This is a genomic window from Psychrobacter urativorans, from assembly GCF_001298525.1.
In the GTDB taxonomy this organism is placed as follows: domain Bacteria; phylum Pseudomonadota; class Gammaproteobacteria; order Pseudomonadales; family Moraxellaceae; genus Psychrobacter; species Psychrobacter urativorans_A.
In genome coordinates this window covers 1,787,813-1,845,483 of record NZ_CP012678.1, presented here as the reverse complement: position 1 = coordinate 1,845,483, position 57,671 = coordinate 1,787,813, and the positions used below count along the sequence as shown (strand labels likewise).

Genomic DNA, 57,671 nt, shown 5'->3' with positions numbered 1-57,671 from the left:
TGCGGTAATCGTGAATGAATACGGGCTGGTCGTTGGGGTCATTACCCTAAAAGATGTGATGAGTATCGTGATGGGCGAGCTGGTGACCTTAGAGGAGCAGCCTATCGTTCAACGCACCGATAACTCTTGGCTGATTGATGGTATGACACCCATTGAAGATGTGATTCGCGCTTTGGGAATGGTGAATCTACCGCACAGCGAAAACTATGAAACCCTCAGCGGCTTTATGATGTTTATGCTGCGTAAAATTCCAAAGAAAACCGACAGTATTAAATATGCCGGTTATCATTTTGAAATTCTCGCCACCGATCATCTTAAAATCAATCAGCTGTTAGTCACCAAACTTGAAAACGAGATTTAATTACTTACAATAACACTTAACCGCGCGCGCCAAATATTGCCGTACCCACACGCACCATGGTCGAGCCATTAGCGATAGCGTCTGCCATATCGTTACTCATGCCCATGCTGAGCGTGTCCCATGCTACCAGTTCTGGATGTTGTTGTTTGATAGCTGCAAATAGTTGCTGCGTGCGCGTAAAAGCTTCCGAACCCTCTTTTGCAGGGATAATCATCAGACCACGCAGTTGCAGACGCTCATAGCTTTTAATCGTGCCAATGAGCGCTGATAATTCCTCTGGGCGGCAGCCTGATTTGCTGTCCTCATCATCGATATTCACTTGAATAAGCACATTAAGCGGCGGCATATTTTCTGGGCGCTGCTCGTTTAAGCGCTTGGCAATAATATCGCGCTCAAGGGTTTGCACCCAGTCAAAATGCTCCGCAATATCGCGGGTTTTATTACGCTGAATACTACCGATATAGTGCCAAACAATATCTGCACACGCAGGCTCATTTTTTAGCGCCGTGATTTTTTCAATCGCTTCTTGCAGATAATTCTCACCAAAATCACGTTGTCCTTGTTGGGCTAACGTTGCCACCATTGCCGCCGGTTTGGTTTTTGATACTGCCAGCAATATGACCTTATTATCCGTATCGTTATGCCCTGCTTGCGCGCAAGCCTGCGCGACTTGTTCACTTACCTGTTGCCAATTAGCGATTAAATGCTCTGTATCCATATTATTCTCATTATTTTGTGATGATTAGAATTGACATTTATAGTAGTGATTTTTATAAAGTAATTGCGTAGAAATCCAATGAATTACTTACTTGATATCTATTAAAAAATACAATTTAAACCGTTTAATTTATAGTGTTATTAGCAAGCCAAATAACACTACAGACTATTTTTACATTTAATTTGATTGCTTGATGGTTAAATAGGCAGAGTATTGTTATTATATTGTTACATTATTTAACGTATGCTACTCGTATTACTATTAATTGTAATGAAATAATATTAAATTCTAATAGTTAAATGCTCTAATAATTCACTTTTATAATTTTTTCTTCCTCTTATTGATTGAATATTGACTGATAGGAACACCCTACCATGACCGGAAAAAGCCACTTAAGTATTGAAGATTTGCTGCGTTTTACGGTTAAGCACAAGGCATCAGATTTACATATATCGGCTGGAATGCCAGCAATGATTCGGGTCGATGGTGAGATGACGCGCATCAATATGCCAGTGATGACGCATCAGGTGGTGCATCAGCTGATTTACGATATTATGAATGATAAGCAACGTGCTGACTTTGAAGAATTTCTTGAGACCGACTTTTCGTTCGAGATTCCAGGACTTGCGCGCTTTCGAGTCAATGCTTTTAATCAAAATCGGGGTGCAGGCGCAGTATTTCGTACCATTCCATCCAAGGTTTTGACCATGGAAGATTTAGGCATGGGCGACGTATTCAAGCGCGTCTCAGATTTCAAGCGTGGCGTCGTGTTGGTCACGGGTCCTACGGGCTCAGGAAAATCAACGACGCTCGCGGCGATGATTGATTATATTAACGAGACTCGTAAAGAGCATATTTTAACGATTGAAGATCCTATTGAATTTGTGCATGAATCTAAAAAAAGCCTAATCAATCAGCGTGAGGTGCACCGCGATACCTTAGGTTTTGATGCCGCATTGCGCTCAGCATTACGTGAGGATCCCGACGTTATCTTAGTCGGTGAGCTACGTGACCTTGAAACGATTCGTCTGGCACTAACGGCTGCTGAAACAGGGCACTTAGTGTTTGGTACATTGCACACCAGCTCTGCTGCCAAGACTATTGACCGCGTTATTGACGTGTTCCCTGCGGCTGAAAAAGACATGATTCGCGCGATGGTGTCAGAATCTCTACAAGCCGTTATCTCACAAACGCTATTAAAAAGACAAACGGGTGGTCGTGTCGCGGCACATGAAATCATGCTAGGAACACCTGCTATTCGTAACTTAATTCGCGAAAACAAAATTGCGCAAATGTACTCTTCTATCCAGACAGGTGCAGGCGACGGCATGATTACCCTTGATCAAACACTCAAAAATCTAGTCGCAAAAGGCACTATCAGTAAAGACGTAGCACGACCTTATGCTAAGCAACCTGAAGCCTTTATTTAATACCAATTGATTATTGTTATGAACCGCTTGATACCTTTAACAAACAACGCTTGGTACATTTAGTATATTTAGTACATTTAAAAAACGTTGATCTATCCTTTTAATCACAGACTGTATGTCCTATTAGGTACGCTATGGATTTTGATAAACTGCTGCAACTGATGATCAAAAATAATGGTTCTGACTTATTTATTACCGCTGATGTAGCACCGTCTATGAAAATAAATGGCACTATTCGTCCGGTTGGTAAAATGCCATTAACGCCTGAAAATACCATGGCGTTGGTCAAAAGTGTGATGACAAAAAGTCAGCAACACGAGTTTGAAGAAACGAACGAGTGCCAATTTGCCATCACCGATAATGCCCAACAAGCGCGCTTTCGGGTCAGCGCCTTTATGCAGCGTGATATGGCAGGGATGATTTTACGGAAAATCGAAAATAAGATTCCGACGGTTGAAGAGTTACGCCTACCGCCCTCTTTAAAAGAGCTGGCGATGCGCAAGCGTGGCATTATTTTATTAGTGGGTGCTACAGGTACAGGTAAATCGACGACCCTTGCGGCAATGGTTGGCTATCGCAATCAGAACTCGCATGGTCATATCATCACCATCGAAGACCCTATTGAATTCGTGCATCAACATCATGGCTGTATCATCACCCAACGCGAGGTTGGCATTGATACTTTAACCTTTGAGGCTGGTCTAAAAAACACCTTGCGCCAAGCACCTGATGTCATCTTAATTGGTGAGATTCGTAACCGCGAGGTTATGAGTTATGCCATTCAATATGCTGAAACCGGACATTTGGTGTTTGCCACTTTGCACGCCAATAATGCCAACCAAGCCATTGACCGCATCATTCACTTTTTTGAGAGCGATCGTCATAATCAGCTGTTTATGGATTTATCGCTGAACTTACAAGCGGTTATCGCACAACAGCTTATCCCAACCCCTGACGGTAAAAGTCGTCGGGCTGCTATCGAGATTTTATTAAACTCGCAGCTCATCAGTGACTATATCCGTAAAGGTGAGGTGCATGAAATCAAAGATGTCATGACGCGCTCACGTGATAGCGGTATGCAAACCTTTGATCAGGCGCTGTTCGATTTATATGAAAATGGTGAAATTACCTACCAAGATGCTATCAGTCATGCCGACTCACCAAATGACTTGCGCCTCAAAATTAAATTGAATAGCAAAAATATCAATCAAAATCTTGATGAAGGCGCCGATCGCTTGTCATTAGACATTAACTAAGCGCGTTCTAATAATTGATACCTTAAAAAAAACAGCGCTCATGATGAACGCTGTTTTTTTATTGCTTAAATGTGTTAAAGCTATATAAAGCTATTAAGAAATGCTGATAAAACTGTATTCCAAAATCTTACTTCGCGCTGTCTTTACAGTCTTGATTATTACAAATACCATAGAGCACTAGCGAATGTCCTGAAAGCTTAAAGCCATGTTCTTTAGCCACTTTCAGCTGCTCTTTTTCAATAGTGTCGTTATGAAACTCAATAATAGAACCGCAAACATCACATACTAAATGATCATGATGCTTATCTTGTGCAATCTCAAACACTGATAGATTATTTTCAAAATTATGACGCTCAACAATACCCGCTTGCTCAAACTGAGTCAGTACTCGATACACGGTTGCCAAGCCCACATCTTCACCTTGCTCAATCAGCGCTTTATACACCTCTTCAGCACTCATATGATGCAACTCTGCACTTTCAAGCAGTTCTAAAATTTTGATACGCGGCAAGGTTACTTTTAGTCCTGCTTTACGTAAATCCTGATTGGTAAAAGAAGCCATAATATTCCTTCTGACTATTAAAGTCTTAGCAAATAAAATTAAAAAACAGGGTATAAATAACTGTTATAGGGTAACAGCGACTGACCGTTTGAGATAATAATAATTATAGGTCAACCTATTATACGCGGCACAATAGCTTATCACTATTTAATGATACTAATGTAAGTCTATGAATTTACACCATATATGGTAGCGCGTATTAGATAGGGTTCGGTAAATAATGTCGTAAGTGGTAGGCAATTGCAAGTAAATGACGTATCATTTATCGGTGATTGCCGGTAAGACTTGCATCAGCTGCACTTAGCCGCGCCTAACCCATTTCTTATGAGTCATCTTAACATGATAAAGCCTTTAACCTTCCGTCCTCTTATGCCTACTCGCAGTGCCTTACGCAAGCTTACATTGACAGTAACTCTTGGTGTATCTGTTGCCATGTCGGGCTGCTCTATGCTGAGTGTCTATAAGATTGATTTACCACAAGGCACCCCGATTACTCAGACCGATGCCCAAAAGCTAAAAGTCGGTATGAACCAAAATCAGGTGCTTTATATATTGGGTAGCCCTGCCATCAAAGATACGTTAGAGCCCAATCGTTGGGATTATATCTACGACTATAAAGCCGGTACAGAAGGACGCCGTAAAGGCATTGCCGATGTTAAAAATGCCAGTCAGCATTTGATTATTTATTTTAATGCTAATGGCATCGTCACACGCATTGAAGGTATTGAGTCGCTACCGGCTTCATAATGACGCCTTTAATCTAAATAGCGCCATTACTGCATAAATAATTCATTGTTATTTTGCTGCGCTATTGATTATATTTTATTTTTTGCTTACTTTTACTTTTGCGCTGAGACATTGGATCAGCGCTTAAGCTACGATAGACTTCGATACGATCAAGTGGCTGTAGCTGATAGCTAAGCGGCTGCTTTTGCGCATAGATACCGACATGCCACAGCTTAGCGGTAGGCGTATTAATATGCGCAACTTGCTCACACCAGTTGGCTAACTCAGGAAACTGAGTCAACCAGCCAGCTTGTGCTAACGCTTCATATAAATTCGTACCCGCCGCGACTTGCAAGGTTAGATAATGTTGGCGCTCTGCACTTTCAGCGTATGCCAGATAAACTGTTATTAGCTTAACCACTGTATCACCCAACCTATTAACGCGAGTATCAATGCCAACGGCACAACCAGTCTAATCACTATGCGCCATAAATTATAATATGCTTCATGACCAAAATTTAACGACTTGCGCAAATGACTGATTTTCATCTGCCAACCTGCAAATATCGATAATAATAATACCGCAATGCTACTGATAACCACCAATATGCCAACCAACCATGTGGTCGGTATCGCGATTACCAATACTAGACCAATGATTAACGTTAATACCAAGCTCAGCATGAGACCGAATTTATGCGCCAATTGCTGAGTACTGTAGTGTAGCAAGTAGCTGGCAACGAATAATACCCCCACCCAATATAGCAGCTGCCCGATAGGTGGCAACGCTAAGCCACTAATCAACAAAGCCACCATTCCAACCACCAGCTGTAATATCCAAATCGGTAATACCAGTTTAGTCGCGCGATAGCTACCAGAATTATTAGTAATGCTAGTCGAGCGTAAGTTCTGTGTATTATCCTGACTGTCATCGACAGCGGTTATCGTTTGCTTAGTGACTAAATACTGACCGAACCAGTACAGCCCCGTACCCGCACCCACGCTCACCAATGCCAATGCCACAGCACGCGCCCATTCGCTCAAGCTAATAGCCGTCATCGCAAAATCAATATGTGGTAACCCGCCAGCAACGCCCATTACCAGACCTATTACCATCAGACCCAAGCCAATCGGTAAAGGAGCGACACCCAGCAAACTGAGTAACACCGTAATCACCATGAGTCCGGCTGCCACCGCGAAGCTCGGTATAGTAGGCGCACTATCGAGCGCCGTTAAAGCGGTTAATAACCCGCTACTGGCTCCTGAGATTACCAAAGCAGCAATCACTAGCGCGACTAGAGCCGCCAACCAGCCAAAACTACGCCATAGCGGACTGGCATCAGCCTCACGCGTGAGCTTTTGCATACCGGCAACAGGCGCATCCGTACTGCGATAGGCTAGTGCTATCTCGGCATAGATAACTGGAAGCGATACCAACACCATGGCAAATAACCACAGTAACCAAAAATCAATCTCGCCAATGGACGTCGGTGCGAACCACCGGAATAGTAACAATGGCAATAAAGCGGCCATAAAATAAGAAGCATAGCGGATCATCATATTCTTAATCCAAACGATCTAACGTGAATAATATTAATAATAACAAAAATAGAAATAGAAATAGAAATAGAAATAGAAAACAACAAGCTGCTGCTTATACTATAAGAGGCATATACCTATAAAAAAACCCCGAAATCGGGGTTTTTTTATAAAAAATCAGCATTAAGTAGCGTCAATCATAAGCTCAGCATAGTAGTTTATTAAATAGCAACTTATGAAATCTTGACTTATGAAGTAGCGACTTATTAAAACGATAGCTTAGTGAATAGCACTCACGTATTCTGACAAGATACGAATATCGCGATCCGACAGTTTAGACGCTACCGTCTGCATCATGCCCATTTCGCCTTCTTTAGCCGCATCATTGGCGCGTTTTTGGTCGTCGCTAGCGATATCGTCTTGTCGACCCGCTGCTCGGAACAATTTAAGCTGGGTTGCGATATACGCAGAATGCTGACCACCTAAGCGCGGGAAAGCTGCCCATGTGTTACCGGCACCTTCTGGACCATGACAGCCTGCACAGCCAATAACACCACGCTTTTTGTCCCCACCCAAGAAAATTTTGCTCGCTTCTTGTGCAGTTGCAGGGTTACCGTAACCTACACCCCAAGGTTTTTGGCTGGCATAATAGCCTGCAACGTTGGCTAAATCTTGTTGCGATAAATTCGCGACTTGCGACTGCATAATACCGTTTTTACGGTAGCCGGCTTTAAAGTTAACCAATTGTTTATATAAGTATTTGACGTTTTGACCACCCAAGTTTGGTTGGGCAGGCACAATGCTTACACCATCAACACCGTGACAGGCGGCGCAGACCGTTTCAGCGATTTGTTTACCTGCATTAGCGTCATATTCAGGAACAGTAATAACAGCTTGTACGCTGAAACTTGCAACACATAAGCTGGCGGCAGCGATTAACTTTTTCATGTATACAGATCCTACTAACTCGACGTAAGCATTATTTAGAGTGATTGTAACTTAGAGTGGTTATCCTAATAAAATAACCAATATCTGTTATGAGCCAATCTATTATTGAGCGAGATAACCCATATATTCGAGCTCTTCATTACAATCCGCCTGAAAGTACTTACTAACATCAGGGTTTATTTGCGATTATTATAGCAAGACTTTATACAATTTGCCTACTTAATCGTAGCATCTGATATATTTTCTATAAGTACCATATCATAACGTCTATGATAATAAAAAAACGGACATAAGGAGTAGTAATAGCTATATTTGAGCTGCTGACTTTATGCATTGATTCAGCCAGATTATTTATAGTACTTATTTGGTCAGTGATTATTTGGTCAGTTTTTCTGTGTTCAAGGCTGATTTATTCATACTTAGTTGCTCATTATACTTATTTGCTCATATAGTCAATCAGTTGGCGATAATCATCATCTTGACATTGTTCACATAAGCCACCAGCGGGCATTTGAATCATGCCGCTTTTAACAGCATTTACCAAAGCGGGCATGCCTTTTTTCTGTTTGAGAGCGCTCCATGCCGCTTTATCCCCTTTTTTGGGGGCATTAAGCGCACCACTGTCATGACAGGCGGCACATGAGTCATTATAAATAGCTGGAATATCAGCAGCAACGGCAGGGCTCATTATCGCAGTGCTCAGTATTAGTGTTGCCATAATGCCGCCCAAAGTATGGCTGGTTTTGGCTAAGCGTACGGTTATTGAGCGCATAATACACCTCATCTTGCTGATTGGTTCTATCTACGATAACTACCCATAAATAGCATGCATGTCTGTCATAATTCAATGATATTGTAACAATATATGTTCAAATAATATAGAGATGTCTAGTTTGGCTTTGGTAACCTAATCTCGTGCTGTCGCTAATTTTTGCTAAGCGAGCGAGCGCTTTAATGTTATGCTGTCTTTAATATGATGCTAACGATAGCGATTTCAATATCCTTGCTGATAGTTATGGGTAATCTCTGAGAAGATAGAAGCGTATTTTTTGGGTTCAAAACTCTTAATTTCGTATGATTCCTTAGATATTTACACCTAAGCTATTTACAATCGTGTCGTTGGTTAGCGTTATAATCCGCTTTAAATCATCACCTTTAATTTTATTCTTAATTTTTCGAATGTTAATGAGCCCTTTATGAGTACCCCGTTTAAAGATGTCGCCGCTGAGCATGCGGCGTTTAATACCAAAGCCCGTCAACGTATTCAGCAAACTGAGTTTATGACATCAGCGCCAACTTTTCGCCTTTGTCCAGCGGATATAGGGTTCGAAGTGGCGTTTGCAGGACGCTCTAACGCTGGTAAATCTTCAGCTATTAATGCGTTAACCAATCAGCGACAACTGGCGCGGTCATCTAAAACGCCAGGGCGCACGCAGATGATTAACTTTTTTAGTATTGGCGATACCGATAGACGGCTAGTCGATTTGCCCGGTTATGGCTATGCTGCTGTACCGCTTGAAATGAAAAAAGAGTGGCAAGTGGAGTTGGAAGAATATCTGGTATCGCGCTCAAGCCTAGCCGGTTTGGTACTGATGACTGATATTCGCCATCCACTAAAGTTCTTTGATGAGCAAATGCTGCACTGGGCACATGCGGGTAATCTACCTGTCCATATTTTGCTAACTAAAGCGGACAAGCTAAAATATGGTGCGTCCAAAAACGCGCTGCTCAATACTCGCCAAGCGCTCAAAAAATTGGGCTTAAACTGTACCATTCAGTTATTTTCAGCGCTTAGAAAAGAAGGGCTTGATGAGTTGGCAGGGGTGATGGGCAACTGGTATCGCTACAAGTTAGATGATGAAAAAAATGGTGAACCGGTTCTTGATGAACAATATGATATTAAAAAACATCATGTCATTGATGGTGAATCGGATAGTCAGACTGAAAACGTTGAGCAAAGTAGCGACGAACAAAGCAGCAATGAACCAAAAAACGCTGAATAACTTCAGTTTATAACTAGCGCGCTTATAAACAGCTAACTTGTGCTATAAAAAAGGCTTTATCGAATCACCGATAAAGCCTTTTTTATACAATATTAATCGCTATTTGCTCATACTCATGTTTATGCTTATGCTTATGAACACTAACTACACAGCAATCTTACCAATTCTTCCGGTGTCTCCACCTGATAACTCGGCTGCTCATCTGCAAGCTCGGTATGCGCAGCAGTGCCATAATTGACTGCAATACTGGTCATGCCCAACGTATTTGCCATTTGAATGTCATAAATACTGTCGCCAATAAAAACGGCATTGGTAATGGGCTGTTGGGTATGCGCCAAAATATCACTCAGCATTTGCGGATGTGGCTTTGAGCCGGACTCATCAGCACAGCGCGTAACCACAAAATAATGCTCGCTATTTGAAGCAGCCAACACTCTATCTAGACCGCGACGTTTTTTACCCGTGGCAACTGCCAGCTGTTTGCCCTGCTGTTGCAAGGTTTGCAGCATATCTTCTATAGGATAGAAGAACGGCGTACGGTGACTATTAGGAATGTAATACTCACTATAGCTTTTTTCAATTGCCAGCTTTTGCTCAGCAGTGGCTTGCGGATATAAAATATCAATCCCTGTGAGTAAACTTAAACCAATAATCTCTTTTACCGCTGCGTCAGTGGTCTGAAAACCATGCGCTTCTCCAGCAATATGCATGGATTCGACGATTAAACCTATCGAATCCATCAAGGTGCCATCCCAATCAAAATAATCAGGGTTTTATTTGCCAAGCTATGTGTCGCTAACCCATCAGTCATCGAGCCAGCTTTCGCTGACAATGCAGTGCTATCAACAGTAGTATCAGATGGGGTTACCGAGTAATTATCGTTCGGCTGACTCATGGTTTTACCTTAGCGTATAATAGGTATAGACAACCAATGATTAATGAAACGATGAATAATAAAGGGGTTTGGAGCAAGTCACCTATACTTTTGGCAGTTCTGTGCCTTCTGGTAATAATGCCGCCATATCTTCAGGCAGTGGCGCAATAATCGGCTCGTAACCCGGAATATCTAAGCGCCATGCATGTAAGCACAGGCGATGAACGCCAGATTTATCATGTACGTTATACTTATCATCACCCAAGATAGCATGACCAATATGCGCTAAATGTACGCGGATTTGATGCGTACGTCCTGTCAGCGGCTTGGCTTCAATAAGACTGACTGGCTGATCCGCTATGGTAAAACGGCTGTGTACGATAATATTAGTCTGACTTTCTTTTGCTTGCTCATCTTGCTTGTCAACCTTGACACGGCGCTCACCGCTTGCCAGCGTATAACGTAATAATGGCGCATCAATAGACTGCTCATTCAGTGCAGGCTGTCCTTTAGCAAGACATAAGTAGTGCTTTTGAATGGTTCTATCAATTAAGTGCTGTTGTAGCGCTTTCAGTGTTGAGCGCTTCTTAGAAATCATCAGCAGCCCTGATGTGTCTTTATCAATACGGTGGATAAGCTCCAGATATTTTTTATCCGTCACTTCACGCATCGCTTCAATCACACCAAAATCAAGCCCACTACCGCCATGTACCGCGATACCTGATGGCTTATTAAGGACGATTAAACCCTCATCTTCATAGACCACACGTGCCAATAAGCTTTTGGCAAATTCTTTACTGATAATTGGCTTGTCACGCGTCGCCAGTACCACAGGCGCAATACGCACCACGTCTTCACGTTGGACTCTATCATGCGCTTTACAACGCTTATTATTCACGCGAATCTCGTCCGAGCGAATCATTTTATAGATATGCGGTTTTGGCAACCCTTTTAGGCGGTTAAGTAAAAAATTATCCAAGCGCTGATCATGTTGATGGCGCGTTACTTCCAGATAATTGACCTTGCCGAAGTTGCTAATCTCATCGTCAGCGCTTTGCGGACGGGTTTTACTGTTGAAAATAGCAGGGGCTTCAGGGGCGTTTGCGTCGTCAGTCATTTTTGAATTCGTCATTTTTAGGTAGGTATTTACACAAAGATTTGCTATAGTTTAGCATGTTGAGCGCCAATTGCGCATAGGTTACGGCAATTATCGTTATTGTCTTTTATAGCTGAGTGCTCTCTTCACTACTTACTAGTAAAGATGTACACACTATAGACCGTGAAATGTTGCGCGCATCATCTGAATTTTAGGGTAACGTGCTTGATAACCTCTAGCATGGCGCCATATTAAAGGTATTGATAACACATATCATCGCATTAATCATAAGAGCGAACTGGCTCGGTTATTACGTGATAACTATATATAATTTATTCATTTTACAATTTACTCATTTAACGCATAACCACGATTTGATTCTTAAATTTTATGGGTACGTGCCGTTGAGCAAGTGAGAATAGCTTAAGGTTAGAGATTTACTACGGCTTATTTATTGGCGGTCAAACAGACCCTAATCATTGACAGACTTATATGCTACGGCATTGATGAACCAGTGCCCTACTCTGTTTGCCAAGTACGCCCCGCTGAATAATAGTGCAGTCATATCCTGATCATAGCTAACGATGATAATAGTCATTTTTAAAAGACAAAAAAATAGAGATATAAAATAAGCATCACGTTTTAGCTAAATTTAATGGTTATTTATGTTAATAATCGCGCCATTTTTTGATATTGCTACTGTGCATTAATTTTAAAAGCATAACAAGCTTCTCAATATAGACTTACACCCTATAGAGTTAATAGCAACAGGATTAATAGCAACTCAGCTGACAGATATCAGACCGATAGCAAAACAGCGTTATATAAAAGAGCTTATTAATACTTAGATGTCGTACCTGATAATAATTTTGGTTATAAACCACCTAAAATAAATGATGATAGTCTTACAACCTACTTCACTTATCTTTATTATTAACAACGAATCTAGGTTGAGCATTTTGGGTCAATATCATGATGAGCAATCATAAAGATGAGCAGCTATAAATTAGCAATTTTGCTTTATGCATCTATTTACTTTTAATAAAAAATTTCTAATATCTTCCGCTAATTTTAATATTAGCAACGCTTGCCACTGCCCTATAGCTACTTCATAAAGACCGTCATATCGTTGTTATGCGTACTCATAGGATAGCAATATGAAACGCATTTTAATCAACGCCACTCAAAACGAAGAAATTCGTGTCGCCCTTTGTAAAGGTAATCACCTTTACGACTTCGATTTAGAAAATCGTACCCGCGAGCAAAAAAAATCTAACATTTATAAAGGTCACGTCACGCGTGTCGAGCCATCGCTTGAAGCGGTATTCGTCGAATATGGCTCACAACGTCAGGGCTTTTTACCGATTCGTGAAATCTCTGCTGAATACCTAAGCGGCAATCCACGCGACGAAAATATTAAAAAACTGATCAAAGAAGGCGATGAAATCATCGTCCAAGTTGAAAAAGAAGAGCGCGGTAATAAAGGTGCAGCGTTATCAACTTATGTGTCACTCGCCGGTCGTTATTTGGTACTCATGCCAAACAATCCACGTGGCGGCGGGATTTCACGTCAAATATCTGGCAAATTACGTGAAGATATGAAACGTATGCTGGGCAATCTTGACCTAGCAAAAGGTATGAGCGTCATCATTCGTACTGCGGGTATTGGCAAAACTCAAGAAGACTTGCAGCACGATTTGAACCATTTGCTTAATATCTGGCAAGCCATTCAAGAACAAAATCAAAAATATCCATCACCGCGCTTAGTGCATCAAGAAGCAGGCGTGGTGACGCGTGCCGTGCGTGATTATCTGCGCGACGATATCGCTGAGATTTGGATCGATAACGAAAACGCTTATGTTGAAGCGGCTGGTTTTATTGATGCGGTCATGCCGACACAAGCGGACAAACTGCGTAAATATACCGACTATGAGCCAATGTTTGCACGCTTTAATATCGAAAAACAAATCGAAACCGCCTATCAGCGTGAAGTGCGTTTGCCTTCTGGCGGCTCAATCGTCATTGACCAAACCGAAGCGTTGGTCTCTATCGATATTAACTCAGCTAAATCGACCAAAGGCTCGGATGTTGCTGAAACCGCTTATCACACCAATTTAGAAGCCGCTGACGAGATTGCACGCCAATTACGTTTACGTGATATGGGCGGCTTGATTGTCATTGACTTCATTGATATGAATGACAATAAGCATCAAAAAGAAGTTGAAAAACGTCTGATTGATGCTACCAAATATGACCGTGCGCGTGTCCAGTTTGGCGATATCTCTAAATTTGGTTTGATGGAAATGAGCCGTCAACGCCTACGTCCATCTTTAGAAGAATCGACTGGCTATATCTGCCCGCGCTGTCATGGCAACGGTATGATTCGTGATTTGCGCTCGCTTTCCTTATCTATTATGCGCGAGATTGAACAGATTGCCCTCAAAGAGCGCCAAGGCGAAGTACAAGCCGAAGTACCGACTGATATTGCCGCCTTCTTATTAAATGAGAAACGCGATAGCATCGTTTATCTTGAACAAGACAGTGGCACGCGTATCACCATTTTACCGCATGCCCATTTAGAGTCGCCTAACTTTAAACTACACTTTAATCGTGATGGTTTTGCGCCAACCAGCTATGAACGTATCACGGATACACAGCAGCAAGAGCACAGTGGTTTAGGGTATGAAGTTGATTGGCAAACGGCTGAAAAAGAGCGTCCTGAGCAACAACCAACGCGTCAACCACGTAAAGCAGCAGTGAATACGCCTACTACTAACCCACAAAGTGGTAATCAGCAAAACGCGAAACAAAACAGTAGCAATCAGCAAAACAGCCCTAGTCGACATAATAACGAGCCGACAACCTCAACTCGAGCCGCGCAAAACACGTCTGTTCAAAGTAATGCTTCTCAAAACAATGCCAACCAAAATAACCCTGCGCAAGCTAATACACAACAGGCTCAACCCGTTCCTGTAGACGCGCAATCTACTGCGCCTGTGGCAGCTCAACCGCAAGCAGTGGCATGGTTATCTAATCTTTTTGCCCAAGCCCCACAAGCACAGCTATCAGCCAGTGTTAGCAGTCGTGATGCTGCCGAAGCCATTGAAGCTTTAGTAAATACGGGTGCACAAAGCTTAGGATCATTTGGACAAGTCAATCATCAGGCTTTGAGTGGTGCTCAGACGGCATCTATATCGCAAACCAGCCAATCTGATAGTAGCCAACCGTCAGATGCCAACGCCAATCGTCAGACAACACGCCAGAATACTGACAGCAGTAGCGCTAGCAATACTATCGATACTAATGCTGCTGACGACAATGCAGAGGATAGAAGAAGACGTAAGCCACGCAAATCACGTCCAGCGAAACCGCATCAAAGAAATCAACGTGATGAGACCGCTACTACTGATAACAGTAACGTCGATAGCAGCCATGCTAATGCTGACAGCGTCAACGCTACAGACGACAAGCAGGCTGATAATCAAGATAAGCGTGAGCAAGACAAGCGTGAGCAAGATAACAGACGTAATAATGATAACACTCGCAATCGTAACAACCGCCAAAACAATGAACGTAATAGCAGCGAACGTAACGACCCTGCTCAAGTTGACACTCAAGATAGCGTAGCATCTGATGAGCAAACTCGTAGCAAACGTAAGCCGCACAGCCAACGCAACTCACGTGGTAAACTTGAGCGTGGTGAAACGTTAACCGCTGAGCGTAATACAAAGCAACAATCCTCTCAATCTGCCAGTCAAGCAAATAATGCTAACAAAACGCAAGAGAGTACTCGTCATCAGAACCCTAATGAGGTCAGCATACATGTTAACGTGGCTCCGCCTAAGCACAAAGCACCAGAAGTGGTTCATTTGTCTTTGGATGATAGCAAATCTGAAAAAATAGCGAGTCAGGCAGCCGATGCACAAGTTGCTAAGCGTGACGTATCAGTAGCAATGGATACAATCAATCCTAGTGCAACGGATAACACCGCACAACACCGTGAAGAAAAGTCAGTAGTAAAGTCGACTAACGAGTCTACAAACCATGCTGTGCCAGAGGTTATCGCCACGGTCAGCACTGCAAAGGATGAAGTATCATCTAACGCTCCTGAAGCCAGTGAAGTTAGCGACAGTCAAAAAGATAGTGTCAGTGCAAATCAAACTACAGACAGCAAACCCGCTATAGTGGAACAGCAGTCGTCTGAGAGCCAAGAGACTATTCAAGCACCGGTCATTGCTGACACCAGCATCGCGCGCGCATCGACAGAGGTAGTTGAGAAGCAGAAAACTGACACTGTTAATACAGTGGCGGTGACTTCTGAAGCTCCTGCTATTGATGGTGATAAAACGAGTAGCGATAAAGACAGTAGCGTCGAAGACAATAACGCTAAAAACAGTAATGCAGTGCTTGAGCTTACCCATGAAGCATTGTTTGCTAAACGCTATGTGACAGCCAATAAGTTTGGTCAAGCGAGTAATGACCCGCGTGTTGTCCGTCGTCAACAGTCACACCCGCAAGCGACATTACCAGTGCCAGCCCCTGAAGCTGTCTCTCAACAACTCGTTGCCAAGGCAGCAGCCATCCGCGGTACAGTTGGTGAATTTATTCAGACAACTCTACCTGACGCAAAAATACGTTTGGCAAATGACGGTATCATTCGCAGCTTTATTGATGCCATTACCATCCACACGCAGCAAGCGGCTGATATGAATACCGATGTTAGTGAGGTTGACGCCAGTAAAGTTGAAGGCAACCCTTCTGATGAGTGCCTGTTTGACTTTAGCAACTATGGCTATCAGCCCCTAGCGGTAGATTATCTCACGCGCTTTGAGGCAATGACCCAAGCAGTCAGCCAGTTTGCTGCCGCACAAGGTAAAACCGCGGTCGAACCACGCGCTATTAGCCAACGAGCCAGCAATGACCCACGTGGACAGCATCCTGACTATCAGGCGCAAGCGGTGTTGACGGTTACTAATGAACCTGCTGTTTCAGCAAGCCAAAATGCTGAATCTGAGACTAAATCAGAAGATAACATGACTCAGGAAGTCAGTGACGCTAACGTTACTGAAGCAACGCAACCTGAAGCCATGCATGCTGACAGTCAAGTCGATGAGCATAACGTTGACGTCCATGATATTGATGCCAACGCCTTAACAGGGCAAATACAGGCAGACGATATCAGCATCGAAAGCGCGCAACTCCTGCAAGTTGATCAAGAACTACAGATTCATCATGAAGAAGTTGTGACTCAGACTCAGCCAGTAACAGTAGAGGAAGCCGTTACCGCAGACTCTGTAAAGGATGATAGCCAAGCCAGCAAATCAAAAACCACCATTGCCAGTTATAAAAATATGATTGAAAATGTGGCTGAGCAGCTATTACCGCAAATGGGTATGTTCAATTTGACAACGGCAAAGGTGCCAAAAGCGCGCAGTCGTAAACCAAAAACTGAGCATAAAAAACCAACGCAAGCTGAAAAAATAGAAAATGACGATTCAGATAGCGACAGCTAAGTATTGATATGGCTAGTAAGTATTAATATGGTTAAATAGCAAAAGCCCCAACGTTGTTCGCAACTTTGGGGCTTTTTTATGTTTGATATATCTACTTAGTAAAGGGTAAATTAATGAGCAGAAGACGATTTATTATCGCGCATTTTGCCAATCATAGTCACAATAGCAACGACGATAACACCAACAATTAAACCCACCAACGCATTTAACAGCATCGTAGTGGCACTCTCAAATATGCCGGTCAAATGTGCTAAATCTTCGACTTCATGATGTAAAAAATCTATCCCATGCACCAAGATACCGCCACCCACTAAAAACATCGCTATAGTGCCAGCGATAGATAAAAACTTCATTAATTTGGGGGCAAATGACAGTAGAAAAGCACCTGTTTTTTGCTGCACATTGCTAGATTTTTTCATCAGATGCAAGCCTAAATCATCCATTTTGACGATACCGGCAACTAAGCCATAAACACCTATAGTAATAGTCACTGCAATAATAGAGAGCACTAAGCTTTTCTCTAACAGCGTGGCACCGGCAGCAGAGCCAAGAGCAATCACAATAATCTCTGCTGAGAGCACAAAATCAGTGCGCACTGCCCCTTTAATTTTTTCTTTCTCAAAAGCGACCAAATCAATGGTGTCATCAGCATTGGCACGCAGCCGTTTTTTTTGTTCTTCATCGTGCGGCAGTAAGTGCGGCCAAAATTTATGAATAATTTTCTCTGCACCCTCATAAGCTAAATAAAGACCACCACACATCAATAAAAACGTAACTAATGGCGGATAAATGGCGCTAATCAACAACGCTGCCGGTACTAAAATAAGCTTATTGACGAATGAACCTTTGGCGACTGCCCAAACCACTGCCAGCTCACGGTCTGCTTTAACGCCAGTTACTTGCTCAGCATTCAGCGCTAAGTCGTCACCTAAAACGCCAGCCGTTTTTTTGGCGGCAACTTTAGTCATGAGTGAGACATCATCTAATATCAAACTGATGTCATCAAGTAAGGCTAATAAACTGGCACCTGCCATGTACATTCCTTAGCGAAAATCGCTTAAATAAATAGAGATAATATAAATTATAATAAATAGCGTTATTTAGCAGTAGCCTACCTAGTCACTCTGTAATTTTACAGAGCATAAATGTATCTTATTTCTCATATTTTACCGCTCGTTAAGAGACATGATATGGCAACTTGCAGCCACATAGCTTTTGATAGTGTTTTATAAAATTATGTTAAGATAGAGTACGTTATTTATTTTTATTGTTCGCTATTAAGTATGAAGAAGTATAAAAACTTTGTTGAAAGTCCTTATTATTAACGCTTACACGCGCCCTATATTTCACTACCTGCTCTAACCATTATCTTAAGCCGTTTCTTTATCTTTATACAAAACCATCATTAGGCATATCTGCCTATAGGAAATGTTTTATGTCGTTTTCTCCTTTTTCTAAGCTCAACCTCGCGATAACAAAGCTATCTAAGAACAAACTGTCTCATGCCTTACTAAGTGCGTCACTAGTCATCGTCGCAGTGGGTTGCTCGAATAATGCCGCTGATGCCACTAGCAGTACCGGTATCGTCAATAGCGCCCAAGCTAAAACTACTAAGACAGTCGGCAATAGTGATGGTGCAGTGGTCAAAGCACTACAAGCCAACTTAAAAGCATCGGGCATTGAAGAAAAAATTATTTCAGCCGTACCCACGGATATGAGCGGTATTTATTGGGTAACTGCGGAAGGACTACCTGCATTTTTTACCGATAAGTCGGGCAAACATATTATTCAAGGGCAAATCATCGCTGTTGGTGATGGTGAACCTGTTGATATCAGTGGCGCATTAGTCGCAAAAACGGCGCAAGAAGCGCTGAAAAAGGTCGACAAAAAGGATATGATTATTTATCCAGCAAAAGGGGCAACTAAGTCTGTGGTTTATGCCTTTACTGATGCTGACTGCGGCTACTGTCGTAAGCTGCATGAAGAGATGGCAGATATCAACGCTCGTGGTATCGAAGTGCGTTATTTAGCATGGCCGCGCAGTGAAGAATCTATTCCTAAAATGGAAGGCATTTGGTGTAGCAAAGATCGTAATGCCGCGATGAACCAAGCTAAAATAGGTGCGGATGTGACAGGCTCTAGCTGTAGCAATCCGGTGCAAGCACAAATGGCGCTTGGCATGGCACTTGGCGTGCGCGGAACCCCTGCCATCTTTACCGAATCTGGCGAACAAGTAGGCGGTTACTTACCTGCCGCGCAATTGGCACAAGCGGTAGGCATTCAATAGCCCATAGAGTAATAGTCTTGGCAGTCAATACCTTTAAAAATAAGCATAACCACTATTGGCGACCCTATTCATCATGTAGACGTCGCTAATAGTTGACGGTATGATATGTTAACGCTGAATCGTTTTATAATATTGCGAGCGGTATTAATAAAACAATATATAAACTCGTAAGTAAAATCCGTTCAACCGCGATATACATTAAACGGCTATCCGTTAATACGCTATTATCAATTAAAACAATAGTAATCTATAACCTATATTCTCTTTCCCTTTCCCATTCATCTATTTAACCTCTTGAGGATACTGTGAGTAAATCCATCAAACTAGCGATACTTGGTCTCGGTACGGTCGGTACTGGCGTAATCAACCTCATCAATGACAATTTAGGCGAGCTCAAACGTCGCAGCGGTCGTGACATTATTATTACTGAAGTCGGTACACGTCGTCAGCGTGATGATATCGATGCCAGCATCATCCAAAATGATGATTTAATGGCAATCGCTGCCAGTGATAATGTTGATATCGTCATCGAAGTGATTGGCGGCACAACGCTGGCTAAAGACGTCATCATGCACGCCATTAAACATGGTAAGCATGTGGTCACCGCCAATAAAGCACTGCTTGCTGAACATGGCAATGAAATCTTTGCCTTAGCCGAAGCCAATAACGTACATGTGGCTTATGAAGCAGCCGTAGCTGGTGGTATTCCCATTATTAAAGTCATGCGCGAAGCGCTGGCTGCTAATAAAGTCGATTGGCTAGCCGGTATCATCAATGGTACGGGCAACTTTATCATGTCTGAGATGCGTGATACCGGTCGTCCGTTTGTCGATGTATTGGCAGAGGCGCAAGCATTGGGTTACGCGGAAGCCGATCCTACCTTTGATGTGGAAGGCATTGATGCCGCGCATAAGCTCGCGCTCCTTGCCTCTATTGCCTTTGGTATTCCGCTACAGTTTGACAAAGTTTATTGCGAAGGTATCACTGGCATTACCTTACAAGATGTCAATTATGCCGAAGAGCTGGGCTACCGCATCAAGCATGTGGGCTTTGCCGTGCGCCGTACTAACGATAAAGGTAAAGAAGGCATCGAATTGCGCGTGCATCCGACCTTAATTCCACAAAATACGTTACTGGCGAATGTGAATGGCGTCAAAAATGCAGTGTTGGTGAATTCACACCCACTTGGACAGACGCTTTATTATGGCGATGGTGCAGGTGCAGGCGCGACTGCCTCAGCGGTCATGGCAGATGTCATGGATCTAGTGCGGGTATTAGGTAGCAATGATCCAAGCCTAACTGGTCAGCAAGGACACCATGTTCCGCATTTATCCTTCCTGCCTGAGTTACTTTCTGACACGCCAATCTTGCGTGCAGAACAGATGATTACTGGCTATTATCTCCGCGTCCATGCTTATGACAATCCGGGCGTACTCGCTGATATCACCCGTATCTTAAGTGATGCAGGGATTAACATCGATGCGATTTTGCAAAAACCGGCACATAAAGTCGGACAAGTACCCATCATTATTTTAACCTTGCCTGTGATTGAAAGTCAGATGAATCTAGCCATTGCGAAAATTGAAAAGCTTGATTCTGTTACTGATAAAGTCGTCCGTATTCGCTTGGACGAATTGGCATAAATGTTATAGAGCTATCAGCGCGCTTAACATTCGCAGTCTCATTGGCTTAATATTGACCAATAGGTACGCATTACCATCCCTATTTTTCGTAAAAACTTGGTATAACAGAGCAAGCTTAGGCGATACTAAACTAAGTTTTAATCAAAATATCTAGGTTTTAATCAAAATATAAAGCATAGGAAAAATAATGATGTCAAATGATGCGATTGTAATTGTTAATAGTGCGCGTACGCCAATGGGTGGTTTTCAGGGTACATTAAAGGATGTAAGCGCAACTGATTTAGGCGCGGCAGCAATTAAAGCTGCTGTTATCCGCGCAGGTATTAGCGTTGATAGTATTGATGAAGTGATTATGGGCTGCGTCCTCACAGCTGGACTTGGTCAAGGTCCTGCTCGCCAAGCCATGCGCGCAGCGGGTCTGCTAGATACGACTGGCGCGGTAACGATTAATAAGCTGTGTGGTTCTGGTCTAAAAGCCATCATGCAAGCGTGTGACGGTATCAAAGCTGGCAGCTTTAAGGTGGCAGTTGCAGGTGGTATGGAGTCTATGACCAATGCGCCTTATATTATGCCAAATGCGCGAGCGGGCTACCGCATGGGACATAAGGAAGTCAAAGACCATATGTTCCTAGACGGTTTAGAAGATGCCGAAACAGGTAAGCTTATGGGTCAATTTGCGCAAGAGATGGCGGATAAAAAAGGCTATAGCCGCGAGCAGATGGATGCCTTTGCGATTGAATCGCTCAACCGTGCCCTAACCGCTATTAACGACGACCATTTCAAAAATGAAATTACCTCGGTTACCTTTAGCACGCGCAAAGGCGACACCACCGTTGATATCGACGAAGAACCAAGTCTTGCCAATGCTGAACGTATTCCAACCTTGCGTCCTGCCTTTGCCAAAGACGGTACGATTACCGCAGCCAATGCCAGCTCCATCTCAGATGGCGCGGCAGCAGTCGTGTTAATGACAGAATCTCAGGCACAAGCAGAGGGTTTAGATTACCAAGCACGCATCATTGCCACCGCATCAAACTCAAGGCATCCAAGCGAATTTACCATTGCACCGATTGGCGCTATCGAAAAAGTGCTGGCGAATGCAGGTTGGTCAGTTGCCGATGTCGATTTATGGGAAATCAACGAAGCCTTTGCTCTAGTCACAATAGCGGCGATGGACGAGCTTAATATTGCCCATGATAGAGTTAATATAGAAGGTGGTGCTTGTGCGCTCGGTCATCCCGTTGGCTGTTCCGGCACGCGCATTGTCGTCACCCTGATTAATTCTTTACAACGCACTGGCGGTAAAAAAGGCGTTGCCACTTTATGTATCGGTGGCGGCGAAGCAGTAGCGATTGCGATTGAGCTACCTTAGGCATTGATTTCATAAGCCTATTTCATAACCATAACGTTATGCTCATAGCATTCTATCTTTATTCTTATCTTTAATAATCACCGCATTGAGCTTACTCAGTGCGGTTTTTTTATCCTGAAAATTATTATTACAGCATTTAAATCAGCAAATAATGTCGAGTGTTGTAAATAAGCGTTAACTTATACACGTGCGTTGTTATGGCGTTTACAGCCCATTACACGTAATTACGTCAGATGCACACTTTGCTACCTTGCTCATATATCTCCATGAAAATCTCAGTGTTACGATAATGACAAGTTGATGGAGCAGTGATTAATTGTCTTGATAGCTTAAATATAATTAATCATTTTTGGTAGCAAAAGAAATTAGAAAAACCAACCTGCCATTTATTATTCAACGATAGATTTAAAATCAGCGTTAACTTTTAACGCTATTATTTTGAATCTTAGTTCTAACCATTAACATTTATTTCAATAATAATTTACTCAGATAAATAATTTACTCACATAAAAGGAATATAACAATGAGTCAACTCGTCCGTTTACAAGATATTCAAGCGACACATCGTGATCTTATTGGTGATGACTATTATGACCCAACAGGTAAAACTGCTTATGGCGTCGATGAAGACAAAATTGGTAAAATTGATGGCGCATTGGTAGAAGATACCACTGGTCGCATTCGTTATTTAATCGTTGATGCAGGTGGTTGGTTCAGCTCAAAAGAAGTGTTGGTACCAGCAGGTCTTGCTCGTATTGTTGGTGATGACGTATTCTTTGACAGCTTAACCAAAGCGCAAGTTGAAGCAATGGAGACGTACGACCACGATTATCAGTACAGCTATAAAGAGCAGTATGAAAATGACCGTAAAGCCTTTATTGCAGACACTGTTCCCGTTGCAGAACGCATGGAAATTCAAGACCATGCTTATAACGCGCCAAACACGCTTGAGCTACTAGAAGAGCGTCTGACTGTTAATAAAGACCGTATCATTGCCGGTTTAGTAAAAGTTGGTAAGCATGTGGTGACTGAACAGCGTAATGTTGACGTGAATCTTGAAGAAGAGCATGCACATATCGAACGCACTAACGTTGACCGTCCAACAGATCGCCGTATCGGTGATGTTAATGGCAATGAAACCATTGAAGTTGAACTACAAGCAGAACGTGCTCGTGTGAGCAAGGAAACTTATGTTGCAGAAGAAGTGACTGTTGGTAAAACTACCGAAAGCCATACTGAAACCATCGTTGAAACTATCCAACGTGAAGAGCTAGATATCGACCGCGATGGTAACGTCGTTGACCGTGAAGGCAATATTATCACCCGTGATGATATCACTGCTGAAGATGTACGCCGCGCTCGTGGTTTGTAATAAGCTCACCAATTATTCCTCTTATATCACTAGCGTTGTTAATAAGAGATATTGTTAATAACAGATGTTGTTAATAAGCAGTATCGTTGATAAAAGATATAAAGGTAATAATAGTTAGTCACTGAGCGTTTGTACTCAGTAAATTAAGATCAGAGCCTGTCTCTGGTCTTTTTTTATGTTAAGCCACTATATTTAATAATAAAGTAATCTTTTTTATACTCTCTTACTCTTAATATATTTACGGTTTTTAATACCAATCTTTAACACTGACATCGCTACAAATTTTGCTCGTATAACAGTGGTTTTATGACAGTGGTTTCATAATAATGATTTAATAATAGTGCTCATTTAAAAAGGACTTAAACCATGACTAACAATAATATAAATAACGATAATACGAATATCGAGCAAGGCATAAGCCCTGATTTACTCTCTACTGATATCGCAAATGCGAATGTGGCTAGAGTTACTAATTCTAGAATTGATAATCCTAGAATCGCAAACCATAGTTCTGAAAATAAATTGCCCGCGCCCGATAGTCTCTCGAATAATAGTAGTGCCGCAACCGCAGTCAATAAAACCGGTCATGGCGGGCATTTAGAACTATTAGAAGAGCGTCCAGTTATAAATAAAGAACGCTTAGATGTTGGTAAAGTAACGGTCACTAAGCATGCACGTACCAAGACCATTAACGTCCCTATTGAATTGATTGAAGAGTATATCACTGTCCGCACTGAGTATTATGACGATGAGAGTCAATACCTACTGGTAGGAAATTATGATGAAAAGGATATATTACGCCATGTTGAGCCGTCATTAGACAGTAACGCGGTCGTTACGATTAATGGTAAGCAGGTTGAGATTGGTGATGAGCCGATTGAAATTATTATTTCGCGCCAAGTGGCGACCATTACCAAAGATACCTATGCGATTCAAGAAGTGGCAGTCAACAAAACCACGCATATTCATACTGATAGTATTCAGGTTGAGCTCAAACACGAAGAGCTAAATGTACAAGAAGAAGGTTTTTTAGAGCATGAAGGTACACGCCATCATAAAAAATAATGCTGTTAATAAATAGATATTAATCTTACCCTTTCTAAAATTTTTTATTAAATGCTTATTCATAATCATCAGTTATTATCATCAAAAAAAGCAACGGAAACGTTGCTTTTTTTATTTGGCTGATACAATGCTGTTTTTATATTTTGGCTTTATATCATGGATTGATAATCATACTTATTTTGTTTTCTTACAGTCATAGGTACTTACCTTGCTTTCGTCGGCACCAGCCATGCGTAATATGCCAGTCGCACGCTCTTCATTAGCCGCACGCCACTGCGTAAAGCCTTCACCACCATCAATCGCGGTTGCTACTTCATAGACTTCAGGATTAGTACCGTCATTGGTTTGGGTTAAGGTTAAAGTACCTTGATCAGTGCCAATCACGACTTCGTTACCTTCATAGGTCGCGTCTACTTTTAACTCAGGTGAGCATAAATAAGTCATTTCTGTAAAACCTGAGTCAGCATTCGCACCTGTGTCATCGGCAGCTTCGTTCAATGCGGCGTCATCGGTTGCTAAGACGGTGATATTAGGATCGGCTGGTTCAGCTGACATTGGAACCGATTCTTCCGCATTAATACCGTCTTCTAGATTTGGCTCAGGATCTTGTTTCTGTTGACACGCACTGATGCTGATAGCGCCAGCTAGTAACGTCATAATGAATACAGAAGGTCGTAAATGCCCTAAACTCATAACACTCTCCTAATTTAATATGGTCAATACTATAGCTTGTCCAACTATTCACGCCTATGCTGAATTTGTAAGCACTCACTATAGCGTACATTTTAACGCTTATTATGTGTCATTTCAGTGTTTAAATAGTGTCAAGCTGAATAATGACTGACGATAAAAAAACCCATGGCGGCAATCGCGATGGGTTTTTCTAATGAATACTATAAAGCAGACATTATAAAAAATGTGCTAGCCTTTATATTTTGCCATGACATTGCTTGTATTTAAGCGCAGAACCACATGGGCACGGTGCATTGCGGCTGATATTCATCCCTGCATAAGGGTTAGGTTCAGCACTATCAGCGGCGCCCTCTATACCAGCAGCCGCAGCGCCACCTAGATTGACACGCATCTGATCATTCGCACGTGCATCTGGCTCTGGTTGCGAATCACCTGCTAAATTCGCCACCTCGTCATGCTCAAAATGCATCTGCATCTGTGCTGCATCTGCGCGTTGTTGCGCCTCTAATGCTTCAAGCTCTGCTTTGGTTGGGATATGTACGCGTGATAAATCTTGTACCGTTTCTGACTTTATCGCGCCCAGCATCATTTGGAACAGCTCAAACGACTCGCGCTTATACTCTTGCTCAGGATTCTTTTGCGCATAACCGCGCAGATGGATACCTTTGCGCAGCTGATCCATTTGCGTTAAATGATCTTTCCAGTGCTTATCAAGACTTTGTAGCATGAAATGACGCTCAAGCTGGGCAGCACTTTGCACGTCCATTTGCTCACGGCGACCGCGATAATGCTCAAGCGCGGTATTAATAATCTTCGCACGCAGCCCTTCTTCATCGAGACGGCGGTCTTCATCTAGCCAATCATTAATCGGCATATAGAGCTTAAATTCGTTTTCTAGTTCATCCTCAAGACCATCAACATTCCATTGATCATCGACCGAACCTGGTGGAATAAACTGGTTGATCATGGCGTTATAGACATCATAATGCATCGCTTCAATGGCCTCTTTTAAGTCCATATCCGCCAGTAAGTCGTCGCGCTGACCGTAGATAACTTTACGTTGATCATTCGCCACGTCATCATATTTCAGCAAGTTTTTACGCGCATCAAAATCGCGGCTTTCAACTTTACCTTGGGCATTTTCAATCGATCTTGAGACCATTTTATGCTCAATGGCTTCATCTTCTTTCAAACCCATGGCGCGCATCATATTAACGACGCGATCACCGGCAAAGATACGCATTAAGTCATCTTCTAACGATAAGAAAAAGCGCGACATACCGGGGTCACCTTGGCGACCGGCACGACCACGCAACTGGTTATCAATACGGCGTGACTCATGACGCTCAGAACCAACGATATGCAAACCGCCTGCCGCAACCACTTGGTCATGTTTGATTTGCCATTCGGCTTTTAGACGTGCCATTTCTTCAGGACTGACCGCCTCAATGTCTTCAATAAACGACTGCCAGTTACCACCCAAGATAATATCTGTACCACGACCTGCCATATTGGTAGCAATGGTCACCGCTTTTGGGCTACCTGCCTGCGCAATAATTTCGGCTTCGCGCTCATGTTGCTTGGCGTTTAGGACGTTGTGTTTGACGCCTTCTTGATCAAGCAAATAAGACAATTCTTCACTGGCTTCAATAGTTGCCGTACCGACCAATACGGGCGCACCTTTTGCCTGAATCTCTTTAATCTCGCGGATAATGCCTTGATATTTACCCAGTTTGGTTAAGAAGATCTGGTCTTCTAAGTCTATCCGTGCAATCGGCTCATGGGTTGGAATCACGATGACATCCAAATCATAGGTCGATTTAAATTCGGCGGCTTCGGTATCCGCTGTACCCGTCATCCCAGACAACTTGTCATATAGACGGAAAAAGTTCTGGAAAGTGGTGGTCGCAAGGGTTTGGTTTTCCGCTTGAATTTCAACGCCTTCTTTGGCTTCGACGGCTTGATGCAGACCTTCTGACCAACGGCGACCGGGCATAGTCCGACCGGTATTTTCATCAACGATAACCACTTCGCCGTCATCAACGATGTAATGGACGTTTTTCACAAAGACATGATGAGCACGAATGGCGGCTTGTACGTGTGCGAGCAATGGCAAACGACTAGGGCTATACAGGCTTTCATTTTCGCCCAGTTCGCCCACTTCAATTAAAAAGCGCTCGATTTTCTCATAGCCTTTTTCGCTAATCTCAATCTGACGATTTTTTTCATCAATCCAAAAGTCTTCTTCTTCATTATTTTTATTGGCTTCTTCATCTTTTGAACGAATAAGCAATGGAATAATGGTATTAATCAATGCATACATCCGCGACGAATCTTCCGCTTGTCCAGAGATAATCAGCGGCGTACGTGCCTCATCAATCAAGATAGAGTCAATTTCATCAATGATACAAAAGTTTAGTGGACGCTGTTTTTTCTCGCCCAAGCTAAAGACCATATTATCGCGCAGATAATCAAAGCCGTATTCGTTATTAGTACCGTAAGTGATGTCCGCTTGATAAGCATCGACTTTTTCTTGCGCGGGTTGCTGCGAGTAAATCACGCCAACGGTTAAGCCTAAAAAGGCAAACAATGGACGGTTTAACTCGGCATCACGCGCTGCCAAATAGTCGTTGACCGTGACCAAATGCACGCCTTTACCGCTGATGGCATTGAGATACATCGCCAAGGTGCCCATCAAGGTTTTACCCTCACCGGTTTTCATCTCTGCGATTTTGCCTTCGTGCAAGGTGATACCACCAATCAGCTGCACGTCATAGTGACGCATGCCGTTGACGCGCAAGGACGCCTCGCGGCAAATGGCAAAGGCTTCTGGTAATAACGCATCCAAGCTTTCGCCGTTTTGATAACGGTCTTTAAATTCTTGGGTTTTTTGTTGTAGCTGCTCATCAGATAAGGCTTGTACGACCGCCTCTTGCGCGTTAATTTTAGCGACGACTTTACGCATCCGCTTCAGTTCACGCTCATTTTTGGTGCCAACCACACTGCCTACAATCTTTGATAACATAATTTTTTAACCTATGGAAATATTCGATAATCAGCAAAGTCACTTTAGCGCAGTCATTTTAGCAAAGTTGCTACAGCACAAACGAGCCTGTCGCCCCTTTACCACCCGACCCCTTTCTAGCGACTCAGTACTACCTAATCAAGTATCGCCCAATTAAGTGTGTCGATATTATATATGGTTATGCAGCTAATGGATACAAGGGCAGTGAGCAGTTATTTGCGCACGTTTAAAGGGGGTCAATTATGCTAAAATAGCCCTCATTCTACCGCTATTTTTTATGGTTATCGGGCTATTTTGAAGTATTGATAACAGAACATTTATGGTTCTGAGCCCATGACTGCTTGAAGCGTATGACCTTTTTAAAAGACTGATAAGAGACTGTGCATGCCTGTTAAACCCTCCGTTCAAAATACCCTTGCATTCAACACCGATGCATTAGAATCGGCTACCAGTAAAACGTTGACAATAGGCGATGCGGTCTACGATTTAGCCGACCATACGCCAATGATGGTGCAATACTTGACCATGAAAGCCAACTATCCCAATGCGCTATTGCTGTATCGGATGGGGGATTTTTATGAGCTATTTTTTGACGATGCCAAACGTGCCGCCCAGTTGTTAGATATTACCTTAACGCGCCGTGGGACGGATAAAGCAGGCAACACGATTGCCATGGCAGGTGTACCGTTTCATGCCGCTGATAGTTATATGGCACGGTTGATTGCGGCAGGGCAAACGGTCGTGGTCTGTGAGCAAATTGATGATGCATCTGCCACAACACCAGTCATGGGTGAGAAAAGTAAAAAAGACAATACGATAAAAACAGATAAAGACGCTCAAAAAGGCAAAGCCAAACAGCCGACCATTATGCGTCGTGAAGTGGTCAAAACCCTGACCGCAGGCACGATTACTGACGATGCCCTGATTGCGCCCAATCATACGCCCACGGTGGTGGCGATTGATATTGCAATTCCTAAAGGTAATAGTCATCAACCGTTGCAAGCAGCAATTAGCCAATTAGATTTAGCAGCAGGCACATTAACCACGCAAAATTTTAGTATCGAGCATAAAGGCGCTGCTGACAGTACTCATCAGCCTGAACAAGCATCAGTAGAACTACGCGCACAAATGCTCACTGTGTTGGCACGATTTGCGCCCAGTGAATGTATTATCAGCGAAGCCATCACAGAAGACTGGCTGCTGTGGCTAAGGACGCATCTTGATTGCCCCATTATCGAAGTGGCAGCAACGGACTTTCACCGTGACCATGCCAGCGCCACATTGTGCCAACAATTTGAAGTGCAACGCCTAGATGGACTCGGCATTGCCGATGCTATCCTGAGCCAAACCAGTTGCGCCGCCCTGATTCACTACGCCAGACAAACCCAGCAACGCCATGTGCCACAAGTGAATCAGCTGATTGTCGAGCATAATGACGACTACCTTATTGTTGATGCCAATAGTCAGCAAAATCTGGAACTATTCACGCCCGTTAGCGCCAACGGCACGGCACTGATAACCGTGCTCAATCATTGCAAAACCCCGATGGGCAAACGCCTATTAATGCAGCAAATGAAGCGTCCACTGCGCAAGCATAGCCGTATCAATCAACGCTTGGATGCCATAACGCGTCTATTAGATGCCAACCCTCAACTGGTTAACAATCTACGCACGACGTTAAATACTATTTGCGATATCGAGCGTATCAGCAGTCGTATAGGTCTGATGAGTGCCAAGCCACGCGACTTGCGCAAACTTGCTGATGGTATTACGAGCAGTCATCAACTGACGACATTATTAACTGATTTTGGCATTCAGGCTGAACACGCAGGCTTATTACCTCTGCTGATGCAGCAATTACCCGCGCAGCTGCCAGCAGTGCAAGCCGTTGCTGACTTAATTGAACGTGCCATTATCATCGAGCCTCCGGCACATATTCGTGATGGCGGCATGATTGCCATAGGCTATGATAGCGAGTTTGACCGCCTGAGCCATTTACATGACAACATTCAAGCCACCCTTGATGACATGGCAGCACAAACGCGCCACGCGCACCAATTGCCCAGTCTCAAAGTCGGCTTTAATAAAGTAAGCGGTTTTTATTTTGAGCTACCAAAAACGCAAGCCAAAAACGCGCCCAGCCATTTTATCCGTCGGCAAACCCTTAAAAGTAGCGAACGCTTTATCACCGATGCGCTAAAGACACTCGAGACAGAATATCTCAGCGCGCAAACTTTAGCATTGGCACGTGAAAAGCAGCTGTATCAAGACATTCTCACTACCCTAAGCAGCCATTTAAGCGCATTGCAACAATTAAGCGCGGCAATCGCCCAACTAGACGTCCTCAGTAATTGGGCACAATTGGCACGCATTCATCATTGGCAACGTCCGATGATGAGTGGCGATATTAGCAATACGCAAAAATCAGAACCACAACATCGCACCAGTATCGACATCATCGCCGGTCGTCATGTGGTGGTCGAAGCCGCACTCAATGCAAAAAACTACCCTCACGCTGAACAGCCAAGCACATTTGTCGCCAATGACTGTCAACTGGGTTGCAGCTTTGATGGTGTGAATGGTAAAGGGAAAGGACACTCTGAACGATTAATGATGATTACTGGTCCTAATATGGGCGGCAAATCTACCTATATGCGCCAAACCGCGCTCATCGTCTTGCTTGCCCATGTCGGCAGCTACGTGCCCGCCACGCGCGCCGTTATCGGTGATATCGACCGTATCTTTACCCGCATTGGCTCAGCGGACGACCTTGCCAGTGGCAAATCCACCTTTATGGTAGAAATGATAGAAACCGCCAATATCTTAAACCAAGCAACCGATAAATCCTTAGTACTAATGGATGAAGTCGGACGCGGTACGGCAACCACCGACGGATTAGCGATTGCTCATGCCTGTGTCAATCGCCTATTAGAGATTGGCTGCTTGACCTTATTTGCCACCCATTATTTTGAATTGACCCAATTGGCACAGACGGATAACACTGATAGCAAACGTTTTAATAATAAAAAAGCGAACGGCATTCGTAACGTCCACGTTGCCGCCAGTGATATTGACGGGCAATTACTGCTGCTGCATCAAATCCGCGACGGCGCAGCAAGTTCTAGCTTTGGATTACATGTCGCCAAGATGGCAGGTATTCCCAAAGACGTGCTAGATGATGCCAAGCGTTACCTACACGAGACGCTAAATGCCGATAAAGGCGCTGTTAAAAATAGCATAGTTGATGACAAAACTGACTTAGCTAAGTCAGGAAAGGATAAACGACTGCCCCATAATGATAATAATACGACTATCACTGCGGCTGACAGCAACACCCAACACCGTCATTCAGATGATAATCAACAACAAAAACAATTATTTAGCGTCTATCATCAGCTCACTGCCATTGACCCTGACAGCCTAACGCCAAAACAAGCGTTAGAGTTGCTGTATCAGCTTAAACAACTTATTAATCACTAAATGGGTTTGTTAAATGGGCATAAAGGCGCTAAAATATGCCTTATTTTTATTTAAACGCTTTTTAGCTCGCGTTTATTTATTTCACCCTTTTTTCAGTCGTAGTATGCATTTATACGCCGAATCAACCACAGGTAGCCGCCGCCATGACCTTTGTCGTTACAGATAATTGTATCCTTTGCAAACACACCGACTGTGTCGAAGTCTGCCCTGTGGACTGTTTTTATGAAGGACCTAACTTCCTCGTCATCGACCCTGATGAGTGCATCGACTGCGCACTATGCGAGCCTGAATGTCCCGCCAATGCTATCTTCTCAGAAGACGAAGTGCCAAAAGGTCAAGAAGTCTATATCAAGCTCAATGAAGAATTGGCGCAAACATGGCCGAACATCACTGAGATGAAAGACAGTATGCCAGACGCTGAAAAGTGGGATGGTGTTGAGAACAAATTGCAGTATTTAGAAAAGTAAGTATTTAAAACAGCGTAACGTTTTAAAATAAAAAAAAACCACCCAATGCCGATATGCGCTTGGGTGGTTTTTTATTGGTAAAATTTTTGCTCAATCACTAGCCTATAAGCTAGCATCATAAGCGCATGAATCAGGTAAATAAACCGCAGTAATATTACTGCGACAGCTCCAAGAGCCCTCACTACTCCGTAACCATGCCACCTTTCTACCCGCTATCGTTGGGGTGACTTGGGTAGATATTGTGGCAGTAATCGTAGACGTGAGGGTTAGCGGATTACTCAGCTGTGCCACACCGACATTATTGGGCAACACCACGCCCACTTGTGAGCCACCGATAATGAGATTGGACGCGGTAGCGCGTGGGTCACACTCATTCGTACCCAGTCCGATATCATCACGTCCGGTTTGCAAGCATTCCTCTACTGATAGTCGCAACTGCCCAAGCTCATTAATCACGCGCATGGCTTGGGTTTTGCCAACATAAATTTGGTATTGTGGTATCGCAATCGCTGCTAGTATCCCGATAATCGCCACTACAATCATCAGCTCAATCAAGGTAAAGCCAGATTGAGTCAGGTGGTGACGGTTTTGGGATATTTTTGGGCTATTGAGTGTAGTCATGGCGGTGATGTCACAGTAAATAAGGTTACTACCTTTATTGCATAGCGTATGCCATTATTACTTTAGATATAAAAATCCAACTCTTAGCTTTTATTAAAGCTTGTACTTTAGATTCAAAGTTTTTACTACTTTGATTGCTTTAAATAGGAATTATAAATCATTTGTAATAGTTGCTGATTACTATTCAACCATATAACTTCATTTTCAGAATTAGACAAAATAGACAGAACACCACCATCACTATCCATAGAGACTAAAGCGAGAGTCTTTGGAACCCTACCCTCTCTCCAATATAGAGTTAGTTTATCATTAATTGAATATTCATAACCCGAAAATCCATGACATCCTCGAACTTGTTTTATATCACAATTTACAATATCAAGCCGGCTAGTTATATTAGGATATGTACTTCTATCCATATTATATATATATTTAGCTAAGTAATCACTATTACCTGCTAAGCCACCTACAGGTAATAAAGCATAAAAATCAAAATTATTTAAATCTTTGTTTTTATTTATGTCAGGTACTTTTGATTTATCATTCTTCTGCTCTTGTATATAGTAAAGGTGACTATTTTTAAATTTGAAGTAACCTTGACTGACTTCAAAATAAGTTTTTGAATGGACATTCTCGATGACTTGAGCTAGCAAGCAATAGCCTAAATTTGAGTATATATTTTTGCTATTAGGCTCAAAATCCAGAACAGTGTGCTGTAAAGTTTCAATTTTATAAGGACACCAAGGTGATGAGTTTGACATAGTGTCAGGAGTGAGGTTCCTATCAAAACCTGCTCTATGCGAGAGAAGATCAGATATCGTTATATCGGCAACTCTTGCATCTTTTAGAGCCTTACTCTTTAGCTCAGGTAAAAAACTGACTAACTTATCATCCAAGTTAATTTGCTTTCTTCGTACCAAATCTAATATCAATTCAGCAGTAAACAGCTTAGTGACACTGGCATAAGCAAATATAGTATTATCATCAATTTTTTGAGTTAAGTAGGGCAAACCTTCCCAACCAGCGGTACAGCCCGATTGCTTGCCTTCAGGGTCGATATAAGACAATTGCAGATTTGCATAACCCAAGTCTTCAATACTGTATCGAGCAACTTCTTTTAACCACTTACTTTTTATCCCTTCGCATTGCAAACTATTCAAGACAAACGGTTTTTGAATACTTTGTAATATTGAAAATTCCATTACATAAATCAGTAGCATAACCAAAAAAATCAGTAAGTAGGATAGCTTTTTAACCATCGGAAGATTCCTTTTTTCTCTATGTCGCTGCAATATTGACGGTATTCAGGGAACTTCATTAAGTGGCGCTCTTCACTTTTGGCACGACCATAATATATAAGGCTGACAAAGGTTAGCCCTAAAATATTTTTCCACCACTCCACGCTGATAAAAGCCACACCCATAAAAGGTAGGGTATATAACCACCAATAGATATTTTTTGCGATATATGCCGGATGCTTACTATAACGATAGACACCTTTATCAATCAAGCGACGATAGCTCAAGTTTGAGAACGTCATACCAAATTCAAAGGTCGCCAGCCAATAGACAACCCATGTCATATTTATAATGATAAATAAAATCCAGTACAGGATATTATCTTGCGGAATGAGTTGATTCCAGACTAAGCTGTCTTGCTGGTCATTAACTTGGCGCATAATCCAAACTAAAGGTGGATAACATAAAAGGGCGAATAACCAACCCAAAAAATTACTATCGGTATCGATGATTTGGTTATTAATAATCGCTGAGCTGAATAGATAACCAAAGATACCAATCAACATATCGATACTGACGCCAAAATTAAATAGTAACAGACTGACCGCACCGCTATTAAAATGCCATGCCGTATTGAGCAAAATGCTTAAATTACCCAAAAACCCACTGTACATAAACGGCACAAACACAATTTTTACCGCTGTTTTTAATAAAAATTTTTGTAAAATAGCTTTATCTAGCGGAGTTCTTCTATTGAGCATTGCGCCAATCTTTGCATATTCATCTTCTGGCTCAAGCAATCTTCTATCTGAAAAAAAAATATAAATTACAGATAAAGCCATAATTAATGGAAAGGTAAAAAACAAGTCATTAACGAATGGTGCATAATCCGCAAGCCCTGATTGTGTTACTGCGAAGGCATATATATAAATAATAATAAACTGCAATAAAAAGACTATTGTTTTACTTTTAACACGAATATTATTGATAGGACTTAGGTCTTGCTTACCTCTTTTATAAGGATTTTGGATATAAGCCAAGACTATGAGTGGCGTAATACAAATAAATAACCAACCTCTCACTAGATACTCAATATCAAAGTAATCTATCAGATAAAGTTTAATGACTAAATAGCCGATAAGAAAGCTAAGTGCTAGAACAGCAGATGCCTGTCTTGGAGAAGTATGCACAGAACTAATCATAAGAGACACTTTTTACTGAATATAAAATCAAAAAAAAGAGACATAGTCGCTATGTCTCTTTTTTATTACTTTTACTATTTACTGATTTTATATTAACCGCCAGTAGTTTTAGCTACTGTAGTTGGACAACCAGCTGGAGCATATTTGCTTGGAGCAGTAGTTGTACAAGTCCAGCTTCCTTCATTAGTACGAGTCCAAGTAACTGTTTTGGCAGTTGCATCTTTTAGAGTAGCAGATGCATTACCCGCAAACGTACCAACAATCGTACCATTGGTAGCAAGAGTAGCTTTATTCTTACCATCTGTTACTGCTGTACCTGCAACAGACGTTACTGGTGACGTTGTCATGCTCATAATATCAGAGCCTGTCCAACCCATGTCACAAGCATCAATAGCAGTTTTACCTGTATTTAAGCAGTCTTCATAGGCAGTTTTCAGTGCACCAGTTTCACCCATTACACGGGATACTTGCGACTTAGCGATATAGTTCTGATACTGAGGAATAGCAATCGCAGCCAAGATACCGATAATGGCAACAACGATCATGAGTTCGATTAAGGTAAAACCTTTTTGCATAGTATTCATAGTAGATCCTTTTGGGTAATATGCCGACAGGGTAATAACCATCCAATCCGGAGTGGGTCACTGTCTGCCAGTTATAAGTATGGGGTATTCATATCGTAAGGTCAGTTAAGCGTATTGTGCACTTGCTGACTGTCTTATTATTAATGTTGCAGGTAGTGTGCCAACTTTTTATCTTCATTTAATTTTTTTGGTATTACTGACAGTATTGACGACGATAGCCATGGTTATAATGAGGAGTAACGATGCAAGCGTGACGATACGCTTATTACGCTTATAGAGAACGATATATTTATATCGGTATGCAGGGGAGGTATAGATAAAGAAAAGCAGATAAGCGGATTTATGTGGCTTTTGGCATTTACTATTAGCGACCATTCTTGTCAGTGCGCTAATGTTACTGTTAAGTTACCTAAAATGGTCACTTTAGATAATATTTAGGCCTATATGGTAATTTTAGCTGACAATTTTTGTCAGCTCTATATATAAATCGACAAAATTTGTTTATTTTATTGCAGTTTATAAAGGGTTATTTATTCCAATCATCGCCCGTACTACAGACCGAGCCGCGGCATTTGATACCTTGATGGTTTAAAGTAAGTGTACCATCAGTCGCGATTTGAGTGCCTGTCTTTGGTGTGGCGGTGATGGTCCAAATGGCGGTTAGCGGACTGGGGGTAAAGGTAATGGCGTAGAGCGCAACACCTTGCTGAGGATAATTACCGCCTAATCCTGTCGTCAAGGCGTCACTATAGCTGCCTTGTGCCAGTTTGCGACTTTCGATTTGCGTAGCGATATTATGCATCTCGCTCATCATGTCGGTGCGCTTGGATTTGATGACGTAACGCTGATAGTTAGGATAGGCAATCGCAGCGAGAATACCGATGATGGCGACCACAATCATCAGCTCAACGAGGGTGAAGCCCCGTTGTGGCGTTAGCTTGTGCCGTGGGAATGATTGGGCTTTATGAATCGTACTATTGGTCATTACCATTCCTGTTGTCCTGTGCCGCAGTTGCTGGCTGTGAGAGCCACACTGGTATTTTTGCAGCGCATGCCAGTACTGGTCAGCATGATAACATCGCCACCTTTAGCAATACCCGTAGTGCTAGGTTCTGCCAGCATCTTCCATGTGCGTCCAATGGCGCTATCGAGCCCTGAAGTGATTAAGGTCTTGGTCGTATCTTCACCATCGACAAGGGTTATTTTATAACGATAATTAGTGGCGGTACTGCCAGTTGGCACATAGATGGTATTATTACTCGCATCATACTCGTAGCTGGTCGTAGTGATCTTATTAACGGTCACTAGTTTCTGTGGGACAAAACCTTGATAAGTAAGCGCGGAGCTGCGCCAACGATCGAGCTGAATCTGGAGCTGGAGCATCTTGGCTTGGGTTTCGCGTTCCGCATTGACAATGGCGTAGCGGCGATAGCTAGGAATGGCGATGGCAGCCAGTATGCCAATAATAGAGACGACAACCATCATCTCCATTAAGGTAAAGCCTTTTTGCTTGCGGTGCAGCTTGGCTTTATCTTGCCCTTTATGCTGATGTTGTCCATCAGATTTCAGCATATTAGATTTCAGCATCGTGGCGAGCGTACTGGCTAGGCTGTTCATCAGTTACCCTCATACCATTGGGTCGGTTTTAACACAAAACGGTCACGGAATAGCAAGTCTGCCATTGCGCCATCGCCATTAGTCGTATTAGCGCCGCCATAGCTGTTCGAATCGGTAATCTCATTACCGGTTAAAAATGGATTGGGTGCAGTACCTTTGTTACTATCCGCGCCATAGTTTAAGCGCTTGACTGCGCGTTCACTAAGCGTGCGTGTACCTAGTAATACGGTGGTATTGAGATTGGCTGAGTTGACCGCGCCAAGGCTTAATTCTTGAATACCCTCACCTGCGGAGATAAAGCCGCCAGTGCCCGTTTTTGAGGTATTGTCCTTATCCATACACACGCCATAAGGCAGACAGTAGAGCTGATGCTCTGAGCCGCCTAGTACTTGCGCCTCACAGATATTCTTTTTGCTGTATGCCATATTTGGATCATATACCGACACGTAGAGATAATTGTTAATCACGCGGTAGTCGCCCATAGCCTTGATATGCGGGACTTTTTCAAACCCATTAAATCGGGTCAATGGATAATACCAGCCGTGTTTACTCTTATCTTTCATCGGTTGAGTCAATGCCAGCTTAGCCACCTCAGTATTTGCCGTCAGTTTGTCCCCACCAAGTTCAACCAAATCTGTACTACTATTCAGCTCTTTAATCTTCAACGTAGACGGCTCAGCGGTCAATATATCCTCGCGGGTCACGTCACTATCGATGATGCCGTACAGTCTATTGGCTTGCTTGATATCCGTGCGGTGCTTGGATAACGGCGAGCTACGATCCCCTGAGGCGATATTAATCAGTGCAAACAATGAGTTGCTCTTATCTTGATAAAAACTCACAATCGGACGGTTATAAAAACGATAGGCAATAGGGTTGGTCACCGTGTTGCTGGCATCACGCTTGGAAGCATCGAGAATGCGTACCACTCGCACGTTGCTAAAGGCTTTAGCTTTTTCATTAATAAAATCAGCGCGAAAGACGTTACCGCCCATATCAGCGAAGTATAGGTGATCGAACAGACCGTCATTGTTGCGATCAAGGACAGTCACCCCAGCGACGATACTATGTTTATAAGGGTTATCCCATGACCAAAGTTTAGCGCCCGTTTTTGCATCACTGATATACATTGAACTGCCTTGAGTAGCAGTCGTTGTACTAAATGTTGGGTCTTCGTACTGCATATCGTAGCCACCACCAAAGATGATGACGTCTCTATATTTACTATCACTTGCCGATATGTTCATACGTGCGGTGGTGACGGTATTCCAAAGTTGCCCAACGTTACTATAGTCGCTATTGACGGTTGTGGTCTGAACACCGTTTACGTTTTGGTGCAATACAGGTTTACTATTAACCGTGTCAGGGGTAATACTAAAGAGGATTTTCGGTAAGTTTTTATCTGCTAAATCTAATCCATACAGACCATCAGCGCCCATACGGAAGCCACCATAGGCGACAAGTGGTAAGAAATTACTGGTGTTAGTCACATCATTCGCATTATTGGTATCGGGTTTATATAATGATACCTTACGTGTTTTTTCGCCACCGGTTGCCGTCTCACTACCATAACGGTACTTGGCACTTACTAGCCACGGCGCATCGACACCAAAGGCAAGATCACCCATCGCATCTTTGACCAGTGCGTCTGGTTGCTTACGGAACATCTCTTGTAATACCAATGCCCACTGCTCTTTGCCTGATTTCGAATCGACCATGTGTAGCGCACCATCCATCGTACCGAACAATAGATAGTCATCCCGATTATCTACGGTTACATTACCTGCTGCATCAACTTCAGCACTATAAGAGACTAGTGCAGGCTTTGAATGCACCACACCACCGACTTGACGGATAGGAGATAGCGGTAAGTAATCCTGCATTCTAAATTTAAATATCTCTGTATTGTCACTAGTGTTATAAGGAATGTTATAGCCTAAAAAGTTAAGCAATAAGCGCTTGGATTGAAGTAGCCCAAAGCCTCCTTGATTATTATAATAAACAGCGTCGTTAACAGTAGGAAAACCGATAGGTTCACCTGAACTAGCCACAGCAATTTTTACCACACCCTCAGGGATTGGGTCAGCATTAGAACCAATATAGTTCTCAACAAATACGTTACGGGTACTGGCTGGTGACTGCGAGTTGGGAGCAGTGAGCTGCGCATAAAACCCACCTGCAGTGACAGCTGAGTTTCCTGAATCAAGATATGGAGTCGGCTGCCATAAATCAGCCGTGCTGTCTTTTAACGCACCACTTTGATTGTTATACAGTCGACTGCCATTTTTACCATATAAAGTACCATTCTTGGTTTCATATTTTTTAAGGTTACCTGGCCATACTCGATAAGTATCGCCTACTTTTGGCTCCAGTAGTGGTAGATAGGCATAGGGTAAAGTTGCACTGGTCTGATAGGGATCATCGGGTACGCTAATAGTACCTGCTGGAATGGTATTGATGGTTTGATTCAAGTCGGTGATGAATTTTTGCACACTATTAGCGATATCGAGTGACGTTTCTGCATAAAAAAAGCCGCCATTACCATAGTCTTTCCCGCCCCATTTACAGGCATTTTGGGCGTCTAAGTTGGTTGCTTTATCGCAGTCATAAGTACCATCAGATTTTTTGGGAATACCAGAGAACGATGAGCCAAAGCCTGCTACTGCGGTTCGGATACTGGCACCTGACGGGTTTTTTGTGCCGTCATATAAACGCTTAGCATACTCGCCGATATACTCCCAGCCGCCTGTTTCCCCAGGGAAAAGGTTGGACTGTAGTTTTGGAGAAACCAGACCTGATGGCTTACTGGCAATACTATAGCTACTGGTTAAAGAGCTATTAATAATAGTCTGCGCCATGCTATCTTTGGTAGAGTTAGGCGCACCATCGGTTAAGAAGTAAATACCATTACTATCGCAGCTCTCTTTACTACTACCCTTGATATAAGTATTAGTACTGGCATTTTTAGTGTCTGCTGCTGAATATCTAAAACCGCCCACATTATTGTCTGCGAGGTCTGGCTTTAGAGTGAATGGGTTGGTTCGATAGGACACAAGACCTGTAATGCCTTCACCATAACCCCAAACGGTTCCAACGATAGGCTCAATATCAAGCGGCTCTTGCGCTACTTTTAGCCAACCACCATAGCGCCAACCAACAGGCAAGCTATCATAGGTATCCCATAGATTGGTCATCGCTACTGTTTTACCAGTAGCCGCTTTAAATTTAGCATTAAAATCTGCTTGATCAGTAATTTTTCCCCAACCGCCTGACGCGTTAGGGTAGTAAATACCACCAGTGACAGTTCCCTTCGTAACAGTATTACCATCACGACCTGGCCAGTTATTGACACACTGCTTCACGGTAGCGCCGATAGCGGTAGTATCATTAGGACCCAGCTCAATACAAACAAAGTAGATTTGATTGCCTTCCGTGGCAGACTTCTGCTTCACCATATAGCCATCATAAATAATTTTAATATTGGTGATGTTGGTTAAAGTACTGTCAGTACCTGTGCCTGTACCCATCATATAAGCACCAGCCTCCGCATAGGCGTGGGCTGTTGGTGTACCACTCGATGATTTAGTAATATTTGGATAGCTATTACTGGACAGTTTTAAATTCGCATTTGGAGTACCGTCTTGATTGGTAGTGGTGTCAAGTGACTGAATGTTAGCCAATTCGGTAGCGATTTTTTGACGCTGGGCAATAGTTAAAGGTGCTGAGGGTACGAGTATACGACCTGAGTGACCATCGACTAACTTGTTAGTTGCCGTACCAATACTCATCTCAGTCTTAGATGAAAAATGCCCAAGCCCCATATAGACTTTATTACTGATTTGGTCACTGGCAAGCAGTGGCAACAGGGCGTCTTTCAGACGCGATAGGCGGTCAAGCTCAGTGACGGTTTTTGCGTTGCTGCCAGTTCCAATTGTTTTAGTACAGCCACGGACATAATATGGGAAAGTCTGATTCCCTATAACAACGCTTTTATAAATAGCAGTTTGACCTTTAGTTGGACTACCGACAGTATTATCAATCAGATTGTACTTCCATTCGAAAATATTGTTGGTGGTGGAGCGATTATTTTGATATTCACCAACACCTATCCGGTCACACAGCGCCACATCTACGTCCCCTGGACTACCGTATGGGTTATTCTTTGGCAATACCAATGAGCTAATACCCATCGAGCCTGAAGTATCAATCATCATCATCAGGTTGGTACGCGCTGCCGATGCTGGCTGATAAATACTTAAGTCGCCCATTTTACTGACGACCCCTTGTTCATTCACTGCAGCCTGTGCCACTGTCATACACAGCATACCGAGTACAGCGGCACTGACGCTTGAAATACGTAAGGCGGAATGTACCGGTTGTGATACACCATGCTCGCAGGCAGTCTCTGCTGGCGTATGATAACGATTGAGATCTCTGGGTTTCATAATGTTATCTCCTGAGCACGGCTACAATAGACGCAGTGGTATGCATAGAATAATGACAATCTTGCAAAAGCTATAAAGTGAAAGTAGTAAAAAATAGAACATACGTTGTATAACGAAATATCTATTTTGAGCAATTTATTAATAATATCTTTTATATATATTAGCTGTCTTTGCATAGCGCACTGGTGCTATTACCTTTAGTGCCACTGCCAAAGAAATTACAAAACTCGCCGCTTTGAATATTAGCGACATCAACCTGCTCGACCAGCATTTTGTTCGGGATATTATTATCCGTCATACATTTGGACACACCATCGGCGCTATCTGAGGCGTCTTTTTTAAAGCAGTCTTTGATCTCATCGGTTTTGGCATTGCCATAAGAAGGCAGTACTGAAGTCGAATAAATAGCAAAGGTATGCATTTTCGCCGTTTTGGCTTCAGTGTCTGAGCCAAGCGTCATATGTCCAAAGGCACGTGTACCAGCTACATTACTGACATTTTTGATCATGACTTGGGTCATGGTAGTGTTGCGAGCACTGGTATAATCACCAATTACGGTAGGATCACAGTAGCCCTCATTATTACTCAATAGCATACCCGCACTACGACGTATCACGGCTTTATCAATATTAAAAAATCCCGTACGCGGACGATAACAGAAGTCAATAATGTCATTATCGGCACTGCTGTTCAAAATATAATAGCCAAAGATGCCCGTAAAGCTCATGATCTGCTTATGTTCTTGACTCTGAGGGTCATCATTAACTGACATCTCAATCTTATTATTGACACTATCCGAGGACTGTAATAGTACGGTATTAATCTGATCACTGGTCGCAAGCTTCAGGTCGATGCTGCTGTTACGTACCGCAATTACGCCAACAAGCATGATAAGAATTAAAAACAGCAATACGACAATCAAGACCGCACCGTGCTGATTGGATAATGTAGAGGGAGTTGAGTAATGTCTATTGATATCCATGGCTAATTACCTTTATTAATATACATTAGCCATCAAATCTGAGGCTGGAGTCATCTACTTAATCAATAATAATTATCTAACAATGGTTTATGGTGCACTATTATCAATGATACGCATGACGCGCGCATTGCGTAATAAAATATTTGACTCATAGACACGGCGCAGATACTTTGGCGCATTACCTTGTGTTTTTAGAGTCTGCTCTTCACCGAATATGATAAATTTTTCAGCGCTTGCTTCAGGACTGTTCGCAGTACTACGCGCTAAAACAGCAATTCTAATATTGACGATTGGTGGCTTGGGATCGGTCAACGCCATATATTGCGCCACAGTCATATCGGCATATTCATAGCTTACTTTACCTGATGCGGTGACGACAGACTGTTGTACGCCCAAACGGATGTTAAATTGATCAATATTCTCAATAATAGTTTGACCGTTGTCCGTGAAGTTTTCTGCTGTTTTATCTTTTATACGACCAGCGTCACAATTAAGATTGAGGTTTCTTCTTGTACCATTTCCGGTACCTGTACCTGTGGTGACAAAATAACGAGTAATGACATGCGCATTCGGTTCAATATTTACACCTTCGCAGTCAAACAGCTCTTTCCCTGTAGTATTCACATATTGAATGGTCAGCTGTTCACTCGGTATATCTGTATTGCTTAACGTAGCGGGGCTCGTAGCGACCGTGCGTGTTACAAAATTGCCAGAGGTATCACCATTTTTTACCGCAGCATTGACATTAGTAGCATCTTCCTTACCGACGGTTAAAATAACACCGCCCATCGCTGTCGTGTCATTAATAGCCACGCCGTCATTACCCAAATTCGCAAGACGTATTTGTGGCTCAATAGTCTGTAATCCAAATACTGCTTTGTCCTGAATCTCAGAGCCTGCAGTTTGTATCCGATCGACGCGCTGACTGGTTATAAAAACTTGTATGACCGCTGCCGATATCAGCAACCCTAATACCAGTGATATCATCAGCTCAATTAAGGTAAACCCTCGCTGATGGCGGATATCATGAGATATGAGTCTGGGAGTAATATGGCTCATCAGTACGTCTCCACGATGACGCACGTGCCACCACTTTTATAGACGCCTGTACTGGTAGCACAGGCATTAGCGTCGTCACTCATCTCAGGTTTTGTATTGCCCCAAGCGGCAATGAGGCATTTAATCTCAGAAAAATTAGCCGTTCCAGGGCAAGTCACCATACTTATAGTGATACCATAATCTTGAAGTTTTTTGACCGCGATATTTGCATCTTTTATAGCAATCTGTTCTGAGCTACATTTTTCACTTAATTCTTTACAAGTGGCTGCCTTACTTTCATCAGGGGTTTTGATAGCATCTTGGTAGGCTTGCATTTTTAAAGGATTGGCGCGCATATTTTCAGCCAATCCACGTACAACGCTTAACGCCTGCGTACGTACTAAGCTCTCATCAGTTGCTTTAATAGCTTGTAACTGCAAAGCACTAAAGCCCAGTACTGCCACTGATAATAATAAAACAGCAACCAGTACTTCTACCAATCCGACACCGCGCTGATACGATAGCCTAATCATGTGCATGATCCTGCAAGTTGACTTGTAATATTACCTAGCTTACTAACACTAACCTGTCTGGGAGAGGCTGCCGTATTACTATCACAAATAGTATAGGTCATCTCATCTGCGGTTTTATTTGGCTTAAACTTAACATCGCCAGTAGCCTTAATGGTGATTTTGGCATCATATCGATACGTGGCGACAGCGTTTGAGTTAGCTTTAAGCTCGATTGAGCCCGTACCTGTGCCATTATTATTAAAACTTACGGTTACTATCTGCCGACGAATCACACTTTCTACTTTGGCTTCTTTTAGGGCGTTGACTAACGTAGCAGTTGTACCCTTTACCCGCTGATTGGCAAGCTGAGTACTGATATTTGGTGCAGCAATACTCACAATAATAGCCATAATCGCCACCGTCACCATCAGCTCAATCAGGGTAAATCCTGCGCTGGTTGTAGGTTGTGAGTATGACGAGCTATTTATGGATGCGTTCACATCAATATCCTATGACTGACTACTACCGATTTTCAAATAATGACGATGAATCCTTCTATTAACAAAGCATTCGTCATCAAACAACTGACATCTACCTGACATCTAAGTAACTTATGATGAATATATTTTATTCATCAATTATTTTATTAACATTGCAATATTCATTCCACTATATCTATAGGATTACACCTCGGTTTAGGGTGTGATCCCTTTACCGTGATTAGGCATAAATTAAAGGTTATCTATTTTAAAATTATTGATTACACAGTATAAAGATACAAATTAGCAATGTTCATTATACATAAAAATAACACTAAAAGTCAGTGTGTGATTTTTATCATATGGTGAGGATACTGAGCATGGTAGGGTTATCATTGATGACGATGACTACCATGCGCAAGTGCGTAGGCGCTAATATGATAGGGATGAGTAATGGGAATATAGGCATTAAGAGGCGTGATAGACTGAGCAAGTAGCGTACCCGCTAACGCCTGCAAACTCGCGCCTGTCGTGGCAACATCATCGAATAATAGCAGACGTTTAACAGGTGGTTTTGCGGTGAGGACAAAGGCATTATTCAGATTGGTTAAGCGTTCAGCGCGGCTCAAGCCTTGTTGCCTGACCGTACTGTCAATACGCTGCACGCCATGCCATAGTGGGATTTGCCAATGTTTAGATAAATAAGCGCATAAGACCGTTACAGGGTCAAAACCGCGCTTCATAAGCCTGCTGTTCGTCGTTGGCATAGGAATAATGACGCTGTTGGCTGCATGGCAACCATGAGGACGTGGCAATTGACGTAAGGTATGCACCAATAATGGTAACTTCGTCATGTCTTCATGGTGTTTAAAAGCGCGAATGGCTTGGCGAATAGGATACTCATAATAGCTCGCCGCTTGAATCGCTAGTGACGTGCCTGCGACGACATCAATATTAAAGGGAGCAGGCAGCCACATGATATGCTCATGACAACGCTGACATAACAACCCTTTATTAAAATAGCGGCTAGACAATGACCTCAGACGACTGACCGAACCACTGGCATCATTGTTAAATGAGCGTGGTAATGGTGGGTCACTACGGGTCACACGGCAAAGCTGACAGCGACTATTCAGATACTCTGCCAGCCATAAGCCACTTTGGTACGGTGCTAAACGACGCATAAATGACCACTATATAAATAACTACGGTAAGTACCATTGGCGTGTCTGATATGAAAGCTCTGTGTATTATCGGCTTTATTCTTATAAGCTTTATGCTTACAAGTTTTATAACTACAGACCTTTCCAGTCATTCAGCATAATCCCAACGCCGATTGCAGTATTTTTTTGATTGTAATCAATAATAGACTCGCCATAACCGCGGAACAGTTGCAGATAGCCATGGACATTGTTAGTCAGCGGATAAACGTAATCCAACTGTACCGCGCCTTTTTCAGTTTTATGGTTATAGCGTAGGGTGCCACTGAGGCTTTGCTTATTTGGTAAATCATATAAGAAAGTGACATCGCCGTGACCCATGAAGTCTTCGATATCTGGGTTATCATCACTATCGTCATTTTCGGTACTGATACGCGACCATATTCTTGGCACTATCGCAAATTTACCCCATTCAGCACCGCCCATCACATAGGCACGATTCCATGAGCGCGATAACGGGTCAGACTGACCATTTGAATGATGCGATGCCCCTACGCCGAGCATCCGTAAACGCCCACCAAAGGGCAGATTAGCCTTCACAGGCTGGGTTATAAAAACCTCCGGCTCATAGTCAGTCGCACGGAATGGACGTGAATTCTTCTGATTATAAACCTGCCAATGCGACAGTTGGCTATAGCCAAACCACATATCAGCGCTAGTCCCAAATAAGTCTTCAGCCACTTTAGTTTTAATAGATACTTGTAGTTTTAGCTCAGTATTACGCATCTCATCAGAGGTAAAATTGACTTCTTCTTGACTGGGGGTACTTGGATTACGATTAGGGTTGGTACTATAAAATAAAGGTAATACATACATAGGACGATGCGGACGCGCTGACCATGTGCCTCGTTCACTATTCTTATCCAAGTCATAAGCTAAGCTTAACGGGGTGTATTTTTCGATATCATTTTGGGTCACGCCTACGTCTTCTAAAATTTGCGCGTCAGTTTTTACTTTACCGTTATCCAAGTATTCTGGCGATATCGGCTGACTACTGACTACGACCGTATCCGCCTCTACAACCGTATTTCCATTAATAGGTGTTACGTTTTCAGCCAAGATAACTTGCGGATTGCCTGAAATCGTACTTTGCAATGTTTTGACGAGATCTAGAGGCTGTTTCGCCGTAGTATAACTTGGCGTTTTACCTTGCTCTGCAACCTTATCAAAACATGCTAGTCGTGCTGCATCGCTCTGAACTTGCGTACATTCAAAAAACAGATTCGTCTGCATCGCGATAAATTCTTCGCTGACTGATACGCCATTATCAACGGGAGCAGTGAGATATTTTAAGCGTTTATGAACGGTTTGCGTTGAGGTAATGCTGGTATTCGGTGTGGTTGCAGTCACTACGGGCAGCTCGGTTATAGAAGACTGGCTATTCGCCGCTTGCGCCGACACCGCAAGGCAGCTCATCATCAAACCAACGGTCACGCTCAGATAAGTCTGGGCACCCTGCTTGGGAGATTGAGGCGTTGAGAAAGTATGAACAAACATAAATGTCCTTTATCTTACTAGTATTGCAACCAGCAGAGTCTCTGAAGTGACTGATATAATCATTAGCGTCACCACTTCGTCACCATTACAGGTAAGCAGTCAACTGGGCGCTAATATAGAAATAAGAGGAATATAGGTATTAAAAGCAGCAATGCTGGGTTGGCATCACTGCTTTTAGAATGTTACTTTATTGTAATGAAAATACGCGCATGTTACTAGGATTGATTGATTATTTACTCATGACGCATGAGACATCTTTTTAATACGATCATGCCGCGTTATTCATAACGGACGCCACCACTCTCAATCCAACCGCCTTGATGTCGCGCTGCAGGATCATGATGCGTCCAGTGTACCAAGCCACCTTTCTCATTATAAACGTACTCGCCATAAAAGCTCAGTGGCGTACCTTTTGCGACATCAGCCACGCGCGGTGCTAAGTCAATATTGTGCACCAATAATAACGTTTGCTTAGGATTGACGTCAGCAAGCTCAATCAGTATTTTTTGATGACGGCTGCCTTCATTATCATCAGGCAAGGCTTTGATAATTATGCCGCAGCCCTTAACTTGACGCTTTGATTGTTTGGCGGTAAAAGCTTGCATTACGGTGTCATTTTGACAAATATTGATAGTGCTTTCTTTGAACACACCATTACTATCATTACGTTGAACCGTCGCTGACGATAACGAATCGCTTGGTTGGCAACCGCTCAGCATTATTGTGGCAGTAAGCAAGCTTACTGCTACATACCGAGTCTGATTGATAAGCCTATTTAAGGTGACAATATTTTTCATAGAAGTAGCATCATTTTTTAAAGACAGTAGAACATGCATTTGATAAAAAAACGAGCCAGCAACTGTTTTATAGTCGTGCTGGCTCGTTGATGATGTTTAAGATTAAGAGGTTGTGATTTTGCGTTATTGATTCAACGCTGTCAATGTTTGCTCGAACTCCGCGCGACCCGTCTCGCCCACTTGTTTCTTAACCAATTCACCATCTTGATAATATAGCAGCGTTGGTGGACCAAATAATTGATAACGCGCTAAGATGGCTTTTGAATCTGCGGTGGTATCCGTAATATCGAGTCTCACCAATTGCCAATCTTGCATCTGTGCAGGGCGATTGGTAAATAAATTTTTATCCATAATACGACATTCAATACACCAATCTGCGGTCAAATCGACCAAGACTTTCGGATTTGCCGCAGTGATAGCATCAAGTTCTGCGAGCGTGGTGATTTTGGTATCTGACACATTATTAACACCGCTATTACCGCTAGCTTGTCCGTCGGCTGCTTGTAGCATCATCGGAGCCGCACTCAATGACTCTAGCGGATGCAAGCTATCATTATTACCCAATGCAGCACCAATAATCAGACATGCTGCCCAAATGCCCGCCACCAAACCAAGTGCTTGGGATAACATTCGACCTTTACCCAACCAGCTCCATGCCCATGTGGCGACGACCATAAACCATAGCGCCCACACTAACAACATGACTGGTGATACGAACACGCGCTCAATGAGTAATAACGCCACTGCAAATAGCAATAACGCAAAGCCTTGCTTAACCCAATTCATCCACTCGCCCGCTTTTGGCATGATACTGCCTTGAGTTGCCCCAATTAAAATAAGCGGTGCGGATAAACCAAAGCCCAACATAAATAATGCCGCAAATCCTAGCAGCGGATTGCCTATCGTTGAAACAGCAAGTAATGCGCCAAATAAAGGCGCAGATACACAAGGTGACACCACCAGCGCTGATAAAAATCCAGCCGCTAAACTACCGCCCGCGCTGCCTAACTTACTATCACCAGCTTGGCTTAAGCCTTGCATTTTACTAACAATAGCACGGGGTAAACGGATGCTAAATACTTCCAGCATATATAAGGCTAACAAGACAAAAACGATGGCAAAACCAATTAAAATAATGGGGTTTTGTAGCCAACCGATAATACCCAAGGATTCACCGAATACAGCAATCAACGCCCCTAATATACCGTAAGCAATAGAGACGCCTACCGCATAACTGGTGGTTAAAATAACGCCTTTTTTCACCGTTGGATTTTGCTGACGAGCGACAATATTAGCGACAATAGGCAACATCGGTAGCACACAAGGCGTAAATGCTAAGCCTAGACCTGCTAAGAATAATAAACCCAATGCCAACCAAGGATGCTTCGCTAAACCGAAAGGGTCACTGTCTTCTAAGTCATTGGCAGCAACAACGTCACTGCTATTAGCAGTATCAGCACCACTGATGGTGTTGCTGTCTGCTCCAGATATCGTATTGCTATCGGCACCAGAAATCGTATTAATAGCAGTGCTATCCTCTACCGAGGTATTCTCTATTAAATCACCATCAATACCCTCACCTTCTTGGGGCTGTTGCTCATTTAATACAGCAGCATTGCGCCCATTCTCAGTAGGCGTATCCGCACCCGTTATGGTGTTTACGACATTGTCAGCAGTATTGGTGCTTTTTTGCGCCAAGGTACTAGCTACTGGCACGACATCTGTATTTGCAGAATTACTGATATTGCTGTTACTGGTAGCAATCACAGATGTGGGCGCTAATTTTTGCGATGTTGCGGCTATAGTAACCGTGGTCTTAATCTTCTCTGGTGGATAACACAAACCTGCTTTGGCACAGCCTTGCCAACCAATAACTACTGCGCCCTTCTCGACACTTTTACCGCTAGTATTAGTCAAAGTGGTCGTCGCCACTACATTGGTTTGGTCAAATACTGGTACGCGCCCAAAGGTTGGATCATCAATCGAGACTGGCTTCTGACTAAAAGTAAAGGGCGTGGCGCTCACGCCAGCAGGAAGCTCTAACTTGATGCGATCTTTATAGACATAATGTTCAGGCGTGATATTAAAATTAATCAAGACACGCGTACCATTAGCGACCGCTTTTGTCGTACTGCTGACCTGAAAGGCTTTATCAACGGGTAAAAACTTCTGTTGTGCGCCGCTTTTATCACTGCTAAATAAATCACCCAAACCGGCTGCCTGAGTCGTCATTGTCGTGGCAGTCAGTCCAGTAACCAGCGAGGTACTGGCGACCGCAAGCGCAAAAATATAAGACTTCTTAGAAGTGGTTTTTGTATTTACCGATGATTTTTTTGTCGGCGTCTTTATAGACATGAAGGGCTACCTTTTATTACCAATATTTAAACAGACTTGCTCATACAACAGGCTCATCTAAGAGTGTCTTGATACTCGCTATTTACGTGCCGCAATATTAACGGTAGTTTTAATTTTTTCGGGTGGATAACACAGCCCCGCTTTGGCACAACCTTGCCAGCCAATAACAACAGCAGCATTTTTTATCGGCTTACCCGTCGTCGAGGTCAGCGTCGTGGTTGCCACCACATTTCTTTGGGTAAATACGGGCACTTTACCAAAAGTGGGATCATTAATGGAAACGGGCGACTGACTAAAGGTAAAGGGCGTGGCGCGGACACCTTTAGGAAAACTAAAGGTAATTCGGTCTTTATAGACGTAATGACCGGGAGTGATATCAAAATTAATCGAAAATTTTGTGCCTATAGACGTCGCTTGACTACTGCTAGTCACTTGAAAAGCTTCACCGACTGGCAAAAACTTCGACTTCGTGCTGCTTTGGGCATTACCAAATAAATCATTCAAACTGGCAGCTTGCGCGGTCATTGACGTTGTCAGCAATCCTGTAAATAAGGAGGCACTGGCTAAGGTAAGCGCAAAGACAACAGACTTTTTGAAAGGAGGTTTTATATTAGTGACTGATTGCGATGTTGGTATCTTAATTGACATGAGTAACTACCTTTGATTGCGGCTTTAATGATTAACGTTAATACTAAATGATACTTTTTATAGTCTTGGTAATAATTGCAAAACATGAATTGCAAAACATTATTTGGAGTGACGTTCATTCCATATCGTCATAAAAAATATCAACCAATAACACCTTATTGGTTGATATTTATTGACCCCGAGTGACGGCTCAGATACTAAGCATAAATCTCGTATTGTGTATTTAACGCATAGTTATTGAACGCACAGGTATTGAACGCATCGCCATCACACTATAGTTGAGCATAGATATTACGCTATAGCTGAGCATAAATATCAGCGTCTTGACCCTCGCCACCTTGCTGACCATCCGCCCCAAGCGAAAATAAATCATAAGGACGACCCTCGCTACCGGGAGCAACGTACTGCATCTCGTTTTCCCAACCATCCGTTGGATAACCACCTTTAATATAGCCACCCTCAGGATAATTCTTGGCATCCGCAGGCGGTGTGGTTAGCGCCTCTAACCCTTGGGCTGTTGTTGGATAACGCGAATTATCAATCTTATACATATCCAGCGCATTAGATACGGTTGCTAGCGCCGTTTCCGTAGTTTTCACGCGAGCTTTGTCACTTTGCCCCACCACTTTTGGCACGACTAACCCAGCAAGAATCGCCAAAATAACAATCACCACCATAATTTCAATAAGGGTAAAACCAGACTGATTGTGGCGACCGGCACTGGTGACTTTGGGCTGAGTATCGGAGACAGAATAATCTTTTAGCGTATATATTGGTGTTTGGGTGTTCATAGTCATAGCGTCGGTCATCACGGTTAGGTGTTAAAGCATTAACGTAAAGGTTAATGACTAAATGATAATCACTATAGACGATGGTTTTATATTTATCTACCTTTGCTCATATATTATTATGGGGGCAATAATGACAATGTTTACTCAATCTCATTTTCAGCAGCAGCATTACTTAAACACTATAAATTAAATACCATAAACTATGGCAATCACTATAGCTTAACTTTTAAATGACCAACAGCAAAAGGAGAAGTAGGCTAACAATCTACAACAGTAAGCAAAACTTAAGAAAGTTAAATTAATCTTAAGTTAAATTGATAGACTAAAAATGAAGAATATAGAGATGTAATAGGGAAGAGGTACGGAAAAGTTTTGCAGTAGTAAATAGTAAGTGGTTTAAGTGACAAGCTCAAACCGATTGAACCAAACAAGACAATAAAAAATAAAATAAAGCATTTGAATAAATAACTGAAACTAGCCCGCCAAATCATTCATATTCACAATCGGCAACATCACCGCCATCACAATAATCATTACCACCACACCCATCAATACCAACATTAACGGCTCAAGTAATGATAGCAAGGTGCTGATAAAATTGGTGGCTTCGGCTTCTTGCATGGCAGCCGCACGGCTCAGCATACTTTCAAGCTCACCAGAGTTCTCGCCACTTTTTATCATTTGTACCATCATCGGTGGAAAATAACGCGATTTATCGAGCTGGCTGGACAAACTTGCACCCTCAGTCACTCTATCCGCCGCCTGAATAATGGTTTTCTTAATGTGTAAATTAGTGGTGACCGCTGCACCAATGTGTAACGCCTCAATTAACGGTACGCCTGAGCGCACCAAGATGGCGAGAGTACTGGCAAAACGGGCGGCATTCAGTCCCTTCGAGAGACGCGCGAGTATCGGTAATCTGAGCACCAGACTATCAATGGCAAGCTTGCCCGCCTGCGTCTGCGCAAAGCGATAAGATAAAAACGCCGCGCCTGCCAATACCAATAGTATTAGCCACCACCACTGCGTAATGGCATTTGATAAGGCAAGCACCACTTGCGTAATCAGTGGCAGCGCCTGTTCCGATTGCTCAAACACTTTCACAATCTTGGGCACGACAAAGCTCATTAGCCCCATAATGACGGAAATTGCCATGACCATTAAGACGATAGGATAAACCATCGCCCCTTGAATTTTCTTTTGCAGCGCAAAGCGGTTTTCGGTGTAATCGGCAAGCTGATTAAGAATCAAATCTAAATGCCCTGACTTTTCACCAGCGGCAATAGTAGCAATATACAATGGTGGAAAACTGGTGGCTTGTTGTAAAGCACGCGCTAAACTTAAGCCCTCTAACACATGCGAGCGCACGGCAAGCATGAGCGATTTAATATGTGTTTTTGGGGATTGTTTGGCGACGGCAGCAAGGGTTTCTTCAAGGGGAATACCGGCTGCGAGTAGTACAGAAAGCTGACGGGTCAATAATGCCAACTCATAAGCAGAAGGTTTTTTATAACGGTTTTTATTGCGATTTTGGCTATTGTTAGCATTGACCGCGCCAACTTCCATCGGTGTCCAGCGTTTGTCACGCAGCTGCTGCCGCACTTGCCGCGCAGAGTCGCCCTCTAACAGTCCTTTTTGGACGACGCCCTGTTCATCAAGCGCTTTATAATGATAAGCAGGCATAGCGTTGCGCATCCTAGAGCAGACCAAATAGCAAATTATCGGTCGATGTTATAGAGATAAAATGACGGTATAAAATAATGATATGAAAAAAATTGGCACTATTAAAATATTGGCTAAAACAGCGTAAAACATCAGCTAAAACAGCGGTGTTGAGTCATGAGTATCAGGCATCATACCTTGTAACAACAAAATATCTAAATGCTGCTGCTGCAATTTTTTATCAAAGTCATTGACCTCGGTGATGAGCATTTTTTCAATACGCTTATCCGAAGCATAGACACTGAGGCGGGCACAAATAACCGCCAACTGATAAATACGTTTTTTACAATAACCGTCAAGCCCTTGTAACAAGCGCACCATATGCGGCGTCTCAAGGCTCGCGTAGTCATAGTCGGCAACGACATATTCACCAAGCGCGGTAACGCTATAGCTGATAGACAGATGCGCATAAAAATAACAGCTGAATAAATAGCCCATCACATGACCAATATAATAGCCGCGATCATAAGTGAAGCTACTGACCCCAAAATGCCCCAGAACATAGCTGTTAAGGCTGGCTTGGTCTGGTATAGGCTTGGAATGTTTGAGTTTGCCAACGGTGGGCAAGCATAATGGATTGTGACCATCTTGCACGCTGAGCTGCCAGCCGGCAGGTTGTTGTGCCGGCATGTGATGCATAATATCAGCGATAATGTCATCGACCACATGCAGCTGTTGCCATAAACGCTCTAGCGCTTCTGTATCAAGTAAGCCACGTTTATCCAACTGTTGCGCCAGTAAATACTGCTGATATTCTACGAACTGCGACTTGAGCGTTTGCACCAAATAAGTTGGGCGCGTCTGCGCAGACGCCATATATAACTGTCGGGTACGCTCATGCTGCATGCGATAGTTTGCCACGCGCTGCATTGCCACATTAGTATCGTCTGTATCCGTATTAACATGATGACTGGCAGGCAACGTAAATAACGCCAATAGCTCAGCCTTATCCAGCACTGGCAACTCGCTATCGGGCGTATTATCAGAATGCTGTGGTTGACTAGCTCGCTTGGATGCAAGACTGCCCTCATCTGTAGCAGATACAGACAAGCCTTGATTAGCACCTGAGTCGGCACTGGGCTTAATATGGGTCTTCACGGTCGGTTGGGTCATAACATACCATCACCAGTAGAAAATAAATGTCATCTTAGCGCGTATACTGGTGGGAAAATAGCGTGCTATCACCAACAATGATATGCAGACAACTTACGGCTCTATAGTACCTGAACCCACGAACGTTGTCAGCTTTGCTAATAGCAAAAGACAATTCATGCAAAGGGAAGTTACGCCATTACTTTTTTTCGATACTGCTGACGATAGACTTTTGGTGACACACCATAAACGCGTTTAAACGCTTGGCTAAACGTAGAGTCTGACGCATAACCCACCAGCTCACTGATACGGCTGATACTATTTTGTTGTAAGCGCAAATAACGCGCTGCCAAGCGCAGACGATAATCAATCAAATAAGTGAGTGGCGGCATACCCACACTGTCTTTAAAACGCTGCGCAAAACTAGAGCGCGACATACCAGCGACCTCAGCCAACTGATGAATCGTCCAGTTTTGGTCTGGTGCTTGGTGCATCGCAGCCAGCGCTTTTGCTAAATATGGATCTTTCATCGCCTGTAACCAGTTATCTGTCGCCTCTGGCAAGCGTTCAATATACGTACGTAAACACTCAATCATCATAATACTTGCCCAATGATTGATAACCGCCGTCTTACCAATACGCTCATATTCAGACTCTAATGCCAGCAGCTTAATAGCGACATCAATGACTTCAAAACGACTCTCTGGTAAATCATGTATCTCAGGTAAAATAGACGGTAGCACAGACAATAAGGGTCGAACCATTTCTTTATCATATTGACATTCAATCAATATGACACAAGAGTTTGACTCGCCAATCTCCTCACTATTCTCAATATCACTCAAAGTAATGGCATGTTCTTTACAATGAAGTAGCTTATCATCGAGCGCTTGAGCATTATCACCGTTATATTCCATGGCATAAGACACATGCTGATACGTATTAGGAATCATAATCATATCGCCAGCATGAGCTTGGCGCAAGCTCCCACCCACATCCATACAAAAGCTACCGGATATAACCAGATAAAATAAAATAGTATCTTTTCTTGTGATTGAATACGACCAATTACCCGAGCCTGTCAGACGATAATATTTTGTCTCGCTTAAGTGCACGTTCTCCAATAACATGCTCAACGCGTCCATAGACTCTATCCTTAAATATATGGCAATGAGCCAAACGTAGCAAAATAAACTACCTAATAGACATTACACAAGAAAAATCGCTTAACGTGGACTGCAAGTGAGAATATACATACGCTACACACAAATCTTGATCTAAAAAGTAGAACATACTTAAGTTATGATTGCTTGTAAGATATAAGCACTAACGATATATGAGTGAATTGGAGGCAAAATGACACCACACAGCGGCAAAGCCTGAGTCTAATCATTAGCCATAGTATAAAATGCAGACGCAAAAAATTGCCAAAATTGGCAAGAGTATTCTAATTAAAGAATTATTTAATTAATGTGAGGATGGTAAAGATAGATTATAAGAGGAAATACAGGATAAAATATGGGGCGACTGATGGGACTCGAACCCACGACAACCGAGATCACAACCCGGGGCTCTACCAACTGAGCTACAACCGCCATAACTATTGTCAATAATAGACAAAATTTGCAGGCTAAATGGTGCGCCTGGCAGGATTCGAACCTGCGGCCACCTCCTTAGAAGGGAGATGCTCTATCCAACTGAGCTACAGGCGCTCTTAGATGACTTTTATATATTTTAGTAGAATCATAGTTGCAGAAACTAAACCATTATACATAAAAAAAAGCCTGTAAGGCTCTTAAAATAGATGGTCGGAGTGATAGGATTCGAACCTACGACCCTCTGGTCCCAAACCAGATGCGCTACCAAACTGCGCCACACTCCGATACTTATCTATCATCTCGATAACTTCGCTGATTAAGTGGTTAACGGTGAAGCTGCTAACTCGTTAATGTTTGTTGCTATCGAGGTGCACATATTAAGGGGTAACGACGATTGTGTCAACACCTATTTTCAATTAATTTCATAAATTTGCACTTTTTTAGCGATTTATGCCCTTTTTTACGATTTTTTGCCATTTTTTATACTTATTTCATGATTAGATAGGGCAAATACTCACCGTTGGGGCTTATGTTGACGGTGATTGTATGAATGTGAGCAGCATGCAACTGTATTTTATGACGCTCATCGCAGGATTATTTTTATAAAAACCGTGATTACTCGATAGAAAGTAACTGATTTACCGTTCCTGTGAGCACATTAAAAGGCATGAGCCACAATCCAGCATGGCAATTTACCCTGTATTTCGCTTGCGTAAGTAACACAGGCTGTCTTTTATGGTCGGTTACGGGATAAATAAGCCAAACTTGTTCAGCGTGATACGCCTGCGCATAGCTGGTGAGCT

General features: G+C 42.8%; 46 protein-coding genes and 3 tRNA genes (2 of these 49 running past the window's edge). 13 read left to right on the top strand and 36 right to left on the bottom strand.

The genetic code is table 11. The features are described from left to right. Positions 1-361, top strand: partial view of a hemolysin family protein gene (locus AOC03_RS07960; protein ID WP_062534883.1) — the end only. Its footprint begins 914 nt before the window's first position; the window shows 361 of its 1,275 coding nt (coding positions 915-1,275); the start codon falls outside the window, past its left edge; the stop codon is at positions 359-361. Between the two features lie 16 nt (positions 362-377). On the opposite strand, the gene AOC03_RS07955 is transcribed toward AOC03_RS07960, so the two are convergent. Next, entirely contained in the window at positions 378-1,079 is a 702-nt protein-coding gene (locus AOC03_RS07955) for a YggS family pyridoxal phosphate-dependent enzyme (protein ID WP_062534881.1), read from the bottom strand. 374 nt (positions 1,080-1,453) lie between these two features. Between AOC03_RS07955 and AOC03_RS07950 the strand changes: the two genes are divergently transcribed. Both AOC03_RS07950 and AOC03_RS07945 read left to right on the top strand, forming a co-directional pair. Beyond that, the gene (locus tag AOC03_RS07950) at positions 1,454-2,509 is read left to right on the top strand and encodes a type IV pilus twitching motility protein PilT (protein ID WP_062534879.1); all 1,056 of its coding nucleotides are present in this window, start codon (positions 1,454-1,456) and stop codon (positions 2,507-2,509) included. 134 nt (positions 2,510-2,643) lie between these two features. Then, positions 2,644-3,765, top strand: a complete 1,122-nt coding sequence (locus AOC03_RS07945) for a PilT/PilU family type 4a pilus ATPase (protein ID WP_062534877.1) — start codon at positions 2,644-2,646, stop codon at positions 3,763-3,765. Between the two features lie 127 nt (positions 3,766-3,892). Here AOC03_RS07945 and fur read toward each other — a convergent pair whose 3' ends face one another. Then, positions 3,893-4,327, bottom strand: coding sequence for a ferric iron uptake transcriptional regulator (gene fur / locus AOC03_RS07940; RefSeq protein WP_062534875.1), 435 nt, complete (start codon positions 4,325-4,327; stop codon positions 3,893-3,895). 324 nt (positions 4,328-4,651) lie between these two features. Here fur and AOC03_RS07935 point away from each other — a divergent pair, with 324 nt between their 5' ends. Continuing rightward, complete coding sequence (locus tag AOC03_RS07935; protein WP_062536612.1) at positions 4,652-5,074, top strand: outer membrane protein assembly factor BamE; 423 nt, start codon at positions 4,652-4,654, stop codon at positions 5,072-5,074. Between the two features lie 61 nt (positions 5,075-5,135). On the opposite strand, the gene AOC03_RS07930 is transcribed toward AOC03_RS07935, so the two are convergent. From AOC03_RS07930 to AOC03_RS07915, 4 genes are all read right to left on the bottom strand, one after another. Continuing rightward, positions 5,136-5,474: an RnfH family protein gene (locus AOC03_RS07930; RefSeq protein WP_227514214.1), complete on the bottom strand. Its 339-nt coding sequence runs from the start codon at positions 5,472-5,474 to the stop codon at positions 5,136-5,138. Beyond that, on the bottom strand, positions 5,462-6,613 hold the full coding sequence (locus tag AOC03_RS07925) for a hypothetical protein (protein ID WP_062534871.1): 1,152 nt from the start codon (positions 6,611-6,613) through the stop codon (positions 5,462-5,464). The genes AOC03_RS07930 and AOC03_RS07925 overlap by 13 nt, the downstream gene beginning before the upstream one ends. Before the next feature lie 258 nt (positions 6,614-6,871). Continuing rightward, a complete protein-coding gene (locus tag AOC03_RS07920) occupies positions 6,872-7,540 on the bottom strand; it encodes a c-type cytochrome (RefSeq protein WP_062534869.1) in 669 nt (222 codons plus the stop codon). 436 nt (positions 7,541-7,976) lie between these two features. Further along, positions 7,977-8,312: a c-type cytochrome gene (locus AOC03_RS07915; RefSeq protein WP_062534868.1), complete on the bottom strand. Its 336-nt coding sequence runs from the start codon at positions 8,310-8,312 to the stop codon at positions 7,977-7,979. A 424-nt stretch (positions 8,313-8,736) separates the two neighbouring features. Between AOC03_RS07915 and yihA the strand changes: the two genes are divergently transcribed. Next, positions 8,737-9,543: a ribosome biogenesis GTP-binding protein YihA/YsxC gene (gene yihA, locus AOC03_RS07910; RefSeq protein ID WP_227514213.1), complete on the top strand. Its 807-nt coding sequence runs from the start codon at positions 8,737-8,739 to the stop codon at positions 9,541-9,543. A 140-nt stretch (positions 9,544-9,683) separates the two neighbouring features. Here yihA and AOC03_RS07905 read toward each other — a convergent pair whose 3' ends face one another. From AOC03_RS07905 to AOC03_RS07900, 3 genes are all read right to left on the bottom strand, one after another. Further along, the gene (locus AOC03_RS07905; protein WP_237182084.1) at positions 9,684-10,283 is read right to left on the bottom strand and encodes an HAD-IA family hydrolase; all 600 of its coding nucleotides are present in this window, start codon (positions 10,281-10,283) and stop codon (positions 9,684-9,686) included. Next, positions 10,283-10,438, bottom strand: a complete 156-nt coding sequence (locus AOC03_RS12860) for a hypothetical protein (RefSeq protein WP_227514211.1) — start codon at positions 10,436-10,438, stop codon at positions 10,283-10,285. Before AOC03_RS12860 ends, AOC03_RS07905 begins: the two co-directional genes overlap by 1 nt. An 82-nt stretch (positions 10,439-10,520) precedes the next feature. Then, positions 10,521-11,534 (bottom strand): RluA family pseudouridine synthase, encoded by a 1,014-nt coding sequence (locus tag AOC03_RS07900; RefSeq protein WP_062534863.1) that lies wholly within the window; start codon positions 11,532-11,534, stop codon positions 10,521-10,523. 1,136 nt (positions 11,535-12,670) lie between these two features. Between AOC03_RS07900 and AOC03_RS07895 the strand changes: the two genes are divergently transcribed. Next, positions 12,671-17,026, top strand: a complete 4,356-nt coding sequence (locus tag AOC03_RS07895) for an Rne/Rng family ribonuclease (protein WP_062534861.1) — start codon at positions 12,671-12,673, stop codon at positions 17,024-17,026. A 110-nt stretch (positions 17,027-17,136) separates the two neighbouring features. Here the strand turns inward: AOC03_RS07895 and AOC03_RS07890 are convergent, their stop codons facing one another. After that, positions 17,137-18,060 (bottom strand): DUF808 domain-containing protein, encoded by a 924-nt coding sequence (locus AOC03_RS07890; RefSeq protein WP_062534859.1) that lies wholly within the window; start codon positions 18,058-18,060, stop codon positions 17,137-17,139. Positions 18,061-18,461: 401 nt separating this feature from the next. Between AOC03_RS07890 and AOC03_RS07885 the strand changes: the two genes are divergently transcribed. The 5 genes from AOC03_RS07885 to AOC03_RS07865 all read left to right on the top strand — a co-directional run bounded on the left by AOC03_RS07885 (position 18,462) and on the right by AOC03_RS07865 (position 24,765). Continuing rightward, positions 18,462-19,313 (top strand): DsbC family protein, encoded by an 852-nt coding sequence (locus tag AOC03_RS07885; protein ID WP_062534856.1) that lies wholly within the window; start codon positions 18,462-18,464, stop codon positions 19,311-19,313. Between the two features lie 305 nt (positions 19,314-19,618). Beyond that, complete coding sequence (locus AOC03_RS07880; protein ID WP_062534854.1) at positions 19,619-20,956, top strand: homoserine dehydrogenase; 1,338 nt, start codon at positions 19,619-19,621, stop codon at positions 20,954-20,956. A 190-nt stretch (positions 20,957-21,146) separates the two neighbouring features. Further along, a complete protein-coding gene (locus AOC03_RS07875) occupies positions 21,147-22,328 on the top strand; it encodes a thiolase family protein (protein ID WP_062536610.1) in 1,182 nt (393 codons plus the stop codon). 523 nt (positions 22,329-22,851) lie between these two features. After that, a complete protein-coding gene (locus AOC03_RS07870) occupies positions 22,852-23,700 on the top strand; it encodes a DUF2382 domain-containing protein (protein ID WP_062534852.1) in 849 nt (282 codons plus the stop codon). 366 nt (positions 23,701-24,066) lie between these two features. Next, positions 24,067-24,765, top strand: a complete 699-nt coding sequence (locus tag AOC03_RS07865) for a YsnF/AvaK domain-containing protein (protein ID WP_062534850.1) — start codon at positions 24,067-24,069, stop codon at positions 24,763-24,765. A gap of 174 nt (positions 24,766-24,939) precedes the next feature. Here AOC03_RS07865 and AOC03_RS07860 read toward each other — a convergent pair whose 3' ends face one another. Beyond that, on the bottom strand, positions 24,940-25,458 hold the full coding sequence (locus AOC03_RS07860; protein ID WP_062534848.1) for a hypothetical protein: 519 nt from the start codon (positions 25,456-25,458) through the stop codon (positions 24,940-24,942). A gap of 235 nt (positions 25,459-25,693) precedes the next feature. Next, on the bottom strand, positions 25,694-28,483 hold the full coding sequence (gene secA / locus AOC03_RS07855; RefSeq protein ID WP_062534847.1) for a preprotein translocase subunit SecA: 2,790 nt from the start codon (positions 28,481-28,483) through the stop codon (positions 25,694-25,696). 384 nt (positions 28,484-28,867) lie between these two features. Here secA and mutS point away from each other — a divergent pair, with 384 nt between their 5' ends. Both mutS and fdxA read left to right on the top strand, forming a co-directional pair. Further along, positions 28,868-31,963: a DNA mismatch repair protein MutS gene (mutS, locus tag AOC03_RS07850; RefSeq protein ID WP_062534844.1), complete on the top strand. Its 3,096-nt coding sequence runs from the start codon at positions 28,868-28,870 to the stop codon at positions 31,961-31,963. 143 nt (positions 31,964-32,106) lie between these two features. Then, a complete protein-coding gene (gene fdxA, locus AOC03_RS07845) occupies positions 32,107-32,430 on the top strand; it encodes a ferredoxin FdxA (protein ID WP_062534842.1) in 324 nt (107 codons plus the stop codon). A gap of 102 nt (positions 32,431-32,532) precedes the next feature. Here the strand turns inward: fdxA and AOC03_RS07840 are convergent, their stop codons facing one another. The 24 genes from AOC03_RS07840 to AOC03_RS07725 form a co-directional block, all read right to left on the bottom strand. Continuing rightward, positions 32,533-33,051: a pilin gene (locus AOC03_RS07840; protein ID WP_062534840.1), complete on the bottom strand. Its 519-nt coding sequence runs from the start codon at positions 33,049-33,051 to the stop codon at positions 32,533-32,535. A gap of 125 nt (positions 33,052-33,176) precedes the next feature. After that, positions 33,177-34,310: a serine hydrolase domain-containing protein gene (locus AOC03_RS07835; protein WP_062534838.1), complete on the bottom strand. Its 1,134-nt coding sequence runs from the start codon at positions 34,308-34,310 to the stop codon at positions 33,177-33,179. After that, positions 34,283-35,491 carry a methyltransferase family protein gene (locus AOC03_RS07830; protein ID WP_062534836.1) on the bottom strand — a complete coding sequence of 403 codons (1,209 nt, stop codon included), beginning with the start codon at positions 35,489-35,491 and terminating at the stop codon, positions 34,283-34,285. The genes AOC03_RS07835 and AOC03_RS07830 overlap by 28 nt, the downstream gene beginning before the upstream one ends. Positions 35,492-35,583: 92 nt before the next feature. Then, on the bottom strand, positions 35,584-36,075 hold the full coding sequence (locus tag AOC03_RS07825; protein ID WP_062534834.1) for a pilin: 492 nt from the start codon (positions 36,073-36,075) through the stop codon (positions 35,584-35,586). Positions 36,076-36,601: 526 nt separating this feature from the next. Further along, positions 36,602-37,060, bottom strand: coding sequence for a type IV pilin protein (locus AOC03_RS07820; RefSeq protein WP_062534832.1), 459 nt, complete (start codon positions 37,058-37,060; stop codon positions 36,602-36,604). Beyond that, positions 37,060-37,692: a type IV pilin protein gene (locus AOC03_RS13010; protein WP_269465100.1), complete on the bottom strand. Its 633-nt coding sequence runs from the start codon at positions 37,690-37,692 to the stop codon at positions 37,060-37,062. Before AOC03_RS13010 ends, AOC03_RS07820 begins: the two co-directional genes overlap by 1 nt. Next, complete coding sequence (locus tag AOC03_RS07810; RefSeq protein ID WP_062534830.1) at positions 37,692-42,137, bottom strand: hypothetical protein; 4,446 nt, start codon at positions 42,135-42,137, stop codon at positions 37,692-37,694. Before AOC03_RS07810 ends, AOC03_RS13010 begins: the two co-directional genes overlap by 1 nt. Before the next feature lie 160 nt (positions 42,138-42,297). After that, a complete protein-coding gene (locus AOC03_RS07805) occupies positions 42,298-43,119 on the bottom strand; it encodes a PilX N-terminal domain-containing pilus assembly protein (RefSeq protein ID WP_062534828.1) in 822 nt (273 codons plus the stop codon). 87 nt (positions 43,120-43,206) lie between these two features. Further along, the gene (locus tag AOC03_RS07800; protein WP_062534826.1) at positions 43,207-44,178 is read right to left on the bottom strand and encodes a PilW family protein; all 972 of its coding nucleotides are present in this window, start codon (positions 44,176-44,178) and stop codon (positions 43,207-43,209) included. Beyond that, positions 44,178-44,690, bottom strand: coding sequence for a type IV pilus modification protein PilV (gene pilV, locus AOC03_RS07795; RefSeq protein WP_062534823.1), 513 nt, complete (start codon positions 44,688-44,690; stop codon positions 44,178-44,180). Before pilV ends, AOC03_RS07800 begins: the two co-directional genes overlap by 1 nt. Then, positions 44,687-45,169: a prepilin-type N-terminal cleavage/methylation domain-containing protein gene (locus AOC03_RS07790; RefSeq protein WP_084785806.1), complete on the bottom strand. Its 483-nt coding sequence runs from the start codon at positions 45,167-45,169 to the stop codon at positions 44,687-44,689. The genes pilV and AOC03_RS07790 overlap by 4 nt, the downstream gene beginning before the upstream one ends. 371 nt (positions 45,170-45,540) lie before the next feature. Continuing rightward, complete coding sequence (locus AOC03_RS07785) at positions 45,541-46,332, bottom strand: ComF family protein (protein WP_062534821.1); 792 nt, start codon at positions 46,330-46,332, stop codon at positions 45,541-45,543. Positions 46,333-46,443: 111 nt separating this feature from the next. Next, positions 46,444-47,865: a phospholipase A gene (locus AOC03_RS07780; protein WP_062534819.1), complete on the bottom strand. Its 1,422-nt coding sequence runs from the start codon at positions 47,863-47,865 to the stop codon at positions 46,444-46,446. A gap of 278 nt (positions 47,866-48,143) precedes the next feature. Beyond that, complete coding sequence (locus tag AOC03_RS07775) at positions 48,144-48,662, bottom strand: DUF3465 domain-containing protein (protein WP_204247902.1); 519 nt, start codon at positions 48,660-48,662, stop codon at positions 48,144-48,146. A 123-nt stretch (positions 48,663-48,785) separates the two neighbouring features. After that, a complete protein-coding gene (locus AOC03_RS07770) occupies positions 48,786-51,017 on the bottom strand; it encodes a protein-disulfide reductase DsbD domain-containing protein (protein ID WP_062534817.1) in 2,232 nt (743 codons plus the stop codon). A gap of 78 nt (positions 51,018-51,095) precedes the next feature. Further along, a complete protein-coding gene (locus tag AOC03_RS07765; RefSeq protein ID WP_062534815.1) occupies positions 51,096-51,665 on the bottom strand; it encodes a protein-disulfide reductase DsbD domain-containing protein in 570 nt (189 codons plus the stop codon). A 296-nt stretch (positions 51,666-51,961) separates the two neighbouring features. After that, entirely contained in the window at positions 51,962-52,342 is a 381-nt protein-coding gene (gspG, locus tag AOC03_RS07760) for a type II secretion system major pseudopilin GspG (RefSeq protein ID WP_062536602.1), read from the bottom strand. A 588-nt stretch (positions 52,343-52,930) separates the two neighbouring features. After that, positions 52,931-54,139 carry a type II secretion system inner membrane protein GspF gene (gspF, locus tag AOC03_RS07755; protein ID WP_062534813.1) on the bottom strand — a complete coding sequence of 403 codons (1,209 nt, stop codon included), beginning with the start codon at positions 54,137-54,139 and terminating at the stop codon, positions 52,931-52,933. Positions 54,140-54,274: 135 nt separating this feature from the next. After that, a complete protein-coding gene (locus AOC03_RS07750) occupies positions 54,275-55,291 on the bottom strand; it encodes a hypothetical protein (protein ID WP_062534811.1) in 1,017 nt (338 codons plus the stop codon). Positions 55,292-55,461: 170 nt separating this feature from the next. Then, positions 55,462-56,415 (bottom strand): AraC family transcriptional regulator, encoded by a 954-nt coding sequence (locus AOC03_RS07745; RefSeq protein WP_062534809.1) that lies wholly within the window; start codon positions 56,413-56,415, stop codon positions 55,462-55,464. Between the two features lie 374 nt (positions 56,416-56,789). Next, positions 56,790-56,865: transfer RNA gene (locus tag AOC03_RS07740), tRNA-His, on the bottom strand. Between the two features lie 40 nt (positions 56,866-56,905). Next, positions 56,906-56,982: transfer RNA gene (locus AOC03_RS07735), tRNA-Arg, on the bottom strand. A 93-nt stretch (positions 56,983-57,075) separates the two neighbouring features. Next, positions 57,076-57,152: transfer RNA gene (locus AOC03_RS07730), tRNA-Pro, on the bottom strand. Between the two features lie 331 nt (positions 57,153-57,483). Then, positions 57,484-57,671 carry the 3' portion of an McrC family protein gene (locus AOC03_RS07725; RefSeq protein ID WP_227514209.1) on the bottom strand. The gene runs 1,294 nt beyond the window's last position, so the window shows 188 of its 1,482 coding nt (coding positions 1,295-1,482); its start codon lies beyond the right edge, outside the window — the gene reads right to left on this strand; it ends in the stop codon at positions 57,484-57,486.

Bases quoted from the DNA above. Each gene is read 5' to 3' on its own strand.
- AOC03_RS07835 (WP_062534838.1), bottom strand. From the start codon at position 34,310: ATGGTTAAAAAGCTATCCTACTTACTGATTTTTTTGGTTATGCTACTG.
- secA (WP_062534847.1), bottom strand. From the start codon at position 28,483: ATGTTATCAAAGATTGTAGGCAGTGTGGTTGGCACCAAAAATGAGCGT.
- AOC03_RS07865 (WP_062534850.1), top strand. From the start codon at position 24,067: ATGACTAACAATAATATAAATAACGATAATACGAATATCGAGCAAGGC.
- AOC03_RS07870 (WP_062534852.1), top strand. From the start codon at position 22,852: ATGAGTCAACTCGTCCGTTTACAAGATATTCAAGCGACACATCGTGAT.
- AOC03_RS12860 (WP_227514211.1), bottom strand. From the start codon at position 10,438: ATGAGTCAGCCGAACGATAATTACTCGGTAACCCCATCTGATACTACT.
- AOC03_RS07750 (WP_062534811.1), bottom strand. From the start codon at position 55,291: ATGACCCAACCGACCGTGAAGACCCATATTAAGCCCAGTGCCGACTCA.
- AOC03_RS07875 (WP_062536610.1), top strand. From the start codon at position 21,147: ATGTCAAATGATGCGATTGTAATTGTTAATAGTGCGCGTACGCCAATG.
- AOC03_RS07810 (WP_062534830.1), bottom strand. From the start codon at position 42,137: ATGAAACCCAGAGATCTCAATCGTTATCATACGCCAGCAGAGACTGCC.
- mutS (WP_062534844.1), top strand. From the start codon at position 28,868: ATGCCTGTTAAACCCTCCGTTCAAAATACCCTTGCATTCAACACCGAT.
- AOC03_RS07805 (WP_062534828.1), bottom strand. From the start codon at position 43,119: ATGGATATCAATAGACATTACTCAACTCCCTCTACATTATCCAATCAG.
- AOC03_RS07925 (WP_062534871.1), bottom strand. From the start codon at position 6,613: ATGATGATCCGCTATGCTTCTTATTTTATGGCCGCTTTATTGCCATTG.
- AOC03_RS07935 (WP_062536612.1), top strand. From the start codon at position 4,652: ATGAGTCATCTTAACATGATAAAGCCTTTAACCTTCCGTCCTCTTATG.
- AOC03_RS07920 (WP_062534869.1), bottom strand. From the start codon at position 7,540: ATGAAAAAGTTAATCGCTGCCGCCAGCTTATGTGTTGCAAGTTTCAGC.
- AOC03_RS07800 (WP_062534826.1), bottom strand. From the start codon at position 44,178: ATGAGCCATATTACTCCCAGACTCATATCTCATGATATCCGCCATCAG.
- pilV (WP_062534823.1), bottom strand. From the start codon at position 44,690: ATGATTAGGCTATCGTATCAGCGCGGTGTCGGATTGGTAGAAGTACTG.
- AOC03_RS07950 (WP_062534879.1), top strand. From the start codon at position 1,454: ATGACCGGAAAAAGCCACTTAAGTATTGAAGATTTGCTGCGTTTTACG.
- AOC03_RS07785 (WP_062534821.1), bottom strand. From the start codon at position 46,332: ATGCGTCGTTTAGCACCGTACCAAAGTGGCTTATGGCTGGCAGAGTAT.
- AOC03_RS07745 (WP_062534809.1), bottom strand. From the start codon at position 56,415: ATGGACGCGTTGAGCATGTTATTGGAGAACGTGCACTTAAGCGAGACA.
- AOC03_RS07900 (WP_062534863.1), bottom strand. From the start codon at position 11,534: ATGACTGACGACGCAAACGCCCCTGAAGCCCCTGCTATTTTCAACAGT.
- AOC03_RS07860 (WP_062534848.1), bottom strand. From the start codon at position 25,458: ATGAGTTTAGGGCATTTACGACCTTCTGTATTCATTATGACGTTACTA.
- AOC03_RS07905 (WP_237182084.1), bottom strand. From the start codon at position 10,283: ATGGATTCGATAGGTTTAATCGTCGAATCCATGCATATTGCTGGAGAA.
- fur (WP_062534875.1), bottom strand. From the start codon at position 4,327: ATGGCTTCTTTTACCAATCAGGATTTACGTAAAGCAGGACTAAAAGTA.
- AOC03_RS07955 (WP_062534881.1), bottom strand. From the start codon at position 1,079: ATGGATACAGAGCATTTAATCGCTAATTGGCAACAGGTAAGTGAACAA.
- AOC03_RS13010 (WP_269465100.1), bottom strand. From the start codon at position 37,692: ATGAACAGCCTAGCCAGTACGCTCGCCACGATGCTGAAATCTAATATG.
- AOC03_RS07770 (WP_062534817.1), bottom strand. From the start codon at position 51,017: ATGTCTATAAAGACGCCGACAAAAAAATCATCGGTAAATACAAAAACC.
- AOC03_RS07840 (WP_062534840.1), bottom strand. From the start codon at position 33,051: ATGACTACACTCAATAGCCCAAAAATATCCCAAAACCGTCACCACCTG.
- AOC03_RS07885 (WP_062534856.1), top strand. From the start codon at position 18,462: ATGTCGTTTTCTCCTTTTTCTAAGCTCAACCTCGCGATAACAAAGCTA.
- AOC03_RS07890 (WP_062534859.1), bottom strand. From the start codon at position 18,060: ATGGCAGGTGCCAGTTTATTAGCCTTACTTGATGACATCAGTTTGATA.
- AOC03_RS07775 (WP_204247902.1), bottom strand. From the start codon at position 48,662: ATGAAAAATATTGTCACCTTAAATAGGCTTATCAATCAGACTCGGTAT.
- AOC03_RS07945 (WP_062534877.1), top strand. From the start codon at position 2,644: ATGGATTTTGATAAACTGCTGCAACTGATGATCAAAAATAATGGTTCT.
- gspF (WP_062534813.1), bottom strand. From the start codon at position 54,139: ATGCCTGCTTATCATTATAAAGCGCTTGATGAACAGGGCGTCGTCCAA.
- gspG (WP_062536602.1), bottom strand. From the start codon at position 52,342: ATGGTGGTGATTGTTATTTTGGCGATTCTTGCTGGGTTAGTCGTGCCA.
- AOC03_RS07825 (WP_062534834.1), bottom strand. From the start codon at position 36,075: ATGAATACTATGCAAAAAGGTTTTACCTTAATCGAACTCATGATCGTT.
- AOC03_RS07915 (WP_062534868.1), bottom strand. From the start codon at position 8,312: ATGCGCTCAATAACCGTACGCTTAGCCAAAACCAGCCATACTTTGGGC.
- yihA (WP_227514213.1), top strand. From the start codon at position 8,737: ATGAGTACCCCGTTTAAAGATGTCGCCGCTGAGCATGCGGCGTTTAAT.
- fdxA (WP_062534842.1), top strand. From the start codon at position 32,107: ATGACCTTTGTCGTTACAGATAATTGTATCCTTTGCAAACACACCGAC.
- AOC03_RS07895 (WP_062534861.1), top strand. From the start codon at position 12,671: ATGAAACGCATTTTAATCAACGCCACTCAAAACGAAGAAATTCGTGTC.
- AOC03_RS07780 (WP_062534819.1), bottom strand. From the start codon at position 47,865: ATGTTTGTTCATACTTTCTCAACGCCTCAATCTCCCAAGCAGGGTGCC.
- AOC03_RS07830 (WP_062534836.1), bottom strand. From the start codon at position 35,491: ATGATTAGTTCTGTGCATACTTCTCCAAGACAGGCATCTGCTGTTCTA.
- AOC03_RS07820 (WP_062534832.1), bottom strand. From the start codon at position 37,060: ATGACCAATAGTACGATTCATAAAGCCCAATCATTCCCACGGCACAAG.
- AOC03_RS07765 (WP_062534815.1), bottom strand. From the start codon at position 51,665: ATGTCAATTAAGATACCAACATCGCAATCAGTCACTAATATAAAACCT.